General features: G+C 72.2%; 53 protein-coding genes (2 of these 53 only partly in view). 23 read left to right on the top strand and 30 right to left on the bottom strand.

Annotated elements, in window-relative coordinates:
• A protein-coding gene (locus FB454_RS14070; RefSeq protein WP_013288702.1) for a hypothetical protein crosses the window boundary here: on the top strand, positions 1–65 show its 3' portion. 760 nt of this gene lie to the left of the window's left edge; 65 of the gene's 825 nt are visible here — the last part of the coding sequence; its start codon lies beyond the left edge, outside the window; its stop codon occupies positions 63–65.
• A gap of 158 nt (positions 66–223) precedes the next feature.
• On the opposite strand, the gene FB454_RS14065 is transcribed toward FB454_RS14070, so the two are convergent.
• The 7 genes from FB454_RS14065 to FB454_RS14035 form a co-directional block, all read right to left on the bottom strand.
• The gene (locus FB454_RS14065; RefSeq protein WP_145823040.1) at positions 224–1,342 is read right to left on the bottom strand and encodes a branched-chain amino acid ABC transporter permease; all 1,119 of its coding nucleotides are present in this window, start codon (positions 1,340–1,342) and stop codon (positions 224–226) included.
• Positions 1,339–2,229, bottom strand: a complete 891-nt coding sequence (locus tag FB454_RS14060; RefSeq protein ID WP_013288704.1) for a branched-chain amino acid ABC transporter permease — start codon at positions 2,227–2,229, stop codon at positions 1,339–1,341. The genes FB454_RS14065 and FB454_RS14060 overlap by 4 nt, the downstream gene beginning before the upstream one ends.
• Positions 2,226–2,954 (bottom strand): ABC transporter ATP-binding protein, encoded by a 729-nt coding sequence (locus FB454_RS14055; RefSeq protein WP_013288705.1) that lies wholly within the window; start codon positions 2,952–2,954, stop codon positions 2,226–2,228. Before FB454_RS14055 ends, FB454_RS14060 begins: the two co-directional genes overlap by 4 nt.
• Positions 2,955–3,698 carry an ABC transporter ATP-binding protein gene (locus FB454_RS14050; RefSeq protein ID WP_013288706.1) on the bottom strand — a complete coding sequence of 248 codons (744 nt, stop codon included), beginning with the start codon at positions 3,696–3,698 and terminating at the stop codon, positions 2,955–2,957.
• A 3-nt stretch (positions 3,699–3,701) separates the two neighbouring features.
• Entirely contained in the window at positions 3,702–4,904 is a 1,203-nt protein-coding gene (locus FB454_RS14045; RefSeq protein ID WP_013288707.1) for a substrate-binding domain-containing protein, read from the bottom strand.
• Positions 4,905–5,120: 216 nt separating this feature from the next.
• Positions 5,121–5,366, bottom strand: coding sequence for a hypothetical protein (locus FB454_RS14040; protein ID WP_064446649.1), 246 nt, complete (start codon positions 5,364–5,366; stop codon positions 5,121–5,123).
• Positions 5,363–5,665, bottom strand: coding sequence for a DivIVA domain-containing protein (locus tag FB454_RS14035; RefSeq protein WP_145823039.1), 303 nt, complete (start codon positions 5,663–5,665; stop codon positions 5,363–5,365). Before FB454_RS14035 ends, FB454_RS14040 begins: the two co-directional genes overlap by 4 nt.
• A 283-nt stretch (positions 5,666–5,948) precedes the next feature.
• Between FB454_RS14035 and FB454_RS14030 the strand changes: the two genes are divergently transcribed.
• Positions 5,949–6,176, top strand: a complete 228-nt coding sequence (locus tag FB454_RS14030) for a GntR family transcriptional regulator (RefSeq protein ID WP_030269238.1) — start codon at positions 5,949–5,951, stop codon at positions 6,174–6,176.
• Positions 6,177–6,516: 340 nt separating this feature from the next.
• Here FB454_RS14030 and FB454_RS14025 read toward each other — a convergent pair whose 3' ends face one another.
• Positions 6,517–7,635: a glycerophosphodiester phosphodiesterase gene (locus tag FB454_RS14025; protein ID WP_145823038.1), complete on the bottom strand. Its 1,119-nt coding sequence runs from the start codon at positions 7,633–7,635 to the stop codon at positions 6,517–6,519.
• A 106-nt stretch (positions 7,636–7,741) separates the two neighbouring features.
• On the opposite strand from FB454_RS14025, the gene FB454_RS14020 reads away from it, so the two are divergent.
• Both FB454_RS14020 and FB454_RS14015 read left to right on the top strand, forming a co-directional pair.
• Positions 7,742–9,076 carry a potassium transporter TrkG gene (locus tag FB454_RS14020; RefSeq protein ID WP_145823037.1) on the top strand — a complete coding sequence of 445 codons (1,335 nt, stop codon included), beginning with the start codon at positions 7,742–7,744 and terminating at the stop codon, positions 9,074–9,076.
• Positions 9,066–9,734 carry a potassium channel family protein gene (locus FB454_RS14015; RefSeq protein WP_145823036.1) on the top strand — a complete coding sequence of 223 codons (669 nt, stop codon included), beginning with the start codon at positions 9,066–9,068 and terminating at the stop codon, positions 9,732–9,734. The genes FB454_RS14020 and FB454_RS14015 overlap by 11 nt, the downstream gene beginning before the upstream one ends.
• 86 nt (positions 9,735–9,820) lie before the next feature.
• On the opposite strand, the gene FB454_RS14010 is transcribed toward FB454_RS14015, so the two are convergent.
• From FB454_RS14010 to FB454_RS13980, 7 genes are all read right to left on the bottom strand, one after another.
• Positions 9,821–11,440 carry a serine/threonine-protein kinase gene (locus FB454_RS14010; RefSeq protein ID WP_145823035.1) on the bottom strand — a complete coding sequence of 540 codons (1,620 nt, stop codon included), beginning with the start codon at positions 11,438–11,440 and terminating at the stop codon, positions 9,821–9,823.
• A 71-nt stretch (positions 11,441–11,511) separates the two neighbouring features.
• A complete protein-coding gene (locus tag FB454_RS14005) occupies positions 11,512–13,068 on the bottom strand; it encodes a fused MFS/spermidine synthase (protein ID WP_071097679.1) in 1,557 nt (518 codons plus the stop codon).
• Positions 13,069–13,104: 36 nt separating this feature from the next.
• On the bottom strand, positions 13,105–14,142 hold the full coding sequence (locus FB454_RS14000; protein ID WP_013288714.1) for a VldE C-terminal domain-containing protein: 1,038 nt from the start codon (positions 14,140–14,142) through the stop codon (positions 13,105–13,107).
• A 184-nt stretch (positions 14,143–14,326) separates the two neighbouring features.
• Positions 14,327–15,136 (bottom strand): inositol monophosphatase family protein, encoded by an 810-nt coding sequence (locus tag FB454_RS13995; RefSeq protein ID WP_030269228.1) that lies wholly within the window; start codon positions 15,134–15,136, stop codon positions 14,327–14,329.
• Positions 15,129–15,581, bottom strand: coding sequence for a response regulator (locus FB454_RS13990; RefSeq protein ID WP_013288716.1), 453 nt, complete (start codon positions 15,579–15,581; stop codon positions 15,129–15,131). The genes FB454_RS13995 and FB454_RS13990 overlap by 8 nt, the downstream gene beginning before the upstream one ends.
• On the bottom strand, positions 15,578–17,335 hold the full coding sequence (locus FB454_RS13985; protein WP_145823078.1) for a sensor histidine kinase: 1,758 nt from the start codon (positions 17,333–17,335) through the stop codon (positions 15,578–15,580). The genes FB454_RS13990 and FB454_RS13985 overlap by 4 nt, the downstream gene beginning before the upstream one ends.
• Before the next feature lie 70 nt (positions 17,336–17,405).
• Positions 17,406–18,617, bottom strand: coding sequence for a PP2C family protein-serine/threonine phosphatase (locus tag FB454_RS13980; RefSeq protein WP_013288718.1), 1,212 nt, complete (start codon positions 18,615–18,617; stop codon positions 17,406–17,408).
• Between the two features lie 293 nt (positions 18,618–18,910).
• On the opposite strand from FB454_RS13980, the gene FB454_RS13975 reads away from it, so the two are divergent.
• A complete protein-coding gene (locus FB454_RS13975; RefSeq protein ID WP_145753892.1) occupies positions 18,911–21,289 on the top strand; it encodes a M28 family peptidase in 2,379 nt (792 codons plus the stop codon).
• A gap of 82 nt (positions 21,290–21,371) precedes the next feature.
• Here FB454_RS13975 and FB454_RS13970 read toward each other — a convergent pair whose 3' ends face one another.
• Positions 21,372–22,256, bottom strand: a complete 885-nt coding sequence (locus FB454_RS13970; protein ID WP_145753889.1) for an NAD(P)-dependent oxidoreductase — start codon at positions 22,254–22,256, stop codon at positions 21,372–21,374.
• 28 nt (positions 22,257–22,284) lie between these two features.
• Between FB454_RS13970 and FB454_RS13965 the strand changes: the two genes are divergently transcribed.
• The 4 genes from FB454_RS13965 (at position 22,285) to FB454_RS13950 (ending at position 24,323) form a co-directional block, all read left to right on the top strand.
• On the top strand, positions 22,285–22,635 hold the full coding sequence (locus FB454_RS13965; RefSeq protein ID WP_145823034.1) for a winged helix-turn-helix transcriptional regulator: 351 nt from the start codon (positions 22,285–22,287) through the stop codon (positions 22,633–22,635).
• Between the two features lie 109 nt (positions 22,636–22,744).
• A complete protein-coding gene (locus FB454_RS13960; protein ID WP_013288722.1) occupies positions 22,745–23,293 on the top strand; it encodes a YciI family protein in 549 nt (182 codons plus the stop codon).
• Positions 23,294–23,360: 67 nt separating this feature from the next.
• Complete coding sequence (locus tag FB454_RS34860; RefSeq protein WP_157547424.1) at positions 23,361–23,510, top strand: hypothetical protein; 150 nt, start codon at positions 23,361–23,363, stop codon at positions 23,508–23,510.
• A gap of 123 nt (positions 23,511–23,633) precedes the next feature.
• Complete coding sequence (locus FB454_RS13950) at positions 23,634–24,323, top strand: hypothetical protein (RefSeq protein WP_244879683.1); 690 nt, start codon at positions 23,634–23,636, stop codon at positions 24,321–24,323.
• Positions 24,324–24,467: 144 nt separating this feature from the next.
• On the opposite strand, the gene FB454_RS13945 is transcribed toward FB454_RS13950, so the two are convergent.
• From FB454_RS13945 to FB454_RS13930, 4 genes are all read right to left on the bottom strand, one after another.
• Positions 24,468–24,863: a CPCC family cysteine-rich protein gene (locus tag FB454_RS13945; RefSeq protein WP_083791370.1), complete on the bottom strand. Its 396-nt coding sequence runs from the start codon at positions 24,861–24,863 to the stop codon at positions 24,468–24,470.
• Between the two features lie 47 nt (positions 24,864–24,910).
• Entirely contained in the window at positions 24,911–25,165 is a 255-nt protein-coding gene (locus tag FB454_RS13940) for a Smr/MutS family protein (RefSeq protein ID WP_013288724.1), read from the bottom strand.
• Positions 25,166–25,224: 59 nt separating this feature from the next.
• Positions 25,225–25,587, bottom strand: a complete 363-nt coding sequence (locus FB454_RS13935; protein WP_013288725.1) for a tetratricopeptide repeat protein — start codon at positions 25,585–25,587, stop codon at positions 25,225–25,227.
• 86 nt (positions 25,588–25,673) lie between these two features.
• Entirely contained in the window at positions 25,674–26,444 is a 771-nt protein-coding gene (locus tag FB454_RS13930; RefSeq protein ID WP_013288726.1) for an ROK family protein, read from the bottom strand.
• A gap of 85 nt (positions 26,445–26,529) precedes the next feature.
• On the opposite strand from FB454_RS13930, the gene FB454_RS13925 reads away from it, so the two are divergent.
• From FB454_RS13925 to FB454_RS13910, 4 genes are all read left to right on the top strand, one after another.
• Entirely contained in the window at positions 26,530–28,167 is a 1,638-nt protein-coding gene (locus tag FB454_RS13925) for an ABC-F family ATP-binding cassette domain-containing protein (RefSeq protein WP_145823033.1), read from the top strand.
• 38 nt (positions 28,168–28,205) lie between these two features.
• A complete protein-coding gene (locus FB454_RS13920; protein WP_013288728.1) occupies positions 28,206–28,523 on the top strand; it encodes a hypothetical protein in 318 nt (105 codons plus the stop codon).
• Positions 28,524–28,922: 399 nt separating this feature from the next.
• Positions 28,923–29,648, top strand: a complete 726-nt coding sequence (locus tag FB454_RS13915; protein ID WP_123110762.1) for a BON domain-containing class I SAM-dependent methyltransferase — start codon at positions 28,923–28,925, stop codon at positions 29,646–29,648.
• Between the two features lie 162 nt (positions 29,649–29,810).
• Positions 29,811–30,676, top strand: a protein-coding gene (locus FB454_RS13910; protein ID WP_145823076.1) for an IS5 family transposase whose coding sequence is annotated in 2 segments (ribosomal slippage) — positions 29,811–30,144 and positions 30,144–30,676 — 867 coding nt in all. Because the reading frame shifts where the segments join, the coding sequence is not laid out codon by codon here.
• A gap of 15 nt (positions 30,677–30,691) precedes the next feature.
• On the opposite strand, the gene FB454_RS13905 is transcribed toward FB454_RS13910, so the two are convergent.
• Positions 30,692–31,690: a LacI family DNA-binding transcriptional regulator gene (locus FB454_RS13905; RefSeq protein ID WP_145755682.1), complete on the bottom strand. Its 999-nt coding sequence runs from the start codon at positions 31,688–31,690 to the stop codon at positions 30,692–30,694.
• A 150-nt stretch (positions 31,691–31,840) separates the two neighbouring features.
• Here FB454_RS13905 and arfA point away from each other — a divergent pair, with 150 nt between their 5' ends.
• Genes arfA through FB454_RS13885 form a run of 4 tightly spaced genes read left to right on the top strand, consistent with a single transcriptional unit; the run spans position 31,841 to position 36,524 of the window.
• Entirely contained in the window at positions 31,841–33,352 is a 1,512-nt protein-coding gene (gene arfA, locus FB454_RS13900; protein ID WP_114921144.1) for an arabinosylfuranosidase ArfA, read from the top strand.
• A gap of 37 nt (positions 33,353–33,389) precedes the next feature.
• Positions 33,390–34,721 carry an ABC transporter substrate-binding protein gene (locus FB454_RS13895; protein WP_047894643.1) on the top strand — a complete coding sequence of 444 codons (1,332 nt, stop codon included), beginning with the start codon at positions 33,390–33,392 and terminating at the stop codon, positions 34,719–34,721.
• Between the two features lie 6 nt (positions 34,722–34,727).
• Complete coding sequence (locus tag FB454_RS13890; protein ID WP_013288733.1) at positions 34,728–35,690, top strand: carbohydrate ABC transporter permease; 963 nt, start codon at positions 34,728–34,730, stop codon at positions 35,688–35,690.
• A 9-nt stretch (positions 35,691–35,699) separates the two neighbouring features.
• Entirely contained in the window at positions 35,700–36,524 is an 825-nt protein-coding gene (locus tag FB454_RS13885; RefSeq protein WP_013288734.1) for a carbohydrate ABC transporter permease, read from the top strand.
• 96 nt (positions 36,525–36,620) lie between these two features.
• On the opposite strand, the gene FB454_RS13880 is transcribed toward FB454_RS13885, so the two are convergent.
• Positions 36,621–38,114: an amino acid permease gene (locus FB454_RS13880; RefSeq protein ID WP_013288735.1), complete on the bottom strand. Its 1,494-nt coding sequence runs from the start codon at positions 38,112–38,114 to the stop codon at positions 36,621–36,623.
• Between the two features lie 273 nt (positions 38,115–38,387).
• On the opposite strand from FB454_RS13880, the gene FB454_RS13875 reads away from it, so the two are divergent.
• Complete coding sequence (locus tag FB454_RS13875) at positions 38,388–40,055, top strand: glycoside hydrolase family 10-like protein (protein ID WP_013288736.1); 1,668 nt, start codon at positions 38,388–38,390, stop codon at positions 40,053–40,055.
• A 159-nt stretch (positions 40,056–40,214) separates the two neighbouring features.
• Positions 40,215–40,757 (top strand): phospholipase, encoded by a 543-nt coding sequence (locus FB454_RS13870; RefSeq protein WP_013475162.1) that lies wholly within the window; start codon positions 40,215–40,217, stop codon positions 40,755–40,757.
• A gap of 58 nt (positions 40,758–40,815) precedes the next feature.
• Here FB454_RS13870 and FB454_RS13865 read toward each other — a convergent pair whose 3' ends face one another.
• Both FB454_RS13865 and FB454_RS13860 read right to left on the bottom strand, forming a co-directional pair.
• On the bottom strand, positions 40,816–43,632 hold the full coding sequence (locus FB454_RS13865) for an ATP-binding protein (RefSeq protein WP_013475161.1): 2,817 nt from the start codon (positions 43,630–43,632) through the stop codon (positions 40,816–40,818).
• A 155-nt stretch (positions 43,633–43,787) separates the two neighbouring features.
• Positions 43,788–44,003 (bottom strand): FmdB family zinc ribbon protein, encoded by a 216-nt coding sequence (locus FB454_RS13860; RefSeq protein WP_145823032.1) that lies wholly within the window; start codon positions 44,001–44,003, stop codon positions 43,788–43,790.
• Positions 44,004–44,041: 38 nt separating this feature from the next.
• Between FB454_RS13860 and FB454_RS13855 the strand changes: the two genes are divergently transcribed.
• The 3 genes from FB454_RS13855 (at position 44,042) to FB454_RS13845 (ending at position 49,800) form a co-directional block, all read left to right on the top strand.
• On the top strand, positions 44,042–45,355 hold the full coding sequence (locus tag FB454_RS13855; RefSeq protein WP_013288740.1) for a lytic transglycosylase domain-containing protein: 1,314 nt from the start codon (positions 44,042–44,044) through the stop codon (positions 45,353–45,355).
• Positions 45,356–45,422: 67 nt separating this feature from the next.
• Positions 45,423–46,439, top strand: a complete 1,017-nt coding sequence (locus FB454_RS13850; RefSeq protein WP_013288741.1) for a GNAT family N-acetyltransferase — start codon at positions 45,423–45,425, stop codon at positions 46,437–46,439.
• A gap of 91 nt (positions 46,440–46,530) precedes the next feature.
• Complete coding sequence (locus tag FB454_RS13845; protein WP_145755686.1) at positions 46,531–49,800, top strand: lamin tail domain-containing protein; 3,270 nt, start codon at positions 46,531–46,533, stop codon at positions 49,798–49,800.
• A gap of 32 nt (positions 49,801–49,832) precedes the next feature.
• On the opposite strand, the gene FB454_RS13840 is transcribed toward FB454_RS13845, so the two are convergent.
• From FB454_RS13840 to FB454_RS13815, 6 genes are all read right to left on the bottom strand, one after another.
• On the bottom strand, positions 49,833–50,531 hold the full coding sequence (locus FB454_RS13840; RefSeq protein WP_486481626.1) for a helix-turn-helix domain-containing protein: 699 nt from the start codon (positions 50,529–50,531) through the stop codon (positions 49,833–49,835).
• A 483-nt stretch (positions 50,532–51,014) separates the two neighbouring features.
• Positions 51,015–51,998 carry a porphobilinogen synthase gene (gene hemB, locus FB454_RS13835; RefSeq protein ID WP_145755688.1) on the bottom strand — a complete coding sequence of 328 codons (984 nt, stop codon included), beginning with the start codon at positions 51,996–51,998 and terminating at the stop codon, positions 51,015–51,017.
• Between the two features lie 13 nt (positions 51,999–52,011).
• On the bottom strand, positions 52,012–53,592 hold the full coding sequence (locus FB454_RS13830) for a bifunctional uroporphyrinogen-III C-methyltransferase/uroporphyrinogen-III synthase (RefSeq protein WP_013475156.1): 1,581 nt from the start codon (positions 53,590–53,592) through the stop codon (positions 52,012–52,014).
• Positions 53,589–54,575 carry a hydroxymethylbilane synthase gene (gene hemC / locus FB454_RS13825; protein WP_013288746.1) on the bottom strand — a complete coding sequence of 329 codons (987 nt, stop codon included), beginning with the start codon at positions 54,573–54,575 and terminating at the stop codon, positions 53,589–53,591. The genes FB454_RS13830 and hemC overlap by 4 nt, the downstream gene beginning before the upstream one ends.
• Positions 54,572–55,945, bottom strand: a complete 1,374-nt coding sequence (locus FB454_RS13820) for a glutamyl-tRNA reductase (RefSeq protein ID WP_013288747.1) — start codon at positions 55,943–55,945, stop codon at positions 54,572–54,574. The genes hemC and FB454_RS13820 overlap by 4 nt, the downstream gene beginning before the upstream one ends.
• Positions 55,942–56,712 carry a redox-sensing transcriptional repressor Rex gene (locus FB454_RS13815; RefSeq protein ID WP_013288748.1) on the bottom strand — a complete coding sequence of 257 codons (771 nt, stop codon included), beginning with the start codon at positions 56,710–56,712 and terminating at the stop codon, positions 55,942–55,944. Before FB454_RS13815 ends, FB454_RS13820 begins: the two co-directional genes overlap by 4 nt.
• 389 nt (positions 56,713–57,101) lie before the next feature.
• Here FB454_RS13815 and FB454_RS13810 point away from each other — a divergent pair, with 389 nt between their 5' ends.
• Positions 57,102–57,671, top strand: the 5' end (the start) of a protein-coding gene (locus tag FB454_RS13810; RefSeq protein ID WP_047893141.1) for a sensor histidine kinase. It continues 735 nt past the right edge of the window; only the first 570 of its 1,305 coding nucleotides appear in the window; the start codon lies at positions 57,102–57,104; its stop codon lies off the right edge, out of view.

Here is a 57,671-nt window from a genome sequence, read left to right as displayed (position 1 = left end):
GCGCACCGACCGGCGCGCAGGTGCAGAAGGCGCCGGCGTCGGCGTACGAGATGCTCAACGGCTGACCACGACGGACGTGCGAGGGGCGGTGGCCACACGGGGGGCCGCCGCCCCATCCGCGTGTCAGCGGCCGAGCACGTCGCCCCGGTCGATCATGAAGTTGGCGCGGCCGGACACGGCGTGTCGTGCCGTCAACTTCATGATCGACCGGGGCGGGGCGGGGTCAGCGGGAGCGGCGGAGGGCGGTCAGGAGGGGGGTTACGCGGGAGCGCAGGCTGGCCAGGCCGCCGGGGAAGAAGTAGACGGCCAGGATGAACACAGTGCCCAGGACGAACAGGGGCTGGCTCAGCGGGTGGCTGAGGAACGCGGGCAGGCTGTTCACCGCCTCGCTGCTGCCGAACGCGGTGAGCCGGTGGTCCAGGTACATGTAGAGGACGCCGCCCAGCACCGGCCCCCACCGCGTGCCGGGGCCGCCGAGCACCACCATGACCAGCAGCGACAGCGTCAGCTCCGACGAGGTGATGTGCGGGCTGGCGCCGCCGACGATCAGCACGTAGACCACACCGCCGGCCGACGCGAGACCGCCGGCCAGCGTGAACGCGACGAGCTTGAACCGGTACGGGTCGAGCCCCAGCACCCCGATCCGCCGCTCGTCGTCGCGCAGCCCGGCGAGCACCCGCCCGGTCGGCGAGGCGCTGACCCGGTGCACCACGAGGACCACGATGGCCAGGTACGCCAGCGCCAGCCAGTACAGGTTCACCGTGTTGGTGACGCCCACCAGCGCCGACGGCAGCCCGGAGACGTCCAGCGGCAAACCCTCCTCGCCGCCGGTGAGACCGCCGAAGTCGCGGGCCACCAGGATCGCCCCGACCTGCGCGAACGCCAGCGTCACCATGGCGAACGCGATGCCCACCGTGCGCAGGGCCACCGCGCCGAGCAGCGCGGCGAGCGTGGTCCCGCCGATCACCGTGAGCACGGCGGCCTGCCACAGCGGCAGCCCGGCCTTGGTGACCAGGATGTCGGTGCCGTACACGCCGGCGGCGAAGTAGAGGGCGTGGCCGAAGGAGAGCATGCCGGTACGCCCGAACAGCAGGTCGTACCCGGCCGCGAGCCCGCCGAAGACCAGGCAGATGGCGAGCAGTTGCAGCGTGCCCGGCGAGTTCAGCGGCCCCTCGAAGATCCCCGGCAGGTGCAGTGTGGAGTACGGCAGGATCGCCGCCACCACGAGCGCGACCAGCGGCAGGTACGGGCGCAGTCCGTGCCAGCGGGCGCGGCCCGGGCTCAGCTCGTCCGGTACCGCCGCCGGGGGTGCCGGCGCCTCGGCGCTCTTGACCTCGGTCATGCGTGAGCCACCTTTCCGGCCAGGCCCTGCGGACGCAGCAGCAGCACCACGGCGAGCAGACCGACCACGCACAGGTCGCCCAGCCCGGACGTGCCGTAGTAGTTGACGAACTGTTGCAGCAGCCCCACCGCGACCGCCGCGTACGCGGACCCGACCACCGAGCCCATCCCGCCGATCACCACCACGATGAACGCGAAGATCAGCAGCGAGCCGCCCTGCCCCGGCGAGACGGTCCCGAAGTAGACGCCGCCGAGCGCGCCGGCCAGCGCGGCGGCGGCCCCGCCGATCGCGAAGACGAGCGTGAACGCCTTGCGCACGTCGATGCCGAGCGCCGTCACCATCTCCCGGTTCTCCACGCCGGCCCGGATGATCAAGCCGTACCGGGTCCAGCGCAGGAACGCCAGCAGCGCCCCGAGCACCACAGCGGCGGCGACGATCAGCAGCAGCCCGGCGTTCGGCACCTGGGCGCCGAGCACCGATGTGACGCCCCGGCTCCAGTCCGGACGCGGGAACGGCCGCGGATCAGCGCCCCAGGTGGCCTGGAGCAGCGCCACCCCGGCCAGCGACAGGCCGACGGTGACGAGCACCTGCTCGATGGTGCGGGAGTACAGCGGCCGGATCAGCACCAGCTCCACGAGCACCGCGACGAGCGAACCGGCCAGCACGCCGAAGACGACAGCCAGCACGAAGCCGAACCCGTCCGGCCCGGCGCCGGGCAGGTTGCCCGCCGCCCACCAGGTCGCGTACGCGCCCACGCCGAGGAACAGCCCGTGCGCGAAGTTGAGCACGTCGGCGAGGCCGAAGACGAGGGACAGGCCGGAGGCCACGAGGAAGTACAGCGCCGCCAGGCCCAGCCCGGTCAGCGTCAGCAGAACCACTGTGTTCACGAGTGCACCTCCGCCGAACCCACACCGAGCAACGACTTCGTCAGCGCGGTCTCCAGCAGCAGTTCCTGGGCGTCGCCGGTCCAGGCGACCTTCCCGGCGGAGAGCACCACCGCGTCGGTCGCCAGCCGCCGTACCACCGCCAGGTTCTGCTCGACCAACAGCACCGGAACCGACTCCGCCACCCGTTCCAGCACCTCGGCCACCTCGGTCACCACCTTCGGGGCCAGCCCTTTCGTCGGCTCGTCGACCAGCAGCAGCCGGTTGTCGTTCAGCAGCACCCGGCCGATCGCGAGCATCTGCTGCTGCCCGCCGGACAGCGAGCCGGCCCGTTGCCGTCCGCGCCGCTCCAGCTCGGGGAAGAGCGAGAAGACCTTGTCGTACGCGGGCGTGACGCCCCGCCGTTCGGCCAGCCGCAGGTTCTCCGCGACGGTGAGCGCGGCGAAGACGCAGCGGTCCTCCGGCACGTAGCCGAGGCCGTCGCGGACCAGCCGGTGGGTGGGGCGTGCGAGCAGGCTCCGCGCCCCCATGCGTACGCTGCCGCGCACCTCACCGCCGCGCGGCGTCAGCCCGACGATCGCGCGCAACGTGGTGGTCTTGCCGACGCCGTTGCGTCCGAGCAGCACCGTCACGCCGGTCGGCGCGACCTCGAACGACACCCCCTGGAGGATGTGCAGCCCGGCGATCCGCACGGACAGGTCCGCCACGGACAGGACAGGTTCGGTCATTTAGAGCGCCTCCCCCAGGTACGCCTCCTGCACGGTGGCGTTCGCCATCACCGTGTCCGGGGTGTCGCACGCCAGCAGCGCGCCGTGGTGCATCACGGCGATCCGGTCGGCCAGTTCCAGGATCACGTCCATGTGGTGTTCCACCATGAGCACCGCCCGGCCGCTGTCGCCGGTCAACGACTTGATCACGCTGACCAGCTCGGGCACGTCCTCGGCGCTCACCCCGGCCATCGGCTCGTCCAGCAGCATCACGCGGGGTTCACCGGCGAGCAGCAGCGCGATCTCCAGCTTGCGCTTCTCGCCGTGGGCCAGGGTGCCGGCGAGCGCCGTACCCCTGTGGTGCAGGCCGACCCGGTCGAGCGCCGCGTCGGCGGCGGCGGCCACCTCCCGGTCGGCCGCCGCCCGCCGCCACAGCTTCATCGAGCCACCCCGGTGTGCCTGTACGGCGAGCCGGACGTTCTCCCGCACGCTCAGCGAGCCGAAGACCGAGGACGCCTGGAAGGTACGCCCCAGTCCGAGCCGGGCACGCCGGTGCGGCGGAAGCGCGGTGATGTCCGCGCCGTCCAGCAGGACCGTGCCCTCGGTGGGCCGGCGCAGGCCGGTGATCAGGTTGAACAGGGAGGTCTTGCCGGCGCCGTTGGGCCCGATCACGCCGAGGAACTCCCCCGGCGCCAGATCGAGGTAGACGGAGTCGACGATGGCGACCTCACCGATCCGCCAGGTCAGACCGCGGGTGGCGAGCACGGGTCAGCCCTTCATCTGCGCGACGGGCGGCGCGCTCTCGTCACCGGTGAGCGACTTCTGCGCGGTCGCCGTGAAGGCGGTGCCGCTGCCGGAGAGCTTGGCCTGGTACATCGGCTGGAGCAGGGCGTGGTCCTCGGCGCGGATCTTCATGGTGCCCTTGACGCCCTCGAACTCCCAGCCCTCCAGCGCCTTGATCATCTTCTCCACGTCGTCGCCGCCCTCCTGCACGGCCCGGACGACCATCTGCGCGGCGGCGAACCCGTCCGGGTGGAACAGGTCGAGCGTGCCGCCCGGCACCTTCGCCTTCGCGGCCTTGGCGGCCTCGGTGTCGCTGGCGCCGTCGAAGTAGTGCGACAGGAACGAGATCTTGCTGCCGGCCGCGCCGAACGTCGGCCACGAGGCACGGATGTCCAGGCCGGTGACGACAGTGGTCGAGGCGAGGACGCCCTGCTGGTCGAGCGTCTGCCACATGGCGCCGGCGGTGGTGCCCGCCCAGGCGACGAAGAGCAGGTCCGGCTTGGCGGCCTTGATCTGGCTGGCGAACGGCGTGAACTCGGTGGCGCTGGCCGGGGCCCGGACGCTGCTCACGTTCGCGCCCGCACCGCCGATGACGGCCTTCACGGCGGCCTCGTTGGCGTCGCCGAACGCGCCGTCCTGCGCGAACACGACGACCTTCTTGCCGCCCGCGTCGCCGATGAACGACCGGGCGGTCACCACGTCCTGCCACGACTGCCGGCCGGAACGGAACGTGTACTTGTTCGCGCCGGTCACCGCGTCGGTGGCGGCCGGGCCGGAGATGAACAGCACCTTGTTCTGCGCGGCGATCGGCGCCACCTGGAGCGCCACCCCGGAGGAGGTGGACCCGGCGATGATCTTCGTACCCTTGCCGATCAGGTCCTTCGCGGCGGACACGGCCTTGGCCGGGTCGCCCGCGTCGTCGGCCTCGGTCACCTCGATCGTGCGGTCACCGACCTTGCCGGTGCCCTTGGTGGCGAAGTCGAGGCCCGCCTTGAAACCCTCGATGTACTGCTTGCCGTAGCTGGCGAGCGGCCCGGACTGGGAGTAGACCAGACCGACCTTGACCGGGGCGGCGTCGCCGCCGCCGGATGCGGTGTCCTGCGGGCTGCCACAGGCCGTGGCGGCCAGAGCGACCGCCACCGAGGTGGCGGCGGTAAGGAACACCCGTCGCGTGTGCCGGATCGTCATTGCGACTCCAGGTGAGGACAGGGGGAATGTCAGTTGTCGGCTCACGCTAGAAGTGACGTCACCCACGGGCTATGTGGTCGGCGCACACAAGTACCTGTGACGGGATGGCCGCACGTTACAACGCCGGACATCGCCACGTAACCGCACCGACCCGGGATGGCCGCCCCCACCACGCGCACCTCGCCGGCAATGTCGTCCCACGCCATCGCGCGCCGGTCACCGCCCGCCGCACTCCCCGTCGTGGTCGGCCGCCCGAGCGCACCGCCGCCCACCGTCGCGCGGGCGGTCACACCAGACCCAGTGGCGTACGGACTGCTCGTCCTCCCGTGACACGGTGGTCCCGGCGCGCTCCACGTCGGCCAGGAACCCGAGCGCCCGGCAGATGGCCCGCGCGAACCCCCGCGCGCCGTCGAGGTCGGCCGCGAGCACCGGCAGGTGTACGACGAACCGCTCCCGGCTCACCGCTGCGTACCCGGTGTGAACCGGGACTGCCAGCTCTTGAGCGCCGCCTTGATGCGCGTGTTCTCCTCGGCGTAGCGGGACGCGTCGCGCCGGGCCAGCGCCAGGTCACCCGCCACCCGGTAGAGGAAGGCGTGCACCTCCGCCGGGTCGAGCCCGTGCCGCACGGTGCGGAACCGCCGCTCGCGGATCTGCCCGACACTCAGCGGCCGGCACGACTCCGAGCGGTACCAGCCCTGGTTCGGCTGCCGCCCCTTGCCACGTCGCCGGGTCGGCTGAAACAGGTTGAGCACGTTGCGCACGCCGATCCTCCTCACCGAGCCGTGGAGGCGACCCGCCCGCAGACAGGGGACGCGGGCGGGCCGCCGACCCCGAGACCGCAGCCCGTTCGGCGGTACGACCCCGGAGCCCAATCCGGGTCCGACTCCCGAGGTTTGCCGAACCAACCGGAGCCGGACGCGACTCAACCTACACCAGTATCTGGTTATGCGCGAGCCTCCACTCTCGACGTGCTGGGCAACTTGTTGCAGTTACTTGTGCAGGTAGGGCAGGATCGGATTCGCCGAACCAACCGGAGTCCCCACCATGCCCACAGCAGAAGCACCGTTCCGCCGTATCGCCAACGACATCGCCGCGAAGATCAAGAGCGGCGACCTGAAGCCGGGCGACCGGCTGCCGTCAACCCGCGAGTTGGCCGAGACCTACGGCGTCCACATGAACACCGCCTATCGGGCGATGTCGTTGCTGCACGATCGCGAGCTGATCACCGGACAGCCCGGCCGAGGCACCTACGTAGCCGAACCCCCGAGCTGATCAACTCCACTACGCCGAAGTGGCGGCATCATCGCGCCCGGAAGCAGCCACTTCCCCGAAGTGGCGCCCGCCCCGCGCGACAAGCCCCGCCCACCACCGCCCGCACCACCGCCACCGCCGATCTTGGAGTTGTGGTGCCTAGGATGTCCGGATTAGGGCGCTCCGTGAGGTGCCACAACTCCAAGATCGACGAAGCGGGGCGAGATCTTGGTACGGAATGGCCCTTGGAGGGGCCGTTTCGTACCAAGATCTCGGGGTCGGCCGAGCGCGACGGGGACCGGGGAAAGCGCGGACGGGGTGCCCGCCGGAACGGCGAGCACCCCGTTTCAGCGGAGCAGGGTCAGCGGCCGGCTCGGGCGGCCACCGCCGTGTCGGGGTGGTCGCTGAACACGCCGTCCAGGCCCAGGTCGAGGAACAGCTCGTACTCGGACGTGATGTCACCACGCGCGTTCGGGTCGGTGCCGATGCGGAAGTCCGCCGGCAGGAACTGGTTCTCGGCCCGGAACGTCCACGCGTGCACCACCAGCTTCTGCCGGTGCGCGTCGCGGATCACCGAGGTCGGCGCGAGCAGCCGGCCGGCGGAGTCCCGGGGCACGATCAGGTTCTTGTTCAGGCCCACGCCGTCGGCGTACCGGGAGATCCAGGCAAGTCCCGCGGGCGTGGCCAGGTCCGCGTAGGTCCGCTTGTCTCCGCCCGCGACGAAGTCGTAGGGCGCGCCGCTCGCGTCCATGAGCTGCACCAGCCGTACGTCGATCATCTTGTCGAGCTTGCGCAGGTTGGCGGTCTCGAAGCTCTGGACGAACACCGGGTCGGCGCGGTGGGTGAGCCGGTTGCGGCGCAGCACCGCCACCAGCGGCTCCTCCAGCGGGCGGCCGATCGAGGCGAAGTAGGTGGGGTGCTTGGTCTCCGGGTAGACGCCGATGGTCCGGCCCCGGGCCTTCGACTCGGCCCGCGCCAGGTCGATGACCTCCTGGAACGTCGGGATCTCGAACCTGCCGTCGAACGCGGTGTTCGCGACCCGCACCTGGGGCAGCCGCTCCTTGGCCCGCAGCGTCTTCAGTTCGGCCAGCGTGAAGTCCTCGGTGAACCAGCCGGTGACGATGAATCCGTCGATGGTCTTCGTCGCCTTGCGGCCGGCGAATTCGGGGCGGGCGGCCACGTCGGTCGTACCGGAGATCTCGTTCTCGTGCCGCGCGACCAGGACGCCGTCCTTGGTCGAGACCAGGTCCGGCTCGATGAAGTCGGCGCCCTGGCGGATGGCGAGCCGGTAGGCCTCCAGGGTGTGCTCCGGGCGGTAGCCGCTCGCGCCGCGGTGGCCGATCACGATCGGCCGCTGGGCCGCGGGGGCACGCTCGGCGCGGTGGTCCGGGCCGGCCTGGGCGGCCACGGCCGGCACCACCACAGCGGCCGCCGCGAGCAGCGCGCCGGCCACGCCGAGGGTGGAAAGGGTACGTCGCAACGCCGTCTCCTGTCGTCGATGGGTACGCACAGCAGACCGGTCGTGGTTGACCGCCAGTTGGTCGGTTCCTGACCTGCCGGTGAATCTCCGGACGGAAGATGACGGGATGCGCCGCCTGCTCCGGAAGCCCGTACGGCTGGTGCCGTTGGGGTTCCTGGCGGTGATCCTGGCCGGCACCGGTCTGCTCATGCTGCCCTGGGCCACCAGCGAGCAGCGGTACACCCCGTTCGTCACCGCGCTGTTCACGTCCACGTCGGCGGTGTCGGTGACCGGGATGGCGGTGACCGACACCCCGAACTACTGGAACGGCTTCGGCCTCGTGATGATCACCGTGCTGACGCAGATCGGCGGTCTGGGCATCCTGACCGGGGCGTCGCTGGTGATCCTGGCGGTCTCCCGCCAGCTCGGCCTGCGCAACCGGCTGCTCGTGCAGGCGGAGACCGCCGAGTTCAGCCTCGGCGACGTACGCCGGCTGCTGCTGCGCATCGCGGCGACCGTCTTCGCGACCGAGGCCCTGATGACGGCGGTGATCGCCACGCGCCTGTTCCTGGCGTACGACTACCGGCCGGGCCGGGCGCTCTGGTCGGCGGTGTTCCACTCGGTCCAGGCGTTCAACAACGGCGGGTTCGCGCTCTACTCCGACGGCCTGATCGCGTTCTCCCGAGACGGCTGGGTGGCGCTGCCGCTCAGCATCGGCGCGATCATCGGCGGGCTGGGCTTCCCGGCGCTGTTCGAGGCGGTACGCGAGTGGCGGCAGCCGGCGCGCTGGGCGGTCGCCACGAAGCTGACCGTGTGGGGCAGCGTGGTGCTGATCGTCTTCGGCGTCGCCTACCTGCTGATGGCCGAGTGGGCCAACCCGTTCACGATCGGCACCTTCGACGTGCAGGGCAAGCTGCTGGCGTCGTTCACGCAGATCGCGTTGAGCCGAACCGGCGGCTTCGACGTGATCAACGTCGGGCAGCTCACCGACGAGAGCTACCCCATGCTGATCGGCCTGATGTTCATCGGCGGCGGCAGCGCCAGCACCGCCGGCGGCATCAAGGTCTCCACGTTCTTCCTGCTCGGCTTCGCCATCTGGGCCGAACTGCGGGGCGAGCCGGACACCACTGTCGGGCGCCGCCGGGTGGCGGCGGCGAGCCAGCGGCAGGCGCTGACCGTGGCGCTGCTGAGCGTGGCGCTCGTGGCCGGCGGGACGGTCGGCCTGATCGCGCTGACGTCGCACATATCGTTCTCGGCCGCGTTGTTCGAGGTCACCTCCGCGTTCAGCACGACCGGCCTGACCGTCGGGGTGTCCGGGCAGCTCTCCCCGCCGGGCCAGTACGTGCTGACCGCGCTCATGTACATCGGCCGGGTCGGGCCGCTCACCTTGGGCTCGGCCATCGCGTTGAACACCCGTCACCGGCTGTACCGCTACCCGGAGGAGCAACCCATTGTCGGCTAGACATCCGGAGGAGACAGGCATCGCGGTGATCGGCCTGGGCCGGTTCGGCACGCGCCTGGCGGAGTCCCTGTCCCGTCTCGGTTACGAGGTGCTGGCGATCGACCGCGACCCGGCCCGGGTCCAGCACTGGTCGGCCGACCTCGACCGGGTGGTCCAGGCGGACAGCACCGAGGAGGTGGTGCTGCGCCAGCTCGGGCTGGCGGACTTCCGCCGGGTCGTGGTCGCGATCGGGGCTTCGCTGGAGGCGAGCGTGCTCACCGTCCTGGCGCTGGCCGAGCTGGGGATCGAGCAGATCTGGGCGCGGGCCACCTCGGAGAAGCACGCGAAGATCCTGCACTCGGTCGGCGCGCACCACGTGGTCTTTCCCGAGGCGGAGACCGGCGAGCGGGTGGCGCACCTGATCGTCAGCCGGATGCTCGACTTCATCGAGTTCGACGACGACTTCGCCATCGCGAAGATCAAGGTGCCCGCGCCGCTGGTCGGGCGGTCACTGCGCGACATCGCACCGCAGGACCGGTACGGCGTCATGGTGGTGGGCGAGAAGCAGTCGGGGCAGCCGTTCCGTTATGCCGGGCCGGACACGGTGCTGCAGGCGGACAGCGTGCTCATCGTGGAGGGCGGCATCACCCAGGTGCAGCGCTTCTCCGCGCTGACCTGACGACGGCGCCGACCTGACGACAGGTCTCGCCTGTCAGCCCTTCTTCGGACCCTTGCCCTTGCCGTGCCCACCCCCCTTCGGCCGGTCTACTTTGCTTTTCCCTTGCCGTTCTCCTTGCCCTTGGGCTTCGGCGCGGCCTTGGCCTTCGGTTTCGCCGGCGCCGGTTTGGCCTTCGCCGGTCCGCTCTTGGCGGTGGTCTTGGTGCTCGGCTTGACCGGCGTCTTCACCGGCGGCGCGGTGGTCGGCGCCGAGCCGGCGATGCCGGAGACCTGTACGCCGCAGGTGCTGTCGCCGAGCGTGAACTCGACAGGCAGCGTGTTGCTCCCGGTGTAGCGGCCGGCCAGCGTCAGCTTCGTCGACGCGCCGGGGGCCAGCGCCGGGTCCGTCGCCGGTGCGGCGATCGAGACGGTACGCCCCACCTGACGTGCCGTGGGCTGGGCCGTGGTGACCGTCTGCTTGCCGGGGAACGTGAAGTTCATGGTCCAGCCGCGCAGTTCCCGGTCGCTGGTGTTGGTGAGCGTCAGCTCGGCGGAGAAGTCCTTGCCGGTGTCGCGGCGCAGCGAGTAGTCGACAGCGCACGGGATCGTCTCGGGCAGGCTCATCCGCGCTTCGGTCGGCTCCACCCCGCCGCTGGCCGGGCTCCGCGACGTCAGCCCCCACAGGGTGGCGGTCACCGCGACCAGGCCGACGGTGGCCACTCCGGCCTCCACCTTGCGCCGCCGCGCCACCGCCCGCCTGGTGCGGGTACGCACCACCGAGAACGGCAGCGCGTCGGTCTCCGCCGACCACGGCAGGATGGTGGTGCCGGCGTTCTCGGCGAGCGCCGGGTCCATCCGGCCGAACGCCGGCGACACCGGCACGATCGCCGCGATGCCTGCTGCCTCGGCGAGCGTACGGGCCACCTCGGCGGTCGCCGGGCGGTCCTCGGGACGCTTGGCCAGGCACCGCTGCACGAGCGAGGCGACCGGCTCGGGCAGCCCCGGCACCGCAGGCATCGGGTCGGGGTCGCGGTACATGTGGGCGCGCAGCATCTCGGTGGTGGTGCTGGCCTGCCACGGCAGGCGGCCGGTCAGCATCCGGTAGAGCAGCAGCCCGACCGCGTACACGTCGGTGGCCGGCGAGACGTGGCCGTTGTCCAGCCGCTCCGGCGCCAGGTACGCGGGCGTACCGAGCAACGCGCCGTCCGGCCCCTTGTCGCTCTCCCCCACCAGCGCCGAGATGCCGAAGTCGACGACCTTCACGCCGGTCGGGGTCAGCATCACGTTGCCCGGGGTCACGTCCCGGTGCACCACACCGCGGGCGTGCGCGGCGGCCAGCGCCGAGGCGACCTCCGCGCCGATGGTCATGGCCTCCCGCCAGGGAAGCTGCCCGTCGCGGCCGAGCCGCCCGCTGAGCGGACCGCCGTCGACCAGCTCCATCACCACGTACGGCACGGTCAGGCCGACCTGCACGGACTCGCCGTAGTCGTACACGTTGGTGATGTTGGGGTGGCACAGCCGCGCGGCGGCCTGCGCCTCCACCCGGATCCGGTGCCGGAACGCCTTGTCGCTGGCCAGCCGCGAGGCCAGCACCTTGACCGCCACCTGGCGGCCCAGCACCTCGTCGTAGCCGCGCCAGACGACCGACATGCCGCCCGCACCCAACTGCTCGACGAGCCGATATCGCTCGCCGAGCAGTTGCACGCCGTTCCTGACCGGTCCACCCATGGTCGGTCCTGTTGCCCGAAGTGGGCCCCGGTACACCTCAGCTGTCGGAATCGGTCAGGAAGTTCACCCGTTCAGGCGGTCGCGAGCAGTTGGTCCACCGGCGCGTAGTCGTCGGTGAGCACCATCGCGTCGCCCACCCACTCGGTCACCGCCGCCTCGTCCATCAGCGCGGCCGGCTCGGGCAGCAGCTTGAGGCCGGGCGGGATCGCGGCGAGCGGCAGCGGCGCGTCCGAGGCGACGATCACGAAGTTGGCGCCCTGCCTCCCGTCGATCGCGCCGGGCGGGGCGATCAGCGCGACGTGCGCGAACTCGGCCTTCACGGTGGCCAGCTCGGCCCGGATGAACCGGCCCGGCGGGTAGTCGATGACGTTCTGCACGTAGATCCCGTCCGGGCGCAGCACCCGGCGGATGTCGGCGGCCATCTCCCGGGTCGCCAGGTGCCACGGCACGACCAGGTGGCCGAACGCGTCGCCGACGATGAAGTCGCGGCTGTCGGCCGGCTCGCCGCGCAGCAGCACCCGCGCGTCACCCACCTCGGCGCGCATCTGCGTGCCGGTACGCAGGCCCAGCTCCCGCCGGTCCAGCTCGACCAGGCCGCCGTCGAGTTCGAACACCAGGTTGTCGCTGCCGGGCCGGGTCGCGGCCAGGTAGTGCGGCACCGTGAAGCCGCCGCCGCCCAGGTGCAGCGCGTCCATCGGCTGCTTCGCCGGCCGCGCCACGTCCGCGACCAGGCCGATCCACTGCGTGTACGCGTACTTGAGGTGGGTCGGCTCGCCCAGGTCGACGTACGAGTGCTCGGCCGAGTTGAGGTAGAGCGTGCGCCCCTGCGGCCAGGACGGGTCCACCTCGACGCGGGCGCAGTGGTACGCGGTCTCCACGTCGCACGGGTTCGGCGCCGCGGCGGTGAGCCCGGCGGCGGCGAGCCCGAGCAACGCCAGCGCGGCCTTGACCCGGCCCGGCGCGGACAATCCGCTCGGGCCGGCCTGCCGTCGCAGCCAGAAGCCGAGCGCCAGCCCGGTCACGCCGAGCACGGCGGCCAGTCCCAGCACGATGACGGTGCTGGACAGCGCCGCCACCAGCACGAAGCCGGTGCCGAGCGTGGCGGTGATGCCGCCGAGCGTGCCGATGCCGGACAGCTTGCCCACCACCTGCCCGGTCCGGCGCAGGTCGGCGAGCTGGAGCTTCACCACGAGCGGGGTGATCCCGGCCAGCAACGCGGCGGGCAGCAGGACGGTCAGCGCGGTCAGCAGGAGCACCGCGCTCGCCGCGCCGCCGCGCAGCGCCTCACCGGCGTACCTGACGATGGGCAGCGTGATTGCGGTGGCGATGCCGGCCAGCACCAGCGCCGGAGCCAGCAGGGTGCGCGGGTCACGCCGGTCGGCGAGCCAGCCGCCGAACCACGCCCCGTACGCGATGGCGGCGAGCGCCATGCCGATCACCGAACTGGTCACCTGGAGGGTCACCCCGACGTACGGGCCGACCAGGCGCAACGACACGGTCTCCAGCACCAGCACGGCCCCGCTGGAGAGGAAGACGAGGAACGCGGCGAGCCCGTTGGGCAGGGCCCGGGGTGGGACCGGGGCGTCGGCCGCCGGTCCCGCGATGACGTCGGACGATGTGCTGCTCACCGTGGCGATGCTACGCAGCGCTCGCGGCGGGCCGGGTCAATACATCGAGATGTGAACATGGTTTGTGTGGTCCGCCGCCGGGCTGCCGCCGCCGCTGTACGCCCGCCAGCCGGTGTTCGGCATCCAGATCTGCCGATACCAGATGACGTACATGATGCCGAGCCGGTTGGCGTTGTTCTTCGCCCAGGCGGCGAGGCTGTCGCCGTACGCCTTGTCGCCACCGGTGGCGGTCTTGTCCTCGAACCCGCCGCTGGCCGCGGAGAAGTCGCAGGCCCGGCCCTTGGGGTGCTCGCCGCCGCCACCGCTGCGGTGACACGAGGCGTAGCGCTTGTAACCGGCCGACTTGGCCTGCTGGAGCATGTGCAGCGTGCGCGGGGTGATGCAGCCGGACGCGGGCGTCGGGTCGTCCACCGAGCAGGACTCCGACGGCCACGAGCCGTCCGAGTTGCGCGGCGCGGGCTTCGCCGACGAGGAGGTGCCGTTGAACCCGGACCCGGCGCCGGAGCTGACCTTCGCCAGCGCCACCTCGGCGTCCTTCTTCTTGCGGGCCTGCACGGCGACCTGCTTGGCCTGCTCGCGCACCTCGGCGTCGATGGCGAGCTTCGCCTCGGCCGCCTGCGCCTTCGCGTCGGCCAGTTCCCGCAGCCGCTTGCTGTCGCGCTGGGCCATCACGTCCAGCTCGGCCGCGCGCTTGAGGAAGTCGTTCGGGTCGGCGCTGGCCAGCAGCATCGACGTCGCGGTCAGCCGGCCCATCCGGTACGACTGCGCGGCGACCTCACCGGCCTGCGCGCTGAGCCCGACGAGCCGTCCCTCGATGTCGGTGAGCTGGGCGGCGAGCGCCTTCTGCCGGCGCTTGGAGTTCTCCAGCTTGTTCTGGGCCTCGATGTGGCCCTTCGCCGCCGCCTCCAACGCCGCCCGCAGCTGCTTGCTGCCGCCCTCGTTCGGGGCGTTCGGGCTGGGTACGGCGGCGGCCGGGCCGGCGGCCACGCCGGAGCCGAGCAGCACGGCCACCGCGGCGAACGCGGCGAGCAGCGACCGCCGGACGCGCCGGCCGGTAGGGCTGGTCCTGGGCACGTGTTGGTCCTTCCGTCGACCGCCGGCCCCCGTACACCGAGCGGCGTCTCCGCCGGCGCCGGACGGCGGCCTGCTGGCGGAGACCGCCGGTCACGATACCGGACCACGCGCGACACGCCAGGCCGGCGACGGCGTACGGCCTCCGACGTCGACGCAGCGTGCCGTGCCCGTCGCGCAGCGCCGCTCAACCGCCCAGCAGGGCGGCGCTCACCTCGTCCCAGATCTCCGGGCTCGCCGCCACGAGCAGTCCCCGGCCCTCGTCGGCCGGGTGGTAGTCGGCACCGTCGAACCGGCGGGCCACGCCACCGGCCTCGCGCACCAGCAACGTGCCGGGCGTGTGGTCCCACGGCAGGGTGCGCCAGAACAGCACGAACTGCTGCTCGCCGGTGAGCACGTCCAGGTATTCCCGGCCGGCGCAGTGCTGGCCGGGCAGCAGCTCACCGATGCGGCGACCGCCCTCCTCCACCCGGCGGCGGAAATCCGGGGGCAGGAACTTCGTCGCCGCGGTGCCGCGCAGCGCGCCCACCCTCGGCTCGGCCCGCGGCGCACCCAGCGACGCCCCGTCCAGCCGGGCGCCGGCGCCGAGCCGGCCCGCCGCCATCGTGCCGTCGAGCGGGTCGTACACCCAGGACGCCACCGGTACGCCGTCGGTGAGCAGCGCCGCCATCAGTGCGAACGGCCGCCTGCCGGCGGCGAAGTTGGAGGTGCCGTCGACCGGGTCGACGAGCCAGACGTCGCCGCTGCCGCGCAGGTGCCGCAGCAGGTCGGGATCGTCGGCGACGGCCTCCTCGCCGACCACCACCGAGCCGGGACGCAGCCGCCGCAGTCCCTCGGAGATCAGCGCCTCGGCCTCGCGGTCGGCGACCGTGACCACCTCGCCCGGTGCCTTCTCGGAGATGTCGGACGCGTCGAGCCGGCGGAACAACGGCACGACGACCTTGGCCGCCGCCTCCCGCAGCAGCGCGCCGACGTCGTCCAGCAGCGGGTCAGCCACGCGGCGGCAGCTTGACCACGCTGACGAAGAACTCGTCGATCTGGCGGACCACCGAGATGAAGCGCTCGAAGTCCACCGGCTTGGTCACGTAGGCGTTGGCGTGCAGCTGGTAGCTGCGCAGGATGTCCTCGTCGGCCTGCGAGGTGGTGAGCACCACGACCGGGATGCGGCAGAGCTGCGCGTCCTTCTTGATCTCCTTGAGCACCTCCCGGCCGTCGCGCCGGGGCAGGTTCAGGTCGAGCAGGATCAGGTCGGGCGTCACCGCGTCCGCGTACCGGCCCTCGCGGCGCAGGTAGGCGAGCGCCTCGGCGCCGTCGGAGACGACGGTGAGGCGGTTGCGGAGCTTGTGCTCCTCGAACGCCTCCTGGGTCATCAGCACGTCACCGGGGTCGTCCTCGACGAGCAGGACCTCGATCGGGCTCTTGCCGTCCGCGGGCGCGGTCATCCCACCGTCTCCTTCATGCCACCGTTTGTACCGTGTCGGTCCGCCTGCGCGGGCGGCTCTTCGCGTGCCTCGCCGTCCGGCTGCCGCCCGGCGCCCGCCGGGTCGGTCTCGGCGCCCCCGGCGGCCGGCGTTCCGGCCGGCTCCGCGGCGTCCCCGTCCGCGGCGTCCCCGTCCGCTGCCGCCTCCGCCGCCTTGGCGGCCTCGATGTCGGCCTCCAGCGCGGGCAGCGTGAACCGGATGGTGGTGCCCTCGTCGGCGTCGGTGTCCACCCAGACCCGGCCGCCGTGATACTCCACGATCTTCTTGACGATGGCCAGTCCGATGCCGGTGCCCGGGTACGCGTCCTTCGAGTGCAGCCGCTGGAAGATCACGAAGATCTTGTCGGCGAACTCCGGTTCGATCCCGATGCCGTTGTCCCGGCAGCTGATCTCCCACTCGCCGTCCACCAGCCGCGCCGACACGTGCACCTTCGCCGGCACGTCGGGCCGGCGGAACTTCACCGAGTTGCTGACCAGGTTGACCAGCAGGTTGGTCAGCAGCGGCTCCTCGCCGCGGATGGTCGGCATCTCGCCCCAGGTCAGCTCCGCGTCGGCGTACTGCAACGCCGCCTCGGTCTGCCCCGCCACGTCGCCCATCACCTTGTTCAGGTCGACCTCGGTGAAACCGGTGGTCAACCGGCCGATCCGGGAGAACGCCAGGAGGTCGTTGATCAGCCGCTGCATGCGCTGCGCGCCGTCCACCGCGAACGCGATGTACTGGTCGGCCCGCTCGTCGAGCTGCCCGGCGTACCGCCGCTGGAGGAGCTGGCAGAAGCTCGCCACCTTGCGCAGCGGCTCCTGGAGGTCGTGCGAGGCGACGTACGCGAACTGCTCCAGGTCACGGTTGGACCGGGTCAGCTCCTCGGCCTGCTTCTGCAGCTGGCTGTTGACCCACTCGATGCGCTCCCGCGCCTCGCGTACCTCGTCCAGCTCCCGGGCGATCTTCATCCGCATCTGGTCGATGTCCTCGGCGAGCCGCCGGAACTCCGGCGGGCCGGAGCCCTCGATGTGGTGCCGGTAGTCGCCGTCGGCCACCTCGCGCACCTGACTGACCAGGGCGGCCAGCGGGCGGATCAGGATCCGGTCCAGCGAGAGCAGCATGACCACGCCGGCCGCCGTCACCACGAGCGCGGCGATGATCAGCAGCACGACGAGCGTGTTGCTGGTCGAGTTGACCCGGTCGGCGGTCTCCTCCCGGACGGTGAGGATCTCGTCCTGGAGCGTGTTCACCGACGCCCTGATGCCGTCGAACTGCTGCCGGGTCGCGTCCGTGATCAGCGCCTGGCCGGCCTCCGCGCCGTCCCGCTCGACAGTGGTGATGACCGGCTCGGCCACCTGGGCCCGCCACTGTGCGGTCTGCTGCTCGACCACGTCCAGCGACCGCCGCACGTCCGGGTAGTCGGCGGAGAGGTCCCGGATCGAGGTGACCAGGCTCTGCTCGCGCTTCACGCCCTCCTGGTAGGGCTCCAGGTCGCTGCGGTCGCCGTTCACCGCGTACCCGCGCACCGACGTCTCCTGGTCGAGCAGCACGCTCATCAGCTCCTGCGCCTGGACGCGCAGCGGGCCGGTCTTGAGCAGCACCGCGTCGATGTTCTCGCGGTTCTTCGCGGCGACCGCCGCCTCCGCGGCGGCCAGACCGAGCAGCAGCACCAGCACCACGCCGAGGAGCGCGACCACCCGCCGCCGCAGGGTCCACCCCTGCTGGTACGCCTTCACAGGTTCCTCCCCGTCGCCCTTCGCGCTCACTGCGTCATCTTCGTTCGCGACCGCGGAGCCGGCTCGGCGCTCACCGGCCGCTGCCCCGCGTGACCAGCAACATCGCCACGTCGTCGGCGAGCGGGCCGCCGTTTATCTGCTCGGCGCGCCCGACCAGCCAGGCGGGCAGCTCGGCCAGCGGCACCGCCCGGTTCGCCGGGTCGGCGAGCAGCCCGGTCAGGCCCGGAACGTCGAGCCGTTCGTCACCGCCGTCCACCCGGCCCTCGATCAGGCCGTCGGTGTACATCAGCAGTGACCAGTCGTCGGTGTCGAACTCCAGGTCGAAGGCGACCGGGCGGCGCGGGCGTACGCCCAGAAGCAGCCCGCCCTTGGCCGGCACCGGCGCTACCTTGCCGCCGCTGAGCAGCAGCGGCGGCGGATGACCGGCGAGGCGTACGGTGGCCCGCGCCGACGCCAGGTCGAGCCGTGTGGTGGCCACCGTCGCGAAGATCTCCTGGAGGCGGCGCTCGCTCATCAGCACCTGCTCCAGCGCGGGCAGCACCTCGTCGTCCGGCACCCCGGCCAGCACCAGGGCCCGCCAGGCGACGCGCAGTTCGACACCGAGCGCCGCCTCGTCCACGCCGTGCCCGCAGACGTCGCCGACGATCAGGTCGATCCGGTCCGGCTGGGTCTGCACCACGTCGTAGAAGTCGCCGCCGATCAGCGCGGCGTGCCGGCCGGGCCGGTAGAACGTGTGCACCGACACCTCGTCGGTGGTCATCAGCGGCTGCGGCAGCAGGCCGCGCTCCAGGCGGGCGGACTCGGCCTGGCGCAGCTCCACCTCACGCAGCCGGCGGGCGTTCTCGTCGGCCCGCTTGCGCTCGACCGCGTACCGCAGCGCCCGGGTCAGCAGGACACCGTCGACCTGGCCCTTGACCAGGTAGTCCTGCGCCCCCTCGGCGACCGCGACGATGCCCAGGTGCTCGTCCGAGCGGCCGGTCAGCACGCAGACCGCGGCGCCGCTGGCCATCTCCAGCACCCGGCGCAGCCCGTCCAGGCCCTGCGCGTCCGGCAGACCCAGGTCGAGCAGGACGCAGTCCACGCCCATCACCCGCTGCCGGGCCTCGCTGAGGCTGGTGGCGACCAGCAGGTCGATCATCGAGTTGGTCTCGGCGAGCAGCTCACCGACCAGGAAGGCGTCGCCCTCGTCGTCCTCGACCAGCAGCACCCGCAGCCGCTCGCCCGGCGGTACGCCGCCGTGCAGCCCTGCCCCGGCCGACGGCACGCGGACGGCACCCGACATGCCGGAACCCCGCTGCGGTCGGGTAACCGCCGCGAGTCGCGGGAGTTCGCTGGTGATGTCGGGCTCCTTCCGAATGCCCTGCTGATCCTGACTCAGACAACAGTCGCACACCGCGCGACCGCTGCCGGTGCGGCGGAGCGTGTGACACGTCCATCCGGACAGCGGCACGGTCGACCCACGATGTTACGCCGCAAGCGGTGTCACACCGGCAGCGCACCGACCGGGGACTGCCGCCGCAGGCCCCGGGGGTGCAGGATGATCCCCACCCCGTAGATCCACCCCGAGGAGTCCCCGTGGGCGCACCCCCCACCCGCCCCGCCGACCGCGCGTTCACCAGGCCCCGCCGCCGGCCGATCGCCGCCCTGGCCGCGCTCGCCGCGCTGCTCGCCGTCGGGGCGGGCGTCCTGGTCGGCCTCTCCACCCCGGCACCGCGCCCGGCGGACGCGCCCGAGGGCGAGTTCAGCGCCGCCCGGGCGTTCCGGAACGTCGAGGTGATCGCGGCCGAGCCGCACGTGGCCGGCAGCGCCGCGAACGACCGGGTGCGCGAGCACCTGGTGGCGACGCTGCGCGGGCTGGGCCTTCAGACCGAGGTGCAGGACGCGGTCGCGCCCGAGGCCGGGCAGCTGTCCGGCGCGGCGGGCGGGGCGACGCTGGCCCGGGTCCGCAACGTGGTGGCCCGGCTCCCCGGCACCGACCCGACCGGGAAGGTGTTCCTGGTCTCGCACTACGACTCGGTGCAGACCGGGCCGGGCGGCAACGACGACGCCGCCGGCACCGCCGCGATCCTGGAGGTGGCCCGGGCGCTGACCACCGGCCCACGCCCCCGCAACGACATCGTCTTCGCGCTGACCGACGCGGAGGAGGCGTGCCTGTGCGGGGCCGCCGGGTTCGCCGGCGACCATCCGCTCGCCCGTGACGGCGGGGTGGTGCTCAACCTGGAGGCGCGCGGCTCCACCGGTCCGGTGATCATGTTCGAGACGTCCCGGAACAACGCGAAGCTGGTCGAGATCTTCGGCAAGGCCGCCCCGCACCCGGTGGGCACCTCGTTCGCGGTGGAGATCTACCGGGCGCTGCCGAACGACACCGACTTCACCGCGTTCCTCGACCGCGAGTTCGTCGGGCTCAACTCCGCGTACATCGACGGCGGCGCGATCTACCACACCCCGCTGGACGTGCCGGCCCGGATGGACCGGGGCAGCCTCCAGATGCACGGTGACAACGCGCTCGGCCTGGCCCGCGAGTTCGGCCGTACCGACCTGGGCGACCTGCGCGCCGGCCACGACGACACCTACTTCCCCGTGCTCGGCGGCCTGGTCCGCTACCCCGGCTGGCTGACCCTGCCGCTCGCAGTGGCCGCGCTGCTCGCTGTCGGCGCGCTCGGCTGGTTCCTGCGCCGCCGGGGCCGGGCCACCGCCGGCACGCTCGCCGCCGGCTTCGGCCTGACCCTGGTGCCGGTCGTCGTGGCCCCGCTCGGCGCGTGGCTGCTCTGGGCCGCGATCACCACGATCCGCCCCGGGTACGCCGAGCTGCTCGACCCGTACCGCCCGGTCTGGTACCGGCTCGCCGTCGTGGCGCTCGCCGCCGCGGTGCTGTTCTGCTGGTACGCGCTGCTGCGCCGCCGGGTCGGCCCGGCCGCGCTGGCGTTCGGCGGGCTGGCCTGGCTGGCCGTGTTCGGTGTGCTGCTCGCCGTGGCGGTGCCCGGCGGGGCGTACCTGACGACACTGCCGGCGCTGGCCGGCGCGCTCGCCGGTTTCGCCGCGCTCGCCACCCGCCGCGACGGACCGTGGCCGGTGGTCGCGGTGACGCTCGCCGCTGCGGTGGCAGTGGTGATCCTGCTGCCTCCGGTGGTGCTGCTGTTCCCGGCGCTCGGCATGGGCATGGGCGCGGTAGCCGCGCTCGTCGCGGTGCTGCTCGGCCTCGCCGTACTCCCGGTGGTGGACCTGCTGCACCCCCGGGCCGGCGGCCAGCGCGGCCTGCTCGCGCTGCGCGCACGCCGGCTCGGCGCGCTGCCCGCCGCGGCGGCCGCGCTGGCGGCGGTGGTGCTCGCCGGGGTCGGCCTCGCGGTGGACCGCTTCGACGCCGCGCATCCCGTGCCGACCCATCTGATGTACGCGCTGGATGCGGGCACCGGGAAGGCGGCCTGGCTGACTCGCGAGGAGAAGCCGCAGCCCTGGACCGACGGCTACGTCGACCGGAGCATCGCGGTGGCCGACGAGTTCCCCGGGCTGGGCAACGGCGAGATGCGCGCCGGACCGGCCACCGCCGCGCCGCTGCCCGCGCCGAAGGTGGAGACGCTCTCCGACACCCGCAACGGCGGCCAGCGTGTGCTGCGGGTACGGGTGGTGCCGCAGCGGCAGGTACGCCTGCTCACGATGCACGTCGACACCAGCACCGCGACGGTGCGGTCCGCCACCGTGGCCGGGCGGAACGTGCCGGTCGAGCCGGGCGACGGGAAGTGGGGATTCGGGGTCGTGTTCCACGCCCCGCCGCCGGAGGGCGTCGAGGTGACGCTGACGCTCGTGCCGCGCGGCGGTGCGGTGTCGGTGCGGGCCATGGACGCCAGTGACGGACTGTCCGGGGTGCCCGGGTTCCGGGAGCGGCCGGCGGGCGTGGGGGTTGTCGGCTCGCACAGCTCGGAGATGCTGGCGGTGGCGCGCACGTACCCGCTCTGACCACCGTTTGATCGACACCACCTCGCCGGAGTGGCGGTATCCGCGCGCCGGGATACCGCCACCTCGGCGTACTGGTTGTGGGTCAGCGCCGCCCCAGCACCTCGGCGACCCGCAGGAAACCGTCCGCGCCGTGGCCCAGCCCGACGGCCCGGCGGGCCATGCCCTCGGCCGCGCGCATCACCCCGGCGTCGATGCCGTGCGCCTCGGACGTGTGGACGATGTGGGCCATGGAGGACACGGCGGAGGTGATCGGGTTGCCGTCGCCGGGGAAGATCCCCGTGTCCATCTCCGCCGCACCCTCCTCGAAGATCGGCGGCAGGATCGCGGCGATGCCGGCGGCGAACGGCACGAGTTCCCGCGCCGTCACGCCCTCCGCCTTGGCCACCGCCAGCGCGTGCGCATAACCCGCCATCGCGGTCCAGAAGATGTCGAGCAGCGCGATGTCGTACGCCGCCGCGCGCCCGATCTCCTCGCCGAGGTGCGTGTGGGTGCCGCCCAGCGCGTCGAGCACCGGCTGGTGCTCCTGGTAGAGGCCGGCCGGACCGCTGTAGATGAGCACCGCGTCCGGGGTGCCGATGGTGGTGGTCGGCGTCATGATCGCGCCGTCCAGGTACCGGATGGCGTGTCCGGCCGCCCACCGCGCGGTGTCCCGGGCCCGGTCCGGGGTGTCGGCCGTCAGGCTGACGACCGTTCGGCCCGTGAGTGCGGCGGCCACCGCCTCGCGTCGCAGGATGGCGTCCGACGCGTCGTAGTTCACCACGCAGACCACAGTCAGCTCGCTCGCGGCGACCGCCTCCTCAGCGGTCCGGGCGCTCGTCGCGCCCCGCTCGACCAGCTCACGGTCCTTGCCGGGCGTGCGATTCCAGACCGTCGTCGGCACTCCGGCGCTCAGGAAGGCGCCGGCCAACGCACGACCCATCGGTCCCAGACCGAGCACCGTGACAGACTTGTCGGGATTGATGTTCACGCAGACTCCTCTTGTCGAACGGACGCAGATGACGCGCAGCCGGGCCCAGGATCTGAACGTCTGTGGAGTGACGGCCGCGATCGCAGTGATCGACGGCAAGTGGAAGACAGCCCTGCTCTGGCTGCTGGAATCCGGCCCGCGCCGCCCCGGAGAGCTGCGCCGGCAGCTTCCGGGCCTCACCGAGAAGGTGCTGACTCAGGCGTTACGGGAGATGGAGGGCGACGGACTGGTGCACCGGGAGGCGTACGAGGTGCTGCCGTTGAAGACCGAGTACTCGCTCACCACTTTTGGCCGCGAACTGGCCAAGTCGCTGGCACCTCTCTCCGACTGGGGCCACCGCCGCCTGGACAAACTCGCCGAAGCCCGCACCGCCTCCTGACCTGTCCTTTTCCGCCTCCACCCACAACCAGGTTCGTCGCGGTCGCGCACGCCGACAAGTACCCACAAAAAAGTGGCTACGCCTGTCGATCGACCGCGAGACTCGGGTCATGGAATTCTTCTGCTACCACCGCGATCGGCTCGGCTCGGCAACTCTGCGCCAGGAGCTGATCGAGGAGCACTGGTCCTACATGGACGGGTACGCGGAGCAGATGATCGCTCGCGGGCCGACCCTCGCCGACGACGGTTCACCGACCGGCAGCGTGCACATCCTGGCCCTGCCCGGCCCCGCCGCCGCCCGGGCGTTCGCCTTCGACGAGCCGAACTACCAGGCCGGCGCGTACCGGGACGTGATGCTGCGGCGGTGGCGGAACATGCTGGGCCGCACCATGTGGGACTTCCCCGGCGGCCGGACCGGCGGCAATCGCTACCTGGTTCTCGGCCTCGGTCCGGAGCAGGGGACCGGCCCGGTGCTGCCGCAGCGGCAGGACGAGCTGATCGCGTACGGGCCGCTGCTGTCCGACGACGGCGCGAGGTGGCTCGGTACGGCGGCGCTGGTGCGAGCGGCCGACCCGGACGAGGCTCGGGCGGTGCTGGCCGCCGACCGGTACGCCGACGTCGAGGTGCACAACTGGGTGTTCGGCGGCCGCCCGGCGTAACCGGCTACTCGTGATCTCCCAAGCGCAGCAGCCACTCGTCACCCAGGGATGCGACGACCAGGTTGCAATGATCGAACCGCAGCAGGAGACCTGCGGGCTGCGTCGTGCCGCCGTGGATGGGCGCGGCGTTCAGCAGCCGGTGCCCCGGCAGCAGCGCCAGCAGATCGGGACGTTGCGCCGGTCCGACGCGCGTCTCACCGAATTCCCCATGTCGTAGGCGACGTACGGCTCGGTGAACTGAAGGCGCAGCAACTCGCCGGCGGGGGCGATTCGCCGACTGGGACACGCCGCCAAGTATCCACGTGGCTAGGCTGGCGACGTGCCAAGCGATCTGGAGCGTGTGCGGCAGGCGCTGGCGATGTGGGACGGTTTCCCCGTTCACCGCGAGCCGCGCCCGATCGTGCTGACAGCGATGGGCGTCACGGCGCTCGACCGACTCATGGTGGACACGCAGTGGCGGTCGTTGTTCGACGCCCCCGGCGTTCCGGAGTCCGAGTTGCCGCCGGAGATCGCGCCGGCCGCCGTCGACTACTGCCGTGACGTGCAGAGCGGGGCGCAGAGACCGCTGGCGAACATCATCCGGGCGAACGGACCGTTCGCCACCGACCGAGGCACTCGCGAACTCCCGGCGTGGATGATGCACCCCGACGACCGGCGATGGCCGTTCATCGCTCTGGACCCGGACTTCGAACGTCGGATGACGTGGCGGCCACCCGGCGTAGGAGCCGCTCATCACGAGGAGGCCGTGCTCGCGCACGATGGGCGCACTCTGACGTTCCGGTTCATCGGAACGCCCGCGCAATATGCCGACTACCCAGACGCCGTGGTGTTCGAGACGGACACGGCGGTGCTCGTCGTACCGGTGGAGGTCGCCCGCGACGGAGACGGCTATCGGCTGGCCTACGCCGAGGAGCGCGAGGTGGTGGTGCGCCTGGCCGCTCCGCTCGGCAACCGGGTCCTGATCGGCATCGGGCACGGTCCCGGAACAACCACCTTCGGCCTCCCCATAACGGTGCTCACCGCGGCCTGACCGAGGTGAGCAGACGCGATGGCGCCACCACCCCAGAGCGCCTGAGCGTTGTCCGGTCTCGGGATCCACATGACAGATCGGTATCAGGACCTGCGTGACTCTCGGCGAGAGCGCGGAAGTGACCGGCTGTGCCGTCCGAGCACGTCAAGCCGTCCCGGGCGTTGATCGACGGCGTCTGCGCTCCCAACGGGCTCGTCGCTCGGCATAGGCACGCCGCGCATCCGACAGACTGACCGGCCGTTCGGCGTAGGCACGACGTGCATCCGTCAGACTGAGCGAACCGTTGGGGCCACCCCGCACCGTGTCAGCGTCCTCGTCGTCCTGCCCGTCGTCCTCCCAACCGCAGGCGAAGCAGATCTCGAACTGACCTCGCCCTTCGAGCGTCGGGTGCCGGCAGCAGGGACACGCGTAGGGTTCGCCACCCGCTTCAGCCACTACAGATCGCTGGTTCAACCCCTCGACGTACTGCTCAAACCACCTGGTGCGACTCGCGAGTTCTTCTGCGGACGGCCCCTCCTGCTTGCCGGCATGTTCGTCCATCCTCTGCACCTCACGTTGTCGATCGGGTTGACGTGGCTTGTATACCGCTACTTCCAGCGGAAGTGCACGAACAGCCGGCCGAAGTTCTTCGAGTCCTTCTCGACCCGGTGGTAGAGCTGCTTCACGTCCTTCTGGTCGAGGAAGCGCAGCACCTTCTTCTTCAGCGCGCCCGACCCCTTGCCCGGGATGATCTCCACGAGCGTGGCCTTCTTCGCCACCGCCTCGTCCATGATCCCGCGCAACGCGCGGTCGATGTCGTGGCCCTTGTTGTAGATGTCGTGGAGGTCGAGCTTGAGCTTCACGGTCCCATCCTAGGTACGCGGAAGGGCAGCCCGCCCGGGCTGCCCTTCCGCGTGATCAGTCAACGACCGACCTTGCCCTCCACCCGCCGCAGGGCGGTGGCGTAGTCGGTGTTCGTCGAGTACATCGCGGCAGCGATGCGCAGGTGCCGCAGCGCGTCCACGGGCCGGTTCATCCGCTCCAGCGTGCGGCCGAGCACGTGGTGCGCGTAGTGGTCGCTCGGGTCCCGGTCGACCAGCGCGCGCAGCTGCTCCTCGGCCCGGTTGAGCTGGGCCGACTGGAAGTACGCGCGGGCCAGCAGCTGCCGGACCGAGGAGTTGTCCGGCTCGGCCTCGATGATCGGTTCGAGCAGCCGGGCCGCTCCGGTCGGGTCACCCGCTTCGAAGAACATGGTCGCCCGCCGGTACTCCGCCAGAAGATCCACTCGACCCACCTCCTCGTGTCGCGCCAGGCCTTGGTCCGACGCTGGCACAACACCGGAGCAAGCGCGAGTGTTCCTGCGTTCGAAGATCAGGTGGTCGGGTCGTACCGGCCGCCGATCAGATCCCAGGCCCGGACACCACCGACGATTCCGGCCGTGTTCGGGACGATCACCACGTCGTCGCCCATCCGGGCCACCTGCTCGGGCCGGATCAGCCGGGAGTTGCCGCCGCCGAGATAGAGCCGGTCCCAGCGGAACACCGGCCGCAGGCCGTCCACCACCTGCCGGATCCGCCGCGACCAGAACGCGTCGCCGAGGCGCCGCCGTTCCGGCTCCCCCACGTACGTGTCGTAGGTGGTGTTCCACCGCACCGGCGCGTGCGACAGCTCCAGGTGCGGCGCCAGCACCCCGCCGTCGAACAGCGCGCTGCCCAGCCCGGTGCCGAGCGTCAGCACCAGCTCGCAGCCGGTCCCGGCGACCACGCCCGCGCCGTGCACCTCGGCGTCGTTCAGCACCAGCGCCGGCACGCCGAACGCCCCGGCCAGCGCGGTGCGCGCGTCGTACCCGGACCACTCGGCCAGCAACTCCGGGTCGACGCGGCTGCGCGGCCCGGAACGGGTCACGTAGTGCGGCGTCGCCACCACGACGCCGTGCCGGATCATGCCGGGCATGCCGACGGTGAGCCGGTCCGCCGTGGGCAGGCGGGCGCCGAGATCCAGCAGCGTCTTGACGAACAGGCCGGGCGGCAACGGGTACGGCGTGGGCACGCGCAACGGCCGCGCGCGCATGGTTCCGGCGGCATCCAGTACGGAGGCCTTGATCCCGCCGCCACCACAGTCGATCGCCAGTGTGGTCACCACGGCTGTGAGTCTCCCTCAGACCGGCGCCGCCGCGAGCGCGGGTCACGGTAATCCGGATGCGCCCGCCGGTAGGCTCGATCACCTGATGAGCGCCACGTTGATCGCCAAGGACCTCACCGCCGGCCACGGTGACCGCATCCTCTTCGAAGACCTCGATCTCGTCGTCGCACCCGGCGACGTGGTGGGGCTGGTCGGGGTCAACGGCGCGGGCAAGTCCACGCTGCTGCGTACCCTCGCCGGTCTTGCCCCCCGCGAGCAGGGCTCGGTGGCGCTGAGCCCGCCCACGGCGACTGTCGGCTACCTGCCGCAGGAGCCGGAGCGCCGGCCCGGCGAGACGGTCCGCGGCTTCCTGGCCCGGCGGACCGGGGTGACCGCCGCGCAGGCCGCGCTTGATGCCGCCACCGAGGCGCTCACCGCCGGGTCAGCGGGCGCCGACGACGCGTACGCGAACGCCTTGGAACGCTGGCTCGACCTCGGCGGCGCGGATCTGGACGAGCGGGCCGAGCAGGTCGCGGCGGAGCTGGGTCTCGACGTCGACCTGGACCACCCGATGACCGGCCTGTCCGGCGGGCAGGCCGCCCGCGCCGGGCTCGCGTCGCTGCTGCTCAGCCGGTACGACGTCTTCCTGCTCGACGAGCCCACCAACGACCTCGACCTGGCCGGGCTGGACCGGCTGGAACGCTTCGTCACCGGCCTGCGCGCCGGGACCGTGCTGGTCAGCCACGACCGGGAGTTCCTCACCCGCACCGTCAACCGGATCGTCGAGCTGGACCTGCACCAGCGGCAGGTCAAGCACTACGGCGGTGGCTACGCGGCCTACCTGGAGGAGCGCGCGGTGGCGCGCCGGCACGCCCGCGAGGAGTACGAGGAGTACGCCGACACGAAGGCCGACCTGGAGGCGCGCGCCCGCACCCAGCGCGCGTGGATGGAGAAGGGCGTCAAGAACGCCCGCCGCAAGGCCACCGACAACGACAAGATCGGCCGCAAGTACCGCGCCGAGTCGACCGAGAAGCAGGCCGCGAAGGCCAAGCAGACCGCCCGGCTGATCGAGCGGCTGGACGTGGTCGAGGAGCCGCGCAAGGAGTGGGAACTGCGGATGGAGATCGCCGCCGCGCCCCGCGCCGGCGCCGTCGTGGCCTCGCTCCGGCAAGCGGTGGTACGCCGTGGCGGCTTCACACTCGGCCCGGTGGACCTGCAGATCGACTGGGCCGACCGGGTGGCGATCACCGGGGCGAACGGCTCCGGCAAGAGCACCCTGCTCGCCGCGCTGCTCGGGCGGCTGCCGCTGGACGAGGGACACGCCGCGCTCGGCCCCGGTGTGGTGGTCGGCGAGGTCGACCAGGCCCGGGGACTGTTCCTCGGCGACCAGCCGCTGCTGGAGGCGTTCGGCGCCGCCGTACCCGATCTCGCCCCGGCGGACGTGCGGACACTGCTGGCCAAGTTCGGGCTGCGCGCCGAGCATGTGCTGCGGCCGGCGGCGACGCTGTCACCCGGCGAGCGGACCCGGGCCGCGCTGGCCCTGCTCCAGGGCCGGGGCGTCAACCTGCTGGTGCTCGACGAGCCGACGAACCACCTCGACCTGGCCGCGATCGAGCAGTTGGAGTCGGCGCTGGCGAGCTACCCGGGAACGCTGCTGCTGGTGACCCACGACCGGCGGATGCTCGACGCGGTGAGCGTGAACCGGCGGCTGCGCGTGGCGGACGGACGGATCGCCGAACACTGATCCGTGCCGACCCGCGCGCGCGGGTCCACAATGAGCGCATGCTCAAGTGGGAGTACGCGCTGCTGGTCCGCCGCCGCCAGGCCGCCGCCACCGACGCCGGGTGGGAGGTCGTCTTCATCTGGTACGGCCCGGACGGCTCCATGATCGACGTGACGCCGTACGGCGACACCGCGCTGGCCCACCTGAACCGGGCCGGTGACCAGGGCTGGGAACTGGTCGCGATGAGCGAGGACCCGTCGCTGCCGGGCAACAACGAGTTGCACCGCTACCACCTCAAGCGCCCGAAGGCAGCGGCTGCCCAGCCCCGCCAGCGCATGCGAGGCTCCCGCACAGTCCGCCGAACCCTCTCCCCCTGACCGCCCGCCCCCGCCCTGCCCCACCAGCCCCGTCCCCGCTTGACGAAACCCATAGGGACACCCCCCTGTTCCCCTGTTCCCCTGTTCCGGTCGATCTTGCAGTTGCCGCCCTTCAGGTACCCCTTTTGCGAGCTTGGTCCGGGCCGCAAGTGCAAGATCGACGGCGACGGGAGGCACGGGAGCCGGCATCGGCGCGCACACCCCGACCGCCGCCCCGGTGATCAAGGAGTTTGTGTCAACGTCGTGCTCGAAACAGGACACGAACTCCTTGATCACCGAGGTCGGCGGGGCGACTCTGGCAGGACACGAACTCCTTGATCAATTTGTGACGGGGGGCGGGCTTGGTGCCTGGGGGCATATTGGGGTGAATCGGGGGTAACGGGCCGCCGGAGGTGGCGCATGGTGGCGATGGGGCAGACCGCGCTCTCGGGTGAGCGACTCCGGCAGACCGACGGCTTCCTCGCCGAGGCGTGGGCCGACATGGTCCGGCACGACGAGCGGCTGCGCGGAACGGCTGTCGAGGTGCGCTTCGACCGTGGGGTGGCGCACCTGACCGGCGAGGTCGCCGACCCGGACCAGCTACGGCTGGTACGGGAGCTGATCGGCCGGCTGTCCGGCGTACTCGGCGTCTGGTGCCGGGTCAGCGTGGCCGGGCGGGCGCCGGTGGTGGTCGACCTGGGCTGCGGTGCGACCAAGCAGTGGCCGGGCAACCTGGGACTGGACATCTATCCGGCGCCGGGGGTGAACGCGGTCGCCAACCTGGCCGGCTCACTGCCGCTGCGCGACGACTCGGTGGACGTGTTCTTCGCGGTGCACATCGTCGAGCATCTGATCGACTTCCTGCCGCTGTTCGACGAGTGCCACCGGGCGCTGCGTCCCGGCGGGGTGCTGCACGTGATGAGTCCCTGGTGGCGGCACGTCAACGCGGTGGCCGACCCGACGCACGTACGCCTGCTCGACGTGCAGACGTTCAAGGGCATCTGCGGTCAGCGCCCGCCGGGTACGCCGCGCTGGTATCCGCTGCACGTCGGCTGCGACGGCGCCTCGATCTTCGCCGACCTCACCCCGCTGCCACCAGACGCCCCCGCCCCGCCCTCCTCCCACCTGGCCCGCTTCTTCGACTGAAGCCGCGCCGGCCGACCCGAGGGACCACCCCGTCGATCATGAAGTTGGCGGCACTCAAGGAGATCGACTTCGCCGTCAACTTCATGATCGACGGGGCCAAGAACAGGACTAGGGCGTGTCCTGCCGATCTTGTAGTGGTTGGTCGTTGACGATGTGCCGGTGGTGCGTCGTGGTGAGCTGACCGATGAGGCGTGGGCGGTGATCGCGCCGCTGTTGCCGGAGCCTGGCGGTGCGCGGGGGCGGTGGCGGGATCACCGGCAGGTCATCAACGGGATCTTGTGGAAGCTGCGCACGGGCGCGCCGTGGCGGGACCTGCCGGAACGCTTCGGGCCGTGGAAGACCTGTCACGAACGCCTGCGTCGGTGGACGGCCGACGGGACATGGGATCGGATTCTCGCGGCGGCGCAGGTGCATGACGACGGCACGCCGGTGCAGTGGACGATCAGCATCGACTCGTCGATCGTGCGGGCGCACCAGCATGCCGCTGGCGCCCGCAAAAAGGGGGCTCCCCGACAAGTGCGGCGACGCCTGGTGCGCAAGATGGCGAGGCCATCGGCCGGTCCCGCGGCGGGTTGAGCACGAAGATCCACCTCGCCGTCGACGGACGCGGACGGCCGCTGTCGGTCCTGCTCACCCCCGGCCAAGCCGGCGACAACCCGCAACTGTTGGCGCTGCTGGACGCTATCCGCGTCAACGAGCCCGGACCGGGTCGGCCCCGCAAGCGACCGGACGTGCTGATCGCGGACAAGGGCTATGCGCATGACTCGACCCGCCGAGCCCTACGACAACGCGGGATCCGACATGTCATCCCGGAACGCAGCGACCAGGTCGCCCGCCGGGCCGCCAAGGGCAGCCATGGCGGGCGACCACCGGCCTTCGACAAGCAGGTCTACCGCAAGCGCAACGTCGTGGAACGCTGCTTCAACCGGCTCAAGCAGTGGCGCGAACTGGCCACCCGCTACGCCAAACGCGCGTCCCTCTACCGATCCAGCCTGGTCCTCATCGCCGCCATCATCTGGCTTCCATGATCGACAGGACAGGGCCTAGGCGGATTCGCGGAGGGCTACGTGGTGGGGGGCCACCAGTTCGCGCGGTGGGGACCCGCGATCGGGGCCCAGGCGGCCCGCCAGCAGCTCGACCGCGAGGCGGGCGATGCGCTCCTTGTCGGGGACGACTGTGGTCAGCGTCGGGATCGAGAAGCGACCGTCCTCGATGTCGTCGAAGCCGGCCACCGCGACGTCCTCGGGCACGCGCAGGCCCATCTCGTGCAGGGCACGCAGCGCGCCGAGCGCAAGGGTGTCGTTGAAGCAGAAGACGGCGTCGGGGCGTACCCCCGTGGTGAGCAGGTGCCGCATGGCGGCGGCGCCGTCCGCGCGGTGCCAGGCCGGCGCGGGCGCCACCAGGCGGTCGTCGTAGGCGATGCCGGCCTCGGTCAGCGCGGCGGTGTAGCCGGCCAGGCGGAGCCGGGCGCTGGCGCCCTCGGGGGTCCGCTGGGAGCCGATCGCGGCGATCCGGCGGCGGCCGAGCCCGATGAGGTGGGCGGTGATCTCGCGGGCGGCGGCCACGTTGTCGATCATCACGTGGTCGGCGGGGCCGTGGTCGACGCGTTCGCCGAGCAGCACCATGGGCAGTCCGGCCAGCGCGGCGAGGTCGTCGGCGGTGAGTGCGAGCGGGCTCAGGATCAGGCCGTCGATCATGTGGTCGCCGATGCCGCTGGCGGCCTTGCGTTCCTGCTCGGAGCCGCCGCCGGTCTGGTCGATGAGCACGGTCCAGCCCTGGTCGGCGGCGGCGGCGACGACGTGCCGGGCCAGCTCGGCGAAGTAGGGGATGTCCAGCTCGGGCACGGCCAGTGCGATCACACCGGTACGGCCCTTGCGCAGGTTGCGGGCCGAGAGGTTGGGCCGGTAGTTGAGTGCGGCGATGGCCTCCTCGACCCGGGCCCGGGTGTCGGCGCGCACGTGCTGGTAGCCGTTCACGACGTTGGAGACGGTCTTCACCGACACTCCGGCCCGCTCCGCGACGTCCTTGAGCCTGTGCCGCACTGCACTTCCTTCCGGTGAACGCTGGCCGCACTGTACCGCGCCACGACGACGCGACTGCCTCTTTACACGAGCGCTTACAACGTTGTAGAAACCACTGACAGCGGAGTGACCGCGGTCACCCGCACCAGCAGCGAGGGAGAGGTTGGCATCGTGCCGAACGCGCAGCTCACGATCGATCCGGCGTTCCGGGTCGCGCCGGCGGACCGCCGGATCTTCGGTTCCTTCGTCGAGCACATGGGGCGCTGCGTCTACGGCGGGGTGTACGAACCGGGCCACCCCACAGCCGATCGGCGAGGGCTGCGGCGCGACGTGCTGGACCTGACCCGTGAGCTGGGCGTCTCCGTGGTCCGCTACCCGGGCGGCAACTTCGTCTCCAGCTACCGCTGGGAGGACGGCATCGGCCCGGTCGGTGACCGCCCACGCCGGCTCGACCTGGCCTGGAAGACCATCGAGACCAACGAGTTCGGGCTGGACGAGTTCATGACCTGGGCGGCGGAGGCCGGGGTCGAGCCGATGATGGCTGTCAACCTCGGCACCCGCGGCGTCACCGAGGCGCTCGAACTGCTGGAGTACACCAACCACCCGGGCGGCAGCCAGCTGTCCGACCTGCGCCGCAAGCACGGCGCCGAGAAGCCGTACGGGGTGCGGCTGTGGTGCCTCGGCAACGAGATGGACGGGCCGTGGCAGGTCGGGCACAAGACCGCCGACGAGTACGGCCGCCTCGCCGCCGAGACCGCCCGCGCGATGAAGATGATCGACCCCTCGATCAGCCTGGTCGCCTGCGGAAGCTCCAACCGGGGCATGCCCACGTTCGCCTCGTGGGAGGCGACGGTGCTGGAGCACACCTACGAGCACGTCGACTACATCTCCGCCCACACCTACTACGACCCGTCCGACGGTGACCGGGCCAGCCTGCTCGCCTCCGCCGTCGACATGGACGCCTTCATCACCGAGGTCGTCGCCACCGCCGACCACGTCGGCGCCAAGCTGCGGCAGAAGCGCAAGCTGAAGATCTCGTTCGACGAGTGGAACGTCTGGTACCAGTCCCGCCTCCAGTCCGACCTGGACCGGCGCGGCTGGGTCGAGGCGCCCGCGCTGATCGAGGACGACTACACAGCCGTCGACGCGGTGGTGGTGGGCGACCTGCTGATCACCCTGCTCCGGCACGCCGACCGCATCGGCGTGGCCTGCCAGGCTCAGCTCGCGAACGTGATCGCCCCGATCCGTACCCGCAACGGCGGCCCGGCCTGGCGGCAGAGCATCTTCCACCCGTTCGCGCTGACCGCCCGGTACGCCCGCGGCACCGTGCTGCGGACCGAGCCCACCGGCCCCACCTACGAGACCCCGCGGTACGGCGACGTGCCCGCGCTGGACACCGTCGCCGTGCACGACGAGGAGAGCGGCGAGCTGGCCGTCTTCGCGGTCAACCGCGGCCCGCAGGACCTCCCGCTCGACCTGGACCTGCGCGGCCTGCCCGGCCTGCGGGCCGAGGCGCACACCACGGTGGCGGCCGGAACCGACCCGGACGCCACGAACACCGAAGCGGACCCGGAGCGGGTCACGCCCCGGGACCTCACCACACCCACTGTCGACGGCGGCCGGGCCTCCGTGCTGCTGCCGGCCACCTCCTGGAACCTGCTGCGCTTCGTGCCGGCGCTGTGACCGGCAAATACTCCATCCCGTCCCCCAAGGAGTACCCATGATCCAGAACGAGATGAGCCGGCGGCGCCTGCTCGGGCTCGGCGTCGGGCTCGGCGCGGCGGCCACGCTGACACTCAGCGGCTGCGGCGGCGGCAGCAGCTCCGACAGCTCCGGCGCCTCCGGCAACGGCGGCAAGGACTACACCGGCCCGAAAGTCGACCTGAAGCTGTGGAACGGCTTCACCGGCGGCGACGGCGACATCTTCAAGACGCTCGTCCAGCAGTTCAACAGCGAGCACAAGAACATCGCGGTCAGCGTGATTACCTATCAGTGGGAGGACTACTACAGCAAGCTCCCCGGCGCGGTCTCCAGCGGCAACGGCCCGGACATCGCGGTCATGCACATGGACCAGCTCGCCACGTTCGCCGCCCGCGGCGTGATCACCGAACTGGACGACGTGGCGAAGGCGCTGGAGCTGAGCGAGGGAGACTTCGCCCCGACTGTGTGGAAGGGCGGCCTCTACAACGACAAGCGGTACGGCATCCCGCTGGACATGCACCCGCTGGGCTTCTACTACAACAAGGCGGTCATGCAGAAGGCCGGCCTGGACCCGGAGAAGCCACCGGCCACCAGGGACGAGTACACAGCCGCGCTCACCGAGCTGAAGAAGTCCGGCGTGCAGGGCTTCTGGGTCAGCCCGTTCCAGTTCACCGGCGGCATGACGTACTACAGCCTGCTGCACCAGTGGGGCGGCACCGTCTTCGACGCCGAGGTGGCGAAGGCGACGTTCAACTCCGACCCGGCCGTCGAGGCGTGCACCTGGCTGGTCGACCTGATCAAGCAGGGCCACTCCCCGGCGAACGTCGGCCAGGACGCCGACTACCTGGCGTTCAAGAGCGGCAAGAACGCGTTCACCTGGAACGGCATCTGGCAGATCAACGACCTGAAGAAGAGCCCGAACGTGCAGTGGGGCGTCGCGCCGCTGCCGCAGATCGGCAGCCAGAAGGCCGCCTGGGCGAACTCGCACAACTTCACAATCGTCAAGCAGCGCTCCGCGAACGCCGACAAGACCGCCGGGGCGAAGGTGTTCATCAACTGGCTGAGCCAGCACTCGCTGGACTGGGCCAAGGGCGGCCAGGTGCCGGCCCGCAAGGCGGTCCGCGAGAGCAGCGAGTTCACCGCGCTCACCGAGGTCAACGCGCTCGCCCCGGAACTGGAGTACGCCGCGTTCCCGCCCGCCGCGCCCGGCCTGGGCGAGGTCATCCTGACCTTCTACAGCGCCTTCAACGAGGCGGCGCTGGGCAAGAAGTCGCCGAAGCAGGCGCTCGACGACGGCGTGGCCAAGGCGAACAAGCAGCTGGAGGACAACCGCAAGAAGTACGGGAACTGATCCGCCGTGGCGGACGTGATCGAGGTCGGGGCGGCGCGTGACGGCGCGCCGCCCCCGGCGGCACGCACCCGCCGCCGGGGCGCGACGGAACGCGGCAACCGGACGACGCCGTACCTCTTCCTCGCGCCGTACCTGATCCTGTTCGGCGTCTTCGGCCTGGCGCCGATCCTGTTCGGGGTCTGGATCAGCCTGCACCAGTGGGATCTGCAACTGCCCAACCGGCCGTTCGTCGGGCTCGGCAACTACCGGGACCTGTTCTCCAGCGACTCGGCGATCTACGGGGACTGGTGGTCGAGCGTCCGGGCGACAGGGATCTTCACGCTGTTCTCCGTACCGCTGCTCGTGGTCGTCCCGCTCGGGCTGGCGCTGCTGCTCAACCGCTCGTTCCCCGGCCGGACGTTCTTCCGGGCCGCGTTCTTCGCGCCGTACGTGCTGGGCGTGGCGGTGATCGGCCTGCTCTGGCGGTTCCTGCTCGACGCCAACCTGGGCCTGGTCAACCGGCTGCTCGGCGTGCTCGGGCTCCCCTCGGACACGCCGTGGGTGACCGACGTGCCGTGGGCCTGGGTGTCACTCGTCGGCGTGACCGTGTGGTGGACGTGCGGCTTCAACGCGGTGATCTACCTGGCCGGCCTCCAGGACATCCCGGCCGAGCTGTACGAGGCGGCCAAGGTGGACGGCGCGGGCGCGTGGGACCGGTTCCGCCACGTCACGATCCCCGGCCTGCGGCCGGTGATGCTGTTCGTCTTCACCACCACGATCCTCGCCTCGGCGAACGTGTTCGGGCAGGCGTTCCTGATCACCCAGGGCGCGCCCGGCGAACAGACCCGGACCGTGGTCTGGCGGATCGTCGACGAAGGGCTGCGGGACTACGACGCCGGGCGGGCCGCCGCGATGAGCGTGTTCTTCGCGCTGATGCTCGCAGTGGTGAGCGTCGTCAACTTCCGGCTGTTCCGCTACCGGGAAGACTGAGGGGACGACATGAGGAACATGCGCGCGGTGGCGCGGTACGGCGTACTGCTGCTGATCACCGCGATCTTCGTGACCCCGCTGGTCTGGATGCTGCTGACCTCGGTGAAGACGTACGACGACGCGCAGCGGGTGCCGCCCGGCTGGCTGCCGAACCCGTTCTCCAGCTACGGCTACCAGCAGATCGTCGACAACGCGGCGAACCCGGTGCTGCGCTGGTTCGTCAACAGCATGCTGGCGGCCACCCTGCACACGCTGCTGGTGCTGGTGACCGCGTCGATGGCCGCGTACGCGCTGGCCCGGATGCGGTTCCGCGGCCGCAAGGTGCTGTTCGCGCTGATCGTGGGCACGCTGTTCCTGCCGCCCACCTCGCTGATCATCCCGAACTTCATCATCGCCGAGCGGCTGAACTGGATCGACACGCTCACAGTGGTGATCGTGCCGGGTGCGGCGAGCGCGTTCGGGGTGTTCTTCCTGCGCCAGTTCTTCCTGTCCATCCCGGCCGAGCTGGAGGAGGCGGCAGTGCTGGACGGCGCGAACCACTGGCAGGTCTTCCGCCGGGTGCTGCTGCCGCTGTCGAAGCCGGCCCTGGCGACGCTGGCGGTGCTGTCGTTCCTGACCAACTGGAACGACTTCCTCTGGCCGGTGTACGTGCTGTTCAGCCCGGAACGGCTGACGCTGCCGGCGGGCCTGGGCCTGCTCCAGGGCGCGTACGTGACCGACTATCCGGTCATCATGGCGGGCGCGGTGCTGGCGAGCGTACCGGTGCTGATCCTGTTCGTGTTCGCCCAGCGGCACGTCATCCAGGGCGTGTCCCGCAGCGGCCTGAAGGGGTGAGGTAAGGAAGGGCCCCTTCTTAACGCCTCCGGTAGCAGAAGGGCCCCTTCTTAACGCCAGGCGTTAAGAAGGGGCCCTTCCTTCGGGGGGCCCGCCTCAGGGGGTGGGGGCGGGCTCGGGGGTGTCCGAGTGCTCGCGACGGGCGAGCCGGTTCTTGCGGTGGCCGTACCCGAAGTAGATGACCGCGCCGAGCAGCATCCAGGCGAGGAACCGCAGCCAGGTCTCCACCGACAGGTTCAGGCTCAGGTAGAGACAGGCCACTGCCGTGACGATCGGCAGCACCGGCGAGAACGGCACCTTGAACGGCCGCTCCAGGTCGGGGCGGCGCCTGCGCAGGATCGGCACCGCGATCGCGACCAGCGTGAACGCGCAGAGCGCGCCGATGCTGACCAGGTCGGCCAGCGCGGACAGCGGCAGGAAACCGGCGAGCAGCGCCACCGCGACGGTCATGATCCCGGCGATCCGGTACGGGGTGCCCCAGCGCGGGTGCACCTTGGCGATGGCGGGTGGGATGAGCCCGTCGCGGGCGATGGCGAAGCCGATCCGGCCCATCGCCACCAGGTCGACCAGGATCACGCTGGTGAGCCCGGCGACGGCGGCGATGGAGACGAGCACCGCGGCCCAGCCGGCGCCGACCGCCCGGAACGCGGACGCGATGGGCGCGCCCTCGTCGATCTCGGTGTACTTGACCATGCCGACAACGACGAGCGAGACGCCGATGTAGAGCACCGTGGAGATGAGCAGCGTGCCGAGCAGACCCAGCGGCAGGTCCCGCTTGGGCTTGCGGGTCTCCTCACCCAGGTTCGCCACGGCCTCGAACCCGGTGTACGCGAAGAACACCACTGCGGCGGCGGTGAGCACCCCGGCGAAGCCGAAGACGGACGGCTCCAACCCGAAGATCGCCTGGGTGACCGGCTGCTTGACGCCGTCGTCCCCGGCCCCGGCCGGCTCGGCGGACGGGATGAACGGGCTGAGGTTGGCCGCCTTGACGAAGAACAGCCCGGCGATGATAACGAAGGCACAGATCGCCACCTTGACCAGCACGAGCAGGTTGGTGACCCGGGCCGACTCGCGGATGCCGACGACGGCGACCACACCGAGCACCAGCACGATGCCGATCGCGCCGAGGTTGACGACGCTGCCCTCCTCGGCGAACCAGGCGCTGGGCAGGCCGAACAGGTCGGCGAGGTAGCCGGACCAGCCACGGGCGACCACCGCCGCGCCGAGCGCGAACTCCAGCAGCAGGTCCCAGCCGATGATCCAGGCGACGATCTCGCCCATCGTCGCGTACGCATAGGTGTAGGCGCTGCCGGCGGTCGGCACGCTGCTGGCGAGTTCGGCGTAGCAGAGCGCGGCGAGCAGCGCGACCAGGCCGGCGATGCCGAACGAGATCACCACACCCGGCCCGGCGCTGTTGCGCGCCTCGACACCGGTGAGCGTGAAGATGCCGGTGCCGATCACGATGCCGATGCCGAAGCCCATCAGGTCGACCGCGCCGAGCCGGCGCCGCAGGCCCGGTTTGCCGTCCTCGCCGTCGGCGTCGCCCTGGGCGAGCACGTCGCCGATCGGCTTGGTACGCAGGACCGACATCTGATCACCTCCCCCGCCGTGCGGCCGCCACGGTGGCGGTCCGTGACCGGGCAAGCTACCCAGCCGTTTTGCGCTCCAATCCCGCACGGTGTGTCTCGGAATCGTCACGATCCGGCCGATCGGACGACCCCGGACATCGATCGGCCCTCAGGGTCTTGCGCCGGGCACGGATAGATGAAAGTTTTCTACCGGAGGCATGGGTATCGCGGCGAATCTTGCCGTGACGCCCCGCCGCCGACCGTCCCCCCGGACCCGACGAAGGGACCGCACCGCATGAAGGCAACTCGGCTCGGAGCCGCCGCGCTGGCCGCGGCGCTGCTCGGCACGCTGGTCGCCGGCACACCGGCGCAGGCCGCCCCCGGCGACAACACAGGCACCGCCACTTCCCCCTCCACCGACTGCGTCACCGACCCGGCCACCCCCAAGCGCCAGTTCCGGGCCATGTGGATCGCCTCGGTGACGAACATCGACTGGCCCAGCAAGGGTTCCTGGACCGCGCCGGACCAGGTGGCCAAGCAGAAGGCCGAATACCTGGCCTGGCTCGACCTGGCCCAGAAGCTCAACCACAACGCCGTCGTGGTCCAGGTCCGCCCGACCGCGGACGCGTTCTGGCCCTCGCCGTACGAGCCGTGGTCGGAGTACCTGACCGGCGTACGCGGCAAGAACCCCGGCTGGGATCCGCTGGACTTCCTGGTCGCCGAGTCGCACAAGCGCAACCTGGAGTTCCACGCCTGGTTCAACCCGTACCGCGTCTCCATGCCCGCGCCCGGCGGCGCCGGCGCCGACCTGTCGCAACTGGCCCCGGACAGCCCGGCCCGCCAGCACCCCGACTGGGTCTTCGCCTACCCGCCGGCCGGCGTCGCCGGCAGCCGGCTCTACTACAACCCCGGCGTCCCCGAGGTCCGCGAGTTCGTCCAGACCGCGATGATGGACGCGGTCAAGCGGTACGACATCGACGGCGTGCACTTCGACGACTACTTCTACCCGTACCCGAGCGGCACCCACCAGGTGCCCGACGACGCCACGTTCGCGGCGTACAACAGGGGCTTCACCGACAAGGCCGACTGGCGGCGGGACAACATCAACCTGCTGATCCAGGAGATGAACGCCAAGATCAAGGCGGTCAAGCCGTACGTGAAGTTCGGCGTCAGCCCGTTCGGCATCTGGCGCAACGCGTCGGCCGACCCGAACGGCTCGGACACCACCGGCTCGCAGTCGTACGACATCATCTCCGCCGACTCCCGCAAGTGGGTCAAGGAGGAGTGGATCGACTACATCGTGCCGCAGCTCTACTGGTACATCGGCCAGTACCCGGCCGCCGACTACGCCCGGCTGGTGCCGTGGTGGGCCGAGCAGGTGCGCGGCACGCGGGTGCAGCTCTACATCGGCCAGGCCGACTACAAGAGCGGTGACCCGGCGTACGGGTCGTTCTGGATGAACCCGCAGGAGCTGTCGAACCACCTGACGCTCAACCGGTCGTACCCGGAGGTGCTCGGCAACGTGCACTTCTCCGCGGTGCAGGTGCGGGCGAACCGGCTCGGCGCCACCGACATCTACGCCGCCGAGCACTACTCCCGCCCGGCGCTGGTGCCCACCATGACGCACCTGCCGCGCAAGCCGCTGCTGTTCCCGGTGGTCACCAAGGCCCAGCGGGAGGCGGACGGGGTACGCCTGAGCTGGCGTCAGCCGGCCGACGGCATGGGCCCGCTCGGCACCGCCGCGTCGTACGCGATCTACCGGTTCGACGGGCACGGCCTGGCCGGGCGCTGCGACTTCGCCGACGCCTCCCACCTGGTCGGCACCGTCCGGGCCACCGACGGCGCCGTGCAGTCCTGGGTGGACACCACGGCGGCCGACGGCGCCCGGTACACGTACTACGTGACCGCGCTGGACCGGCTGGCGAACGAGAGCCCGGCGAGCCCGCCGCGCTTCGTGCGCTGACCCCCGTCGAATGCCCCCGGGCCGCCTCGCCGGCCCGGGGGCATTCGTCTGTTTGGGCGGATGTCAGCGAGCCGTTCCCCGGAGCATCGCCCCAGGTCACCCACTTGATCGACACTTGTCGACATCCGGAGATCCCGGCCACCACCCGCGGAGGTTCCCGTGTCCCGTCGCCTCGCCACCATCCTCGCCGCCGGAACACTCGCCCTGCTCACCATGCTCGGCCTGGCCACGCCGGCCGCCGCCGCGGTGAGCACCCAGCAGAAGCTGTCCGTCCTGACCAGCTGGACGCAGACCAGCGCGTCCAGCTACAACGCCTGGAACAGCGCCCGGCAGAACCGGGCACCCTGGACGGAGTACGGCTTCGACTGGTCCACCGACTACTGCTCGTCCAGCCCGGACAACCCGATCGGGTTCAACTTCAAGCTCTCCTGCTACCGGCACGACTTCGGCTACCGCAACCACAAGGCGATGGGCGTCTTCTCGTCCAGCAAGTCCCGCCTGGACAGCGCCTTCTACGCCGACCTGAAGCGGGTCTGCGCCACGTACAACGCGGTGGTCCGGCCCGCCTGCTACAGCCTCGCCTGGACGTACTACCAGGCGGTGAGCGTCTTCGGCTCGGTCGCCGCCGTGTCGCAGGCCGACCTCGACCGCGCCGCCCGGATGAAGGCCGACGCCCAGCGTCGCGCCGCCGCGACCGCCTGACGCACCGCGCGGGGAGTCCGCCACCCGGCGGGCTCCCCGCCCTCGTCGGCCGCCCGGCTCAGCCCGTTGTGCTGCGCGGCTCGAACGCCGGCCACGAACCCGGCGTCTGCTTGCCGAACCGTGGCGAGTCGGCGGCCAGGTCCGGGTGCTCGACGTGCAGCGCCAGCGCCGCCACCTCGTCCAGCCGCAGCCCCGTCCCGGCGCCGTAGGCGGCGTCGAACGCCTCGTCGCCCAGCACCCGCCGCAACTCCGTCTGCCGGGCCGACCAGTACGGGCCGTATATCCCCGGTGTGGCCCGCAGGTTCGCCCGGGTGGCCTGCGCCGCCCCGAACAGCCGGGCCGCCGCCAGCGCGTCCCCGGCGAGCGCGCAGCGAACCGCTATCGCGTTGATCGTGTCGCAGGCCCGGCCCAGGTAGCCGTGACTCATCCGGGACCGCAACGCCACCAGCAGGTGCTCGTGCGCGGCGACCAGGTCGCCCCGGGCCAGGGCCACCATGCCGAGCAGCATGTCCACCGACCGGCCGCCCCGCTCGGCGGGCCGGGCCGCCTCGACCGGACGGGCCGCGGCGAGCAGGTCGGCCGCCTCGTCCAGCGCGCCCCGGCGCCAGAGCAGCTCGGCGAGGTTGTAGACGGCCAGGAGCGCGTCGCCCACCACGTCCTGCGCGTACGCCCAGTCGATCACCTCACGGCAGACCCGCTCCGCCTCGGCGAACTGCCCCATGTCGACCAGCGGCGCCGCGCGACCGGCCAGCACCCGGGCCAGCAGCCCTCGGTCACCGGACTGCCGGGCGGCCGCCTCGGCCCGCTGCGAGTACCGCAGCTCCTCGCCGAACTCGCCGTCCGCGCCCGCGTGCAGCGAGTGCATGTGGTACGCGGCAGCCAGCTCGGCGTCCGGCATCACCTCGCCGGTCTCGGCAAGCCGGCCGTAGAGCCGGAACAGCCAGAGCCGCCCCTCCCGGGCCAGCCCGCGCTCCCGCCACCACTGGTCCAGGTCACCCGCCAGCGACAGTCCCGACCGGGCGCTGCCACCTGTGGCGCACCAGCGCAACGCGGCCCGCAACTCGTTCGCCAGCGGGTCGAGCGCGTACAGGGAGAGCGTCACCGGGCGGCCGTCCGGCCCCAGGTGCGCCCGGTCCAGCGCGTGCCGGCACCAGGCGACGTGCCGGTCCCGGGCGCTCTGCTCCTCGCCCGCCTCGACCAGCCGCCGGGCCGCGTACGCCCGGATCGGGTCGAGCATCCGGTAGGTGCTGCCGGAGGCGTGCGGCTCGGCCAGCACCATCGACTTGTCCACCAGCACCGAGAGCGGGTCGAGCGGGTCCTCGTCGAGCAGCCACTGCACGGTGGGCAGGTCCACCGGGCCGGCGAACACCGCCATCCAGCGCAGCAGCCGGGCCGAGCGCGCGCCGAGCGTCCGGTACGACCAGGTCACTGTGGCCTGGATGGTCAGGTGCCGCTCGCTCGCCGACCGCTGCACCGCCCGGGTCGCCGGGGTGGGCGGTGCGGCGCCGGTCGCGGCGGCCACCAGGTCCACCGTGTCCTGCTGGTTGCCGCTCCAGCCGGCCTCCACCGGCGGCGGCTCCGCCGTCTCCCGCCCGGCGTCGAGCGTGCCCAGCATGTCGTCCAGCCGCTCGGCCAGTTGCCCGGCCGAGAGCACCCGCAGCCGGGCCGCGGCAAGCTCGATGGCCAGCGGCAACCCGTCCAGGCGGCGTACCACCCGGTGCAGGTCGGCCTGCTCGGCCGGCTCCGGCGCCCGGCCGCCGCGCGCCACGGCGGTACGGTCCAGCAGCAGCGCCACCGCGTCGCTCCCCCCGCCGTCGGGGCCCTCGTCCACCGACAGCGGCGGGATCCGCCACACCACCTCGCCGGGTACGCCGAACGACTCCCGGCTGGTCGCCAGCACCCGCACACCCCGGCCACCGGCGAGCAGCCGGCCGATCACCTCGGCCGACGCCGCGGTCTGGGCGTCGCAGGTGTCCAGCAGCACGAGCATCCGGCGCGGCGCCGCGTACTCCACGAGGGTGTCGACCATCGGCCGGCCGGGCTCCGGGCGCAGGCCGAGCACGGCGGCGATCTCGAACGCCACCAGCCCCGGGTCGGTCACCGCGGCGATGTCGACGAACCAGACGCCGTCGGGGTAGTCCTCGACGATCCCGGAGGCCAGCTCCACCGCCAGCCGGGTCTTGCCGGCGCCGCCCGCGCCGAGCACCGTCACCAGGCGGTACGCCTCGACCAGCCGCCCCAGCTCGGCGCGCTCGGCCTGCCGGCCGACGAACGAGGTGACCTGGGTGGGCAGGTTGTGTGCTGTCGCGTCGGCGGTACGCGGACGCGGGAACCGCCGCTCCAACCCGGGCGCGACGAGCTGGAACAGCCGCTCCCGGTCGTCGAAGCCGCGCAGCCGGTGCAGTCCGAGGTCCAGCAGGGACACCCCGTCCGGCAGCGGGTCGGCGTGCCGGGCGGTGGCGGCGGAGCAGAGCACCTGCCCGCCGTGCGCGGCGGCGGCCACCCGGGCGGCCCGGTGCACCTCGGGGCTGGCGTACTCGCCGTCGCGGGGCTCGGCGTAGCCGGTGTGCAGTCCCATCCGTACCCGGGGGGTGGCGTCGGGGTTGGGCCACTCGTGGCCGGCGAGCGCGCGCTGCGCGGTCAGGCAGGCGCGGACCGCGGCGGCGGCGTCGGGGAACGCGAGGAAGAACGAGTCCCCCTCGGTCAGCAGCTCCGCGCCGTCGGTGCCGGCCAGGGTGTCGCGCAGCAGCCGCCGGTGCTCGTGCAGGACCGGACGGTAGACCGGGCCGAGCATCCGGGCCAGCCGCGTCGAGCCCTCGATGTCGGTGAACACGAAGGTCACCCACCCGCTGGGGAGGTGGTGTCCTTGCGACATACGTCGAACCTCCGCCCGGTGACGTCGGGTTCATGCTGCCCTATGGTCGTGCCGTCACGCATCGTGAGAACGGCTGGGCAGATTCCGCCCCAAGGTGCCAAAGGATCACACCGGCGGCAAGACCCCGATCGACCCGCGGGACGGACGGCGGAAAGTCAGCAGCCGCAGGAGCCGCCGCAGCAACCGCCGCCGCTGGGAATCCCACCGCTCGGAGCGGAGCCGTCCCGGCCGGTGACGGCCACCGTGGACAGCAGTTTCACCGTGTCGGCGTGGCCCTGCGGGCAGGTGGCCGGCCGTCCGGCCTCGGCCATCGGGCGGTTGACCTCGAAGGTGTCGCCGCAGGCGCGGCAACGGAACTCGTACCGGGGCATGTCCCAAGCGTACGGCCGGGCCTGACGTCGTCACCCGGATGGGTGATACTCGACGGGTGGTGGACGGCGAACGGCGAGCGACGGCCCGGCCCCTGCGACCCGCCGCGCCACCCGACGACGGCACCCCGCCCATCCCGCGGCCCCGCCGCGAACGCGATTCCCTCCCCCCGAAGTCGCCCGCCGACCCGGCCCGCGACGCGGACGCCGAGCCCGGCGCGAACCCGGACGCCACGCCCGGCGTCGAGGCCGGTGGGAAGCCGGCCCCCAAGCCGGGCGTCGAGCTGGACGCCCGGCCCGGCGGAAAGCCGCAGCCCGAATCGGCCGTGAAGGCGGACGCCGAGCCCGGAGCGGGCGGGGACGAGCAGCCGGGCTCGGGGTCGAAGGCACAGGCCGAGGCGGCAGCCGAGAGCGGCGGGCGGCGTCGGCGGATGCCGTTCGCGCACGCCGTCCGGACGCGCCCGCGGCAACTCACAGTCGGCGCGGCCCGGGCCACCCGCGCCTGGTCCCGGCGGCCCGGCGGCCGCACCACGCTGCCCGCGCTGTTCCTGCTCGCGCTGGTCGCCGCCGCCGCCACTGCCGGTGCGGTGGTCGTGCCGGCGGCGGTCGGCCGGCCGGAGCCGGTCGCCGAGGCCACGCCGTCGCAGAGCGTGCCGCAGACCGCGGCGGCGCCCGCCACGCCGCCGTTGCCGGAGCTGACCGGCCTGCCCGGAACCGCCGCGCCCACCGGCACGCCGCTGCCCGGTGCGACCACCGCGCCGGTGCTGCCCGCCGGGCGTCCCGCCGACGCGCTCACCGGCTGGGCGCAGCGGGTCGGCGCGGTGACCGGCGTCCCCGTGGTGGCGCTCCAGGCGTACGCCTACGCCGAGCTGGTGCTCGCCCAGACCAACCGTGGGTGCCAGCTGAGCTGGACCACGCTGGCCGCGATCGGTTACGTCGAGTCGCGCCACGGCGCGGCCAACGGCGCCACGCTGCAAGCCGACGGGCGGGCCCTGCCGGAGATCAAGGGAGAGCCACTCGACGGGCAGGGCGGCCGGTCCCGGATCCTCGACACCGACCAGGGGCTGCTCGACGGCGACCGGGTTCACGACCGGGCGCTCGGCCCGATGCAGTTCATCCCGACCACCTGGCAGGAGATCGGCGCGGACGCGGACGGCGACGGCGTGAAGAACCCGCACGACATCGACGACGCGGCGCTGGCCGCCGGGCTCTACCTGTGCAAGGGCGGCCGGAACATGACCATCCCGGGTGACTGGTGGGGCGCCATCCTTTCCTACAACGATGTGCGTCGGTACGCCCAGGCCGTCTTCGACAAGGCCGACGAGTACGGCAGGCTCAGCCGCAACGTGAGGTGACGGCTCGCGTACATTCGCGGACTCAACCCTTCCCCCCGGCTGCCGTTGACGGCAAGCTAGACGGGTGATGGTGCGCGAGTGGGATCCCAGGACCGCGTCGTCCGCCGAGATCGCGTCCCTGCTGGACACGCTGAACGCGGTCCTGGCGGCCGATCTGCCGCAGGATCCGCCATGGCGGGAGAGCTCCATGCGGGAGTATCTCTCCGAGGTGATGCCCGGCGAGCGGCGGATCTCGTGGGTCGCGCAGGAGGACGCCGGCCCGGACGGCACGCCCGGGGCGATCCTCGGGCATGTGCACGTGCTGCTGCTCGGCGGGATCGGCGTGCTCGAGGTGCTGGTGCACCCGGCGATCCGGCGCAGCGGCGTCGGCCGCGAGCTGGTGCGGGTGGCCGCCCGCCGGGTCTGGGACGAGGGCTTCCAGTCGATCGGTGTGGAGGTGGTCGGCGACACCCCGGCCGTGGGGTTCTACGAGTCGCTGGGCTTCACCCGCGACTACGTGGAGACCCGCAGCGTGCTCGACCTGCGCTCGGTGGACTGGCCGGCGCTCACCGAGATGGCCGCCGAGGTCGGCGCGGGCTACCGCGTGGAGTTCTGGCCGGGTGGCCCGCCGGACGAGCTGATCGAGGCGTACGCGCGGGCCAAGGCCGAGGTGCGCGACTCCGACGACGTGGAGCTGCGGCCCAGCTCCTACGACCCGGACCGGCTGCGCGACAGCCTCGCCACGCTGCACCGGCGCGGCATGAAGCCGTACATCGTGCTGGCGCTGCACGAGCAGACCGGCGAGGTGGCCGGGTTGACCGAGGTGGTGGTGCCGGCGCAGCACCCGACCCGGGCCGACCAGTACGACACGATCGTCGTCCATGACCACCGCGGCTACGGCATCGACCGGGCCATCAAGGCGCGGATGCTGCTGGAGCTGCGTTCGGCCGAGCCCGAGGTGGCCGAGGTGCAGACCTGGAACGCGCAGGACAACGAGTCGATGCTGAAGGTCAACGCCGAGCTGGGCTACCGCCCCGACCGCGACTGGTGCGAATACGGTGTGGACGTGGCCGAACTGGTGCACCGGCTGGACAGTCACCGCTGACCGTTCACCGTCCGGCCATCGAAGGGCTGGACGGTGTACCCACGAGAGCCTTAACGTTCGTTAGTTCCTGTCCACCCATCGTGGAGGCCCCATGCGCCCGCGCCGCACCCTCGCCGCGCTCGCGACCACCGCCGCCGTCACCCTCACGGCGATCGCTGTCGCACCCACCGCGGCCAGCGCCGCGCCCACCGACCTGTTCATCTCGGAGTACGTCGAGGGGTCGTCCAACAACAAGGCCGTCGAGCTGTACAACGGCACCGGCGCCCCGATCGACCTGGGAGCCGGCGGCTACCAGCTCCAGCTCTTCTTCAACGGCGCCACCACCTCGACGAACGTGGCCCTCACCGGGACCGTCGCCGCCGGTGACGTGTTCGTCTTCGCCGCCGCGGCGGCCGCGCCGGCGATCCTCGCCCAAGCCGACCAGACGTACTCCGGTTCGCTGTTCAACGGCGACGACGCGATCGTGCTGCGCAAGGGTGGCACGGTGGTCGACTCCCTGGGCCAGGTCGGCGTCGACCCGGGCAGCGAGTGGGGCAGCGGCCTCACCAGCACTGCGGACAACACGCTGCGCCGGCTGCCCTCGGTGGCCGCCGGCGACACCGACCCGGCGGACCCGTTCGACCCGGCCGCGCAGTGGGCCGGCTTCGCCACCGACACGTTCGACGGCCTGGGCAGCCACACCGTCGGCGACGGTCCGGTCGACCAGCCGCCCACAGTGGCCTGCGGCGGCGCGCTGACGCTGTCGGCGGGCGCCACCGCGACCCGCGAGGTGACCGCGACCGACGCCGACGACACGATCACCGACCTGGCGGTCACCTCGGTCGTGCCGGCGCCGGCGAGCGGCTCGATCAGCCGTACCGCGTTCACCCCGGCGACCGCCGACGGCGGCACGGCCACCGCGACGCTGACCGCCACCGGCCTGCCGGCCGGCGGCTACGCGGTCACCGTGACCTCCACCGACACCGACGGCGACAGCGCCACCTGCACGCTCACCGTGCAGGCCACGAGCGTGCTGTCGGTCGGCGAGGTGCAGGGCCGCACCGCCGACGACGAGGACGGCCGCACCGACCGGTCGCCGCTCGCACCGGCCAGCGGCAACGGCACCAGCTCCACGCTGTACGACGTACGCGGCGTCATCACCGGCATGTCCCTGACCCGCAGTTCGGCCGGGGCCGACCAGTGGGGCTTCTACCTCCAGAGCCGGCTCGGCAGCGAGGACGGCGACCCGCTGACCTCCGACGGCCTGTTCGTCTTCATGGGCTCGTTCACCACGCTGATCGGCGGGTACGCCCCGACCGTCGGTGACGAGGTCGTGCTGCGCGGCCGGGTCTCCGAGTACTTCAGCCAGACCCAGCTGTCCAGCGCCTCGCTGGTCCGCAAGCTCGACTCCGGCCTCGACGTGGACACCGTGGTCCGGGTCGACGACGCGGTCCCGCCGGCCGAGGCGGCCGCCGCCGACCTGTTCTGGGAGCGGCACGAGGGCGAGCGGATGCGGGTACGCGCCGGCAGCGGCGTCTCCGCGCCCCGGCACATCTACTCCTCCACCGCCGACTCCGAGATCTACGTGCTGGACCGCGAGGACCCGGTGATGAAGCGGTCCGACCCGTACGCCCGGCGGGTGTTCCGGGACGCGCACCCGCTCGACGACATCCCCGGCACGCTGTTCGACAACGGCAACAACCAGCGCATCCTGCTGGGTGCGGGCGGTGTGAAGGCGACCGCCGGTGACTCCCGGGCGCTGCTGCCCGAGGCACGCACGTTCGACACGCTCACCGAGGACGCCTACGGCTCCGTCTCGTACGCGTTCAGCAAGTACAGCGTGCAGCCCGAGCAGCTCACGCTGACCGGTGGCACCGACCCGGCCGCCAACCACCCGCCGCAGCCGGCCGACCGCGGCAGCGAGGTCGCGATCGCCACCTACAACGTGGAGAACCTGTACGACTACCGCGACGACCCGTTCGACGGCTGCGACTTCGCCGGCAACACCGGCTGCCCCGGCGTCAGCCCGCCGTTCGACTACGTGCCGGCGAGCCCGGAGGCGTACGCGGCCAAGCTGGCCGTGCAGGCCCGGCAGATCGTCCAGTCGCTGCACAGCCCGGATCTGATCCTGGTGCAGGAGGCCGAGGACCAGGACATCTGCTCGGTGGTCGACGGCGCTCTGGCCTGCGGCGACACCAACAACGCCGACGGCGCGCCGGACACCGTGCAGGAGCTGGCGCTCGCCATCGCGGCCAACGGCGGCCCGGCGTACGCCGCCGCGTACGACCGGACCGGCGCGGACGCCCGGGGCATCGCCTCGGCGTTCCTCTACCGGACCGACCGGCTGACGCTCGCCGAGGCGACCGCCGCGGACCCGCTGCTGGGCTCCGCCCCGACCGTCCAGTACCGCTCGGCGGCGCTGCCGTCCAACGCAGACGTGCAGAACCCCAAGGCGCTCAACGCGGTGCTGCCTGCCGACGTGGACCGGTCGACCGGGGTGGACGGCAGCAACGTCTACACCCGCGCGGCGCAGGTGGCCCGGTTCACAGTGAAGGCCGGCCCCGGATCGACCGAGCGGTTCACGCTCTGGGCGGTCGCCAACCACTTCTCGTCCGGACCGGACAGCCGGGTCGGGCAGCGCCGCGAGCAGGCCGCGTACGGGGCAGCGATCGTCGAGGCGGTCGAGGCGAGCGACCCGAACGCCCGCGTGGTCTACGGCGGGGACCTGAACGTCTTCCCCCGCCCGGACGACCCGATCGCCACCGCCCAGAACCCGACCCCGTCGGACCAGCTCGCCCCGCTGTACGAGGCCGGGCTGCACAACCTCTGGGACGACCTGGTGAAGGACGCACCGGCGTCGGCGTACTCGTACACATTCAGCGGTCAGGCGCAGACGCTGGACAACCTCTTCGTGAACGACCCGATGCACGACGACCTGGTGCAGGTACGGACGGCGCACATCAACGCCGACTACCCGACCGACGCGCCGGAGCTGGGCGACCGGGGTGCCAGCGACCACGACCCGCAGGTGGCCCGGTTCCGGTCGCGCGCCTCGCTGCGGGTCGCGGACACCTCGGTCACCGAGGGCGACAAGGGCACCAGCACGATGACGTTCACCGTCACCGTGTCCCGCCCGCTCTCCGAGCCGGCCCTGATCTGCGCGGCCACCTACGGCACCACCGCCCAGGCCGGGTCGGACTACGACCCGTACGTGGGCTGCCGGGTGCTGGCCGCGGGCCGGACCTCGCTGACGTTCCCGGTCACCGTGCGCGGTGACCGCAAGCGCGAGACGGACGAGAAGCTCACGCTGTACGTGGCCGGGGTGCCGGGCCTGCGGCTCGCCGACCCGTCCGGCGTCGGGACGATCCTGAACGACGACTGAGCGGTGTGCCGCGCGGCGGCCCGTCGATCCCCTCATGGGCGGATCGGCGGGCCGCCGCGGTATCCGCACCGCTGCGGATCGGGCGGAGGCGGCACGCTCCGGTACTTGGCCACCCGCACCTCCCACTGGCTGCGGCGGCGCAGCCAGTCCCGGACCTCCCGGTTGCGGTAGAACGTCTCCGGCGGGCGGGCCAGCCCGTACCGGTCGGCCCACCACTCCCCCGGCTCCGGGTCGGTGATGACGTCGAGGTGGGACGGGTACCGCCGCTCCGCGCCGTCCCGCAGGTCGGCCCGGTCACGCATCGGCTTGAGCACCTTGCCGGTCTCGTCGACGACCACGAGCCGGAAGCCGGCCGTGCCGACGATGCGCGACAGCATGGCCAGGCTCGGCGTCAGCGTCCCCGCCTCGATCCGCCCGATCGTGCTCGGATGCACCCGGGCGAACCGGGCCAGCTCTCGTTGGCTGGCGTCGGCCCGGCGACGCACCGCCCGGACGATCCCCGGTGCCGGGAACGGGACGTCGAACGGCTCGGTGAGCAGCGCCGGCCCGTCGCCTCCCGCCGCCACGGTGGGCACGCCGGGTGCGGCGCAGGCTCCCGTCCCCGTCCCCGTTCCCGTCCCCGTCCTCGCGCCCGTGGCAGCGGCGGTGGCGGTGGCGGTGCCGCTGTGGGCGCCCGTGGCGGTGCCGGCGGCGGCGCCCGCCTCCGGCTCGGTGTCGGCGATGTCTGTCACGCCGCCCACGGTCCCGTCTCCCGCACCGGCCCGGCAACCCCGCTCCCCGCCCTTGTGGAGAACCCGGGATTCGGCGTCCAAATCCGCATGGCAGCGACCGCCAGCACACACAGAGGGTGACGATCACTCAGCGTTAAGGGCTACCATCAAAGCAAGTGACCCAGCTGCAGCACAAAGCCGACTTAAGCGGACACAAACCTCACGATCGCCACGGCAGGGATGACCACCTCGGCAGACTTTGCTCTGCAGCCACCGAGGCAGCGCTCACGATTCGTGACAGTTGCGCCCGTGGCTGCAGAGCAAAGTCGGCGAGGGGTGAAGTGTCCCGCCGGCCGAAAAGATACGCTGAGTGACCGCCTTGGGCTGTGGACAACGTGCGGCGACCACAACGAGGAGGGCGAAACCGGAGAACGGCGAGCCGAGCCCTGCCGCCGCACGTGGCGGCAGCAGACGGACCACGTCGGCCGAGCAGCGGTCAGTAGGTCAGTAGCGCTCGCGCAGCAACTGGGCGGCCTCGACGGCCCAGTAGGTGAGGATGATCTGGGCACCGGCCCGGCGGATCGAGGTGAGCGTCTCCAGCATCACCCGCTCCCGGTCGATCCAGCCGTTCGCGGCGGCCGCCTCGACCATCGCGTACTCGCCGGAGACCTGGTAGGCGGCGACCGGGACGTTCACCGCGTCCCGGACCGCCGACACCACGTCGAGGTAGGGCAGCGCGGGCTTGACCATCACCATGTCGGCGCCCTCGGCCACGTCCAGCTCGACCTCGCGCAGCGACTCGCGCAGGTTCGCCGGGTCCTGCTGGTAGGTGCGCCGGTCCCCCTCCAGCGCCGACTCCACGGCGTCGCGGAACGGGCCGTAGAAGGCGGAGGCGTACTTCACCGCGTACGCGAGCACCGAGACGTCCTGGTGCCCGGCGGCGTCGAGCGCCTTGCGGACCACACCGACCTGGCCGTCCATCATCCCGGACGGCCCGACCACGTGGACCCCGGCGGCGGCCTGGGCCATCGCCATGTCGGCGTACGCGGCGAGCGTGGCGTCGTTGTCGACCCCGCCGTCCGGGGTGAGCAGGCCGCAGTGCCCGTGCGAGGTGAACTCGTCCAGGCACAGGTCGCTCATCACCACAGTCGAGTCGCCGACCTCGGCGACCACGTCCCGGATCGCCGTGTTGAGCACGCCGGCCGGGTCGATGCCACCGGAGCCGGTCTCGTCCCGCGTCGCCGGCACCCCGAACAGCATGATCCCGCCGACCCCGGCCTGGACCGCCTCCGCGGCGGCCTTGCGCAGCGAGTCCCGGGAGTGCTGGAGCACCCCCGGGAGCGACGCGATGGCCCGCGGCTCGGTCAGCCCCTCCTTGACGAACATCGGCACGACCAGCTCGGCCGGGTCGACGCGGGTCTCGGAGACCAGCCGCCGCACGGCCGCGTTGCGGCGCAGCCGGCGGGGCCGGATCTCGGGGTACGGCATGACGGGCCTCCTGTCAGCGGAACCGCAGGGCGGTCGGGCCCTGCACCTTCGAGCCCCGGCGCTGCTTCGCCGGCATGGCGGCGAGCTTCTCCCGCAGCTCGACGGCGTAGGCGGCGAGCGCCTCCACCAGGTCGGGCACCGAGGCGTGCGGCGGCTGCACGTCGACGCGCAGGCCGAACTCGGTGGCGGTCTCCGCCGTCTTGGGCCCGATCACTGCAACAACGGTCCGCGCGTGCGGCTTCCCGGCGATACCGACGAGGTTCCGCACGGTGGACGACGAGGTGAACAGCACCGCGTCGAACCCGCCGGACTTGATCGCGTCGCGGATCTCGGCGGGCGGCGGCGCCGCGCGCACGGTCCGGTACGCGGTCACGTCGTCGACCTCCCAGCCGCGCTCGGTCAGGCCGGCGGCCAGGGTCTCGGTGGCGATGTCGGCGCGCGGCAGCAGCACCCGGCCGACCGGGTCGAGGATCTCGTCGTGCGGCGAGAACTCGGCCAGCAGGCCCTCGGAGGACTGCTCCCCGGAGGGGATCAGCTCGGGCTGGATGCCGAAGGCACGGACCGCCTCGGCGGTGGCGTCACCGATGCAGGCGATCTTCACGCCACCGAAGTGGCGGGCGTCGAGGCCGTGCTCGGCGAACTTCTCCCACACCGCCCGGACCGCGTTCACCGAGGTGAAGATGACCCAGGCGTACCGGCCGTCGACCAGGCCCTTCACGGCCCGCTCCATCTGCGCCGGGGTACGCGGCGGCTCGACCGCGATGGTCGGCACCTCGCACGGGATCGCCCCGTACGCGCGCAGCCGCGCGCTCATCACGCCGGCCTGCTCCTTGGTGCGGGGCACCAGCACCTTCCAGCCGTACAGCGGGCGGTTCTCCCACCAGCTCAGCTTGTCGCGGTCGGTGACGGCCGCGCCGACGGTGAGCACCACCCGGCCGGTGAAGCCGAGCGCCGCCGCGACGAAGGAGTCGACTGTCGACGTGGTGGTGTACTGCGTCTCGCCGGTGCCGTCACCGGTCACCCCGACCGCAGTGGTGCCGTCGACCCCGGCGGCCAGCAGGCCGTCCCGGACGGCGGCCAGGTCACCGGCGTCCACGGCGAGCGCCAGCGAACCCCGCCCGACGGCGGTGGCGAGCGCCTCGAAGTCCAGCGCGGTGACGTCCTCGACGTCGGCGGCGGTGCGTACGCCCGGCAGCGGGACACCCGCGTACGTGGCCACGCCCTCGGCCTGACCGACGCCCGGGACCACCTCGAAGTGCGCGGCGGTACGCGCGACCGCCTGCACCTCCTTGACCACCGAGTCGTGGCCGAACGGGTCACCGGCGACCAGGTGCACGGCGTTCTGCCCGGACCGGGCCGCGGAGATCAGCACCTTCGCCACGTCCCCCGGCACGCCCTCGGCGGGGCTGAACTCGGCGTCCGGCCGGGCCTGGGCGCGGACGTGCGCCAGGAGCGACTCGGGTACGCCCCGGTCGTAGACCACCTGGTCGGCCTCGACCAGGGCGTCCAGCGCCCGGCGGGTCAGCAGGCCCGGGTCGCCGGGACCGGCCCCGACGAATGCGATCTGGCCTACGGGCTTACGGGTGCGGGTCATTCTGTGCTCCCAAGTTGCTGGGTCCCCGGGCCGGCCTGTGCGTCCTGGCCGAGGATCGAGTCGGCGCCGAGTTCGAGGAGTTCGGCGGCGAGTGCCTTGCCGATCTCCGCCGCGTCGGCGGGCGTTCCGGTGCGGGACAGCCGGAGGTCACGAGTACCGTCCGGGCTGATCACCGCACCGCGCAGGTAGATCTCCTGATTGACGTCGCCCTCGTCGGTGGGCTCGCCTTCGGCGAGAACGGCGTACGCGGCCACGGGCGCGCTGCACCCTGCCTCCAGGGTGGCCAGCAGCGCCCGTTCCGCGGTGATCGCGGCACGGGACGGTGCGTGGTCGAGCAGCGCGAGCAGCTCGATCACGTCCTGGTCGTCGGCCCGGCACTCGACGGCGAGCGCACCCTGGGCGGGTGCGGGCAGCATGAGCATCGGGTCGAGCGTCTCGGTGATGACGTCGGCGCGGCCGATCCGGTTGAGCCCGGCGCGGGCGAGCACGACGGCGTCGAGGTCGGCGTCCGGGCCGAGCACGCGGCCGAGCCGGGTGTCGACGTTGCCCCGGATCGGGCTGACCTCCAACTGCATGCCCAGCGCGTGCAACTGGGCGATCCGGCGCAGCGCGCCGGTGCCGACGCGGGCGCCGGGCGGCAGCTCGGCGAGCGTACGGCCGTTCGTGGCCACCAGCGCGTCACGCGGATCCTGCCGGGGCGGTACGGCCGCGACATGCAGGCCGGGCGCCGCCGCGGTGGGCAGGTCCTTGTACGAGTGGACGGCGAAGTCGATCTCGCCGGCGGTCAGCGCGTCGCGCAGCGCGGAGACGAACACGCCGACGCCGAGCCGCTGCACCGGGGCGGTGGACCTGTCGCCGGCGGTCACCACCTCGACCAGCTCGACCGGGCGGCCGGTGGCCGCGGTGAGGGCCTCGGCGACGTGGCCGGACTGGGCCATCGCCAGGGCGCTGCCCCGGGTACCGAGGCGAAGGGGGGCGGTCATCGCGCACCTCCGGTGGGCGGGACGTCGGCGGCGTCGAACGACGGCCGGCCGTCGAGGTCGGTGGCGACCACGTCGGGGACGGTGTCGACCGGGGACGTCTGCGGAACGTCCAGGTCGAACAGTTCGCGCAGCAGCGCCGCGTACTGGTCGCCGCCGGGCTCGGCGGCGAGCTGGCGGACCCGTACGGTCGGCTGGTGCAGCAGCCGCTGCACGACCCGGTGCACGGTGCGGGCGACCTCGGCGCGCTGGTCGTCGCTGAGGTCGGGGCGGCGCTGGCCGAGTCGGCGCAGCTCGGTGGTGACGACGTCCTCGGCCCGGCCGCGCAGGGCGGCCACCGTCGGTGCGACGTCGGCGCCGCGCAGCCAGCTCAGGAACGCCTCGACCTCGCCGGTCACGATCCGGGCCACCTCGGCGGCGTCGGCCGCGGCCGGTCCGTCGGCGAGGACGGCGGCCATCCGGTCGATGTCGATCACCTCGACGCCGGGCAGCTCGGCGACGCCGGGCTCGACGTCGCGCGGGACGGCCAGGTCGAGCAGGACCAGCGGGCCGCGGTCGGCGTCCCGGCGGGCCAGCGCCCGGGTCACCACGTCGCGGGTGAGCACCGCCTCGGTGGCGGCGGTGGCGGCGACCACGACGTCGACGTCGGCGAGCGCGGTGATCAGCTCGGCCATCGGCACGGCGGACGCGCCGTACGACTCGGCGAGCCGGACGGCACGGGCGGCGCCCCGGTTGGTCACGGTGAGCGGGCCGGCGCCCAGCCGGGACAGCGTGGCCACGCCCAGCGAGCCCATCGCGCCGGCGCCCACCACCATGGCGGGCCGGCCGGCCAGGTCGCCGTCGAGCAGCCCGGCGGCGAGATCGAGTGCGGCGGTGACGACGCTCTGCCCGGCCCGGTCGATGTTGGTCTCGGCGTGCGCGCGCTTGCCGACCCGCAGCGCCTGCTGCATCAGCTCGTGCAGCAGCCGCCCGGCGGAGTCGGCGCCACCGGCGGAGTGGTAGGCGTCGCGAAGCTGGCCGAGGATCTGCGCCTCGCCCACCACCATCGAGTCGAGCCCGGCGGCCACCCGGAAGACGTGGTCCACGGCGGCGGCGTCGTAGTGGACGTAGAGGTGCGGGGCGAGCGCCGCGGGCTGGCAGCCGGCCTGGTCGGCCAGGACCGCGCAGATGTCACCGAGTCCGCCGTGGAACCCGGAGACGGCGGCGTAGACCTCCACCCGGTTGCAGGTGGAGACCAGGACGGCCTCGGCGACGTACGGCTGGGCGATCAGGCGGTCCAGCGTGCGGGTGAGGTCGGCGGGCGGGACGGCCAGCTGTTCCAGGGTGGCGACCGGGGCGGTGCGGTAGGACGCGCCGACGACGAGCAGTTTCACGTGCCGATCGCCTCCTGGGTGTCGGTTGCCGCGAGTCCGCCGGGCAGTGCGGTGAGGGCGGACCCGCCGGTGGCGGGGAGCGCGGTCAGCGATGCCTTGCGGTGCTCGTGGAAGGACAGGATCTGCAGCTCGATGGCGAGGTCGACCTTGCGCACGTCGACCCCGTCCGGAACCGAGAGTACGCAGGGCGCGAAGTTGAGGATGCTCGTCACGCCGACGGCGACCAACTGGTCGGCGACCGCCTGGGCGGCCGGGGCGGGGGTGGCGATGACGCCGATCGAGATCGACTCCTCGGCGACGATCTGGGGCAGCTCGTCGACGTGCCGTACGACCAGGCCGTTGATCACTTCGCCGACGCGGGACCGGTCGGCGTCGACCAGCGCGGCGATGCGGAATCCGCGGTTGGCGAAGCCGTCGTAGCCGGCCAGGGCGTGACCGAGATTACCCACGCCGACGAGCGCGACGGTCCGGCACTGGGTGAGCCCGAGCACCGAGGAGATCTGGTCGACCAGCAGCGCCACGTCGTAGCCGACGCCGCGGGTGCCGTACGAGCCGAGGTGGGACAGGTCCTTGCGGAGCTTCGCGGAGTTGACGCCGGCGGCGTTGGCGAGGCCCTCGCTGGACACCGTCTCGTGCCCGGCGTCGGCGAGCGCGTGCAGCGCACGCAGGTATTCCGGGAGCCGGGACACGGTCGCCTCGGGCAGGTCCGGAAGCGCCGGTACGGCACCGGTGCGACCGGGCGCGCCTGGTTGACGGTGCTGGCTCATGAGACTCCGTGCGGTGCGATCCTCGACCAGCGACGGGGGCCGGTCGTTTCGGGACTCCCGCTGGCGACCGAGATTGCCGGCTGTGCTAGCAGGGCGCGTCGGAACTACAGAGTAGGTGTTTGTGAAGGGGTGCACAAATCGCGATCTTGAAAGCTCGCGACGCGCCTTCACCTGCCCCTCCATTCCCGCAAGATCGATCAACCGCCTCTCTCGGCGGCGCATGCCGATTATTGCTCAATCCAGACTTCCCTGACCAATCGCGCGGGGCCCGTAGCGCTCCGTGACCGGCGTGGCGAGGCGAGTCTCACGTTTCGAGTAGGGAGAACCCCACCCCGAACAGGCCAGCGTGCGGGATGGGTGGGCGGGGCACGCGCCCATAGCCTCGAACCATGACCGCAGCACCACTGGCCACCGCGCCCGCTCCGCTGTCCCCCGTCCACGGGCTCCTGCGCCGCCTCGCCCGCGACACCACCTACGTGCTCGTGGGCCTCCCGCTGGCGATCGTCAGCTTCGTGCTGGCAGTGGTGGGGATCTCACTCAGCGCCGGGCTGCTGGTGACCACGCTCGGCCTGCCGATCCTCGCCGGCTTCCTCTACGCGGCCCGCGGGCTGGCCGACATCGAGCGGCTCCGGCTCGCCGGGGTGCAGGACCGGCCCCGGGTACGCCCGGTCTACCGCAGACCGGAGCCGGGTGCCGGGTTCTGGCGCCGGGTGTTCACCCCGATCCGGGACGCGCAGTCGTGGCTCGACCTGCTGCACGCCTTCGTCCGGCTGCTCGTGGCGGTGCCCACGTTCGTGCTGCTCGTGGTCTGGTGGGTGCTCGCACTGGGCGGCACCCTCTACATCGCGTACGACTGGGCCATCCCGCGCGGCGCGGACGACCAGGACCTGAGCCAGCTCCTCGGGATGGGCGACGGCCCCGGCGCGCGGATCGCCCTGAACACCGCGATCGGGCTGTTC

Source organism: Micromonospora sp. CNZ297 (assembly GCF_007827625.1).
This window is presented reverse-complemented; position numbering and strand designations above follow the sequence as displayed.

Bases quoted from the DNA above. Each gene is read 5' to 3' on its own strand.
- FB454_RS14065 (WP_145823040.1), bottom strand. From the start codon at position 1,342: ATGACCGAGGTCAAGAGCGCCGAGGCGCCGGCACCCCCGGCGGCGGTA.
- FB454_RS14055 (WP_013288705.1), bottom strand. From the start codon at position 2,954: ATGACCGAACCTGTCCTGTCCGTGGCGGACCTGTCCGTGCGGATCGCC.
- FB454_RS14045 (WP_013288707.1), bottom strand. From the start codon at position 4,904: ATGACGATCCGGCACACGCGACGGGTGTTCCTTACCGCCGCCACCTCG.
- FB454_RS14030 (WP_030269238.1), top strand. From the start codon at position 5,949: ATGCCCACAGCAGAAGCACCGTTCCGCCGTATCGCCAACGACATCGCC.
- FB454_RS14020 (WP_145823037.1), top strand. From the start codon at position 7,742: ATGCGCCGCCTGCTCCGGAAGCCCGTACGGCTGGTGCCGTTGGGGTTC.
- FB454_RS14010 (WP_145823035.1), bottom strand. From the start codon at position 11,440: ATGGGTGGACCGGTCAGGAACGGCGTGCAACTGCTCGGCGAGCGATAT.
- FB454_RS13990 (WP_013288716.1), bottom strand. From the start codon at position 15,581: ATGACCGCGCCCGCGGACGGCAAGAGCCCGATCGAGGTCCTGCTCGTC.
- FB454_RS13980 (WP_013288718.1), bottom strand. From the start codon at position 18,617: ATGTCGGGTGCCGTCCGCGTGCCGTCGGCCGGGGCAGGGCTGCACGGC.
- FB454_RS13965 (WP_145823034.1), top strand. From the start codon at position 22,285: ATGACGCGCAGCCGGGCCCAGGATCTGAACGTCTGTGGAGTGACGGCC.
- FB454_RS13960 (WP_013288722.1), top strand. From the start codon at position 22,745: ATGGAATTCTTCTGCTACCACCGCGATCGGCTCGGCTCGGCAACTCTG.
- FB454_RS34860 (WP_157547424.1), top strand. From the start codon at position 23,361: ATGATCGAACCGCAGCAGGAGACCTGCGGGCTGCGTCGTGCCGCCGTG.
- FB454_RS13945 (WP_083791370.1), bottom strand. From the start codon at position 24,863: ATGGACGAACATGCCGGCAAGCAGGAGGGGCCGTCCGCAGAAGAACTC.
- FB454_RS13925 (WP_145823033.1), top strand. From the start codon at position 26,530: ATGAGCGCCACGTTGATCGCCAAGGACCTCACCGCCGGCCACGGTGAC.
- FB454_RS13920 (WP_013288728.1), top strand. From the start codon at position 28,206: ATGCTCAAGTGGGAGTACGCGCTGCTGGTCCGCCGCCGCCAGGCCGCC.
- FB454_RS13915 (WP_123110762.1), top strand. From the start codon at position 28,923: ATGGTGGCGATGGGGCAGACCGCGCTCTCGGGTGAGCGACTCCGGCAG.
- FB454_RS13895 (WP_047894643.1), top strand. From the start codon at position 33,390: ATGATCCAGAACGAGATGAGCCGGCGGCGCCTGCTCGGGCTCGGCGTC.
- FB454_RS13885 (WP_013288734.1), top strand. From the start codon at position 35,700: ATGAGGAACATGCGCGCGGTGGCGCGGTACGGCGTACTGCTGCTGATC.
- FB454_RS13880 (WP_013288735.1), bottom strand. From the start codon at position 38,114: ATGTCGGTCCTGCGTACCAAGCCGATCGGCGACGTGCTCGCCCAGGGC.
- FB454_RS13875 (WP_013288736.1), top strand. From the start codon at position 38,388: ATGAAGGCAACTCGGCTCGGAGCCGCCGCGCTGGCCGCGGCGCTGCTC.
- FB454_RS13865 (WP_013475161.1), bottom strand. From the start codon at position 43,632: ATGTCGCAAGGACACCACCTCCCCAGCGGGTGGGTGACCTTCGTGTTC.
- FB454_RS13860 (WP_145823032.1), bottom strand. From the start codon at position 44,003: ATGCCCCGGTACGAGTTCCGTTGCCGCGCCTGCGGCGACACCTTCGAG.
- FB454_RS13855 (WP_013288740.1), top strand. From the start codon at position 44,042: ATGGGTGATACTCGACGGGTGGTGGACGGCGAACGGCGAGCGACGGCC.
- FB454_RS13850 (WP_013288741.1), top strand. From the start codon at position 45,423: ATGGTGCGCGAGTGGGATCCCAGGACCGCGTCGTCCGCCGAGATCGCG.
- FB454_RS13845 (WP_145755686.1), top strand. From the start codon at position 46,531: ATGCGCCCGCGCCGCACCCTCGCCGCGCTCGCGACCACCGCCGCCGTC.
- hemB (WP_145755688.1), bottom strand. From the start codon at position 51,998: ATGCCGTACCCCGAGATCCGGCCCCGCCGGCTGCGCCGCAACGCGGCC.
- FB454_RS13830 (WP_013475156.1), bottom strand. From the start codon at position 53,592: ATGACCCGCACCCGTAAGCCCGTAGGCCAGATCGCATTCGTCGGGGCC.
- hemC (WP_013288746.1), bottom strand. From the start codon at position 54,575: ATGACCGCCCCCCTTCGCCTCGGTACCCGGGGCAGCGCCCTGGCGATG.
- FB454_RS13815 (WP_013288748.1), bottom strand. From the start codon at position 56,712: ATGAGCCAGCACCGTCAACCAGGCGCGCCCGGTCGCACCGGTGCCGTA.